This window comes from Bacillus sp. BS1807G30 (assembly GCF_040047675.1).
GTDB classification, from domain to species: Bacteria; Bacillota; Bacilli; order Bacillales; family Bacillaceae; genus Bacillus; species Bacillus altitudinis.
The window spans coordinates 3686402-3735087 of record NZ_CP157353.1; the positions used below are offsets into that span (position 1 = coordinate 3686402).

The following is a 48686-nucleotide window of genomic DNA, read 5'->3' on the forward strand; positions in this document are numbered from 1 at the left end:
AGAACACCAATTTACCAACCGCATCCGTCAAGTGCCTATGGATGTAAGGCTACTTGTAGGTGTAGGTGAGTTAGAAAAATATCATCCATGTCAAATGAATGCTCATGCAAAGTCTCTAGCCAATCGTATGCTGCCTTTATCCTCGTATGGCTTGCATACGACCTATCACGAATTTCCTGAAGAAGGACATACGTCTGTTTTGCCGGTGCTGATGAATGACGCTTTTCGTTTTGCATTTTATCATCAAGACCCTTTAACAACTACAGACTTGAAAGAAAGGTAGTGAACACATGAAACATAGTGGTCTGTCTCATAAAATTGCCCTTATTACAGGCGCAGGACAAGGTATCGGACAAGCAGTCGCAAAGAGACTAGCCGATGAAGGTGCGATCATTGCAGCAGTTGACACAAATGAAGATCAGCTGCAAAGCACCGTGCAGAAGTTGAATGATAAAGGCATACGTGCCTTTGCCTATCTAGGTGACATTACCGATCAAGCATCTGTTCAGCACATTGTCGATCAAATTGAAAAGCAGCTTGGCCCTATTTATTTACTGGTCAATGTAGCAGGTATTCTTCGGATCAGTTCGATTGATCAGATTAGTACAGATGACTGGCACCAAACCTTCGCAGTCAATACACATGGTCTCTTTTACATATCCCAAGCTGTCTCCAAATACATGATGAAAAGATCAGAAGGGGTCATTGTGACTGTCAGTTCTAACGCAGGTGCCATTCCTAGAATGAATATGGCTGCCTATGCCGCTTCAAAAGCAGCAGCTACTTCTTTTACAAAAACGCTTGGATTAGAGCTGGCTACCTATGGCATCAGATGCAACGTCGTCTCTCCCGGCTCTACCGCAACACCTATGCAATGGGCTTTATGGACTGATGAGCAAGGAGCAGATCAGGTGATTAAAGGTTCATTAGAGACGTATAAAACCGGTATTCCTTTACAAAAAATCGCTGACCCTCAACAGATTGGTGATGCAGTCATCTTCTTTGCATCTGAGCAATCCAGCCATATTACGATGCAGAATCTCACAATTGATGGTGGCGCAACACTCGGAATCTAGCATTTTATTAAAAAGGAGGCCTTTTCATGAAACATTCATTATTGTCGACAGAAGAAAAAGTACAGTTGATCCAAGACTATCAGCCAGGCGCATTTTTCCTTGCTTCTCCTAAACGAGCGTTACTTGCAGAGGGAATATTCCAGCATATTAAAACCAATCAACTCGATGAACTATCCACAAAGGTAGCCCATGTTTTTGAGACTGCCAAACAAGCTGGTATGCAAGCACCGATTGTTGCTGGTGCTGTTCCGTTTGATCCGGCGCAACCCATTCGTTTAAATGTGCCAGTCCATGTACAGTTTAGCGATCCACTCAAATTTCATCAAGGTGATGAGGATTCAGAAGTGACATCACAATCCTATGAGGTGACACCTGTCCCTTCTCCTGAAGTCTACATGAATGGTGTGAACGAAGGGTTAGCTAAAATTGAAAAAGGAGAGCTTAGCAAAATCGTCATTTCTCGATCTCTCCATCTCAAATCAAATCAAGATATTCCTACGAAAGCAATACTCGAACGGCTGGCTCGTCATAATACAACTGGTTATACGTTTGCTGCAAACGTAGCTGATCCGAAATCTTCCCAAAAGCGCACACTTCTTGGGGCAAGCCCTGAGCTGCTTCTTTCAAAAACTGGTTCATCTGTGATTTCCAATCCACTCGCTGGTTCTCGGCCACGCAGTTCAGACCCCGTAGAAGACCAGCGTCGTCACGATGAACTTCTTACTTCTGCAAAGGATTTACACGAGCATGCAGTGGTTGTCGATGCTGTCACTAAAGCGCTTGCTCCTTACTGTCATACGTTAGATGTACCTGCATCACCATCCGTCATACAGACAGAAACGATGTGGCATTTATCTACTCTGGTCAAAGGTGAATTAACAGATTCCAATGTGTCCTCCATTGATATAGCGCTTAGCCTCCATCCAACACCCGCAGTATGCGGAACACCTACAGCAGATGCACGTGAAGCCATTCAAGCGATTGAACCCTTCGATCGAGGATTTTTCACAGGAATGGTCGGTTGGGCAGATGCAAATGGTGATGGAGATTGGATTGTCACCATTCGCTGTGCAGAAGCTGAAGGTCACTCCCTTCGCCTCTTTGCTGGTGCAGGAGTGGTCAAAGGATCAAAGGCAGAAGAAGAGCTAGCCGAAACATCTGCAAAATTCAACACGATGCTTCATGCGATGGGCATCCATCAGCTATAAAAATACATAGGAGATGACAAAAGACATGTTTGTTCAACCACCTACATGGCCAGAAGAATTTGCAAAACGCTACCGTGAAAACGGCTGTTGGCGTGGAGAAACCTTTAGCGGGATGCTTCGTGAACGCGCCGTATCGTTAGGGAATAAAACAGCGATTACATACGCCGATACACACATGAGCTATCAAGAACTTGATGAGCGCGTCAGCAGTCTTGCCGCCGGTTTTCATCAGCTTGGAATCCAAAAGGGAAGTCGAGTTGTCGTGCAGCTTCCTAACATTCCTGCTTTTTTTGAAGTCGTTTTCGCTTTATTTCGAATCGGTGCTTTACCCGTCTTCTCACTGCCATCTCATAGAAGCAGTGAAATCACTTATTTTATTGAGTTTGCCGAAGCAGACGCATATGTCATACCAGAAGTCGATGGCGGCTTTGATTATCGATCACTCGCACGTCAAGTGAAAGAAAAGCTTCCCTCATTACCTCATGTCATTGTTGCAGGAGAAGCTGAGGAATTCCTAGACTTGGATGATTTGCGCAAGGACCCAGCGCTTGATCCACAAATACATGTAGAGGCAAGCGACATTGCGTTTCTTCAGTTATCTGGAGGAAGCACAGGCCTTTCAAAGCTCATACCTCGTACACATGATGACTATATTTATAGTCTTTGGAAAAGCAATGAGGTGTGCGAGCTCACACAACATAGTGTGTATCTAGCTACACTTCCGGTTGCGCACAACTATCCATTAAGCTCGCCTGGCGTCCTTGGGACGTTATACGCAGGCGGAAGAGTCGTTCTTGCACCTGGATCAAGCCCTGATGTCGTCTTTCCACTCATTGAAAAAGAACGGGCGACTATTACCGCTGTCGTTCCACCAATTGCATTGATTTGGCTCGAAGCCGCTCCTCATCGATCAGATGACTTATCGAGTCTTGAGGTCTTACAAGTCGGTGGTGCTAAATTAAGTGCTGAGGCAGCAAAACGAGTAATGCCTGCCCTTGGGTGTAAGTTACAGCAAGTTTTTGGCATGGCAGAAGGTCTGGTCAACTATACCAGATTGGATGACCCTGAACATGTCATTATTCATACACAAGGACGCCCGATGTCTGAATATGATGAGGTACTAGTGGTAGACGATGAGGACAAGCCCGTCCCAAATGAAGTGGCTGGACACCTTTTAACAAGAGGACCTTATACGATTCGCGGCTACTATAAAGCCGATGAACAAAACAAAAAAGCATTTACACCAGATGGCTTCTACAGAACAGGTGACATCGTGCGATTAACCAAAGAAGGAAATGTTGTTGTAGAAGGCAGAGACAAGGATCAAATCAATCGTGGTGGCGAAAAGGTTGCTGCTGAAGAAGTTGAGAACCATTTACTTGCGCATCCTGACATTCATGATGCCGCCATGGTGTCCATGCCAGATCCATTTCTTGGCGAACGCTCATGTGCCTTTGTTATTGCGAAAGGAAACAACAAACCAGCACCGCATGTCTTAAAGTTATTTCTAAGAGAACGCGGGCTCGCTTCCTATAAAATTCCTGACCGCATTGAATGGATTGATGCGTTCCCACAAACAGGTGTAGGCAAAATCAGTAAAAAAGCATTAAGAGAATTAGCTGCAATCCATACTGCCAACGTATAAAAAAGAGGAGTGAAAACCATGGCAATCCCTACTATTCCTGCGTATCCAATGCCAAGCATACAAGATTTACCTGAAAATAAAGTGAATTGGATCCCTGATCCGAAACGTGCTGTCCTGCTGATACATGACATGCAGCAATATTTTTTAAATGCTTTTCAACAAGATACTTCACCGATTACAGAGTTAGTGCAGCATATTGAACAATTACGTGATACATGCAAGGAACTTGGCATTCCAGTCGTCTATACAGCTCAACCTGGCGATCAAGACCCGAAGGATCGTGCCTTATTAACAGATTTTTGGGGACCTGGACTTGGTGATGATGAAGCATTGACAAAAATCATTGATCAGCTTGCTCCATCTGAGGCAGATACAATGCTGACAAAATGGCGTTATAGCGCATTCAAAAAATCCAACTTTTTGGATATTCTTCAAGAAGGCGGGCGTGATCAACTGATCATTACTGGCGTATATGCACATATTGGCTGTATGCTGACAGCCGCAGAAGCATTCATGCTCGATATTGAAACCTTTTTTGTCGCCGATGCCGTCGCTGACTTTTCACTTAAGCATCACAAAATGGCAATGACCTATGCAGCTGAACGCTGTGCGGTCACCACTACGACCAATCAAATCATTCGTCGTTTAACAGGACAGGAAGCAGCTGATGACCTATCCTTTGATGCTATCGTTCACCAAGTAGCTGAATATCTCCAAATCGAGCCGAATGAAATACCGCTTGACGAGAATCTTGTCTACCTTGGACTTGATTCTATCAGAATGATGAGTCTAGCGGAAAAGTGGAGACAGCAAGGAGCGACCATCAATTTCGTTGAGCTTGCAGCAAATCCAACGCTCATGTCTTGGCGGACTCTTCTTTTCCCAGAAAAACAGCCATCTATCCCAAATATCGATTACTTGTAAAGGAGGTTTAGGCCCTTGTCGATCCAGTCCGTCGATTCATTCCAACTAACCGGTGCCCAATCAGGCATTTGGTATGCGCAGCAGCTTGATCCATCTAACCCTATTTTCAATACAGCTGAGTATATAGAGATTAAAGGTTCTATTGATCCCATACACTTTGAAGCAGCCATTCGAAAGACTGTCTTAGAAGCAGATTCCTTGTATATGCAATTCGTTGAGGATACTGACGGTCCAAAGCAATGGATGACATCTAAGAAAGAGATCCCATTTCAATATGTCAATTTACAAAATGAAAAACAGCCGTTTGATGCGGCTAAAGCATGGATGAAAGCCGACCTTTCCACACCAGTCTCTTTAGAGAAAGATGTATTATTCCGTGAAGTGCTTTTTCAACTTGCTGACGACCGATTTATTTGGTATCAGCGCATTCATCATATTGCCATTGATGGATTCGCCTTTTCGCTCATTGCACGTCGTGTTGCTGAGGTCTATTCAGCCCTATCGCAAGGGACACCTGTGCCTCCTCAAACATTTGGAGCTTTACATGATGTAGTCCAAGAAGAGATCGCTTATCAACAGTCCAATCGATTTGAAGATGATCGAGCATTTTGGAAAAATCGTTTTGCTGATCAACCGGAAATTGTCAGCCTTGCTGAGCTTGCCCCAAGAACGTCGGATCATTTTATCCGGAAAACGGCTAGATACGATGCCGAAAAGGTAAGCAAAATGAAAAAAAACGCCCAAGCCTTCGGTGGTACGTGGCATGAAATGATTCTTGCCGCATCCGCACTCTATATGCATCGTATGACGGGTGCACATGATATTGTTTTAGGATTACCTGTGATGATGCGCCTTGGATCGTGCGCCTTGCAAACACCTGGAATGGTCATGAACCTGGTACCGCTTCGTTTAACATGCAAACCAGAAATGACGCTCTCAGCACTTGTTCGTCAAGTATCTGATGAATTGAAAGCCATTCGTCCTCATCAAAGATATCGTCATGAAGACATGCGGAGAGACTTTAAGCTCATCGGAAGAAATCAACGATTATTCGGTCCACAGATCAATATCATGCCATTTGATTATGATCTCAAGTTCGATCAGAGCATTGGTCGAGCACACAATCTTTCAGCAGGACCGGTAGATGATTTATCGATCAACATATACGACCGTGCGGATGGAAACGGATTTCAAATCGACTTTGATGCAAACCCTGCCGTTTACAAAGAACAAGCAGTTGACACTCATCAGCATCGTTTTCTTCAATTACTGGAAGAAATAACTGGACTAGAGCAAGATCAGACAATTAGTCAATTCAACCTTCTTTTGTCTGAAGAAAAAGAGAACATTCTCAAGCACTGGAATGATACAAAACGAGAATTACCAAAAGAATCATTACGGGAACTATTTGAAAAACAAGTGAGCAAAACGCCGCAATCAATAGCATTACAGTTTGAAGGAATCATTTTGACCTATGAAGAGTTGAATCAGCGAGCAAATCAATTAGCTCATTATTTGAAAAATCGTGGCATTGGACCAGAACAATTCGTCGCAATCGCTCTGCCTCGATCCATCGATATGGTCGTAAGTCTATTAGCCGTCGTCAAAACGGGAGCCGCATATCTGCCACTAGACCCTGATTATCCTAACGATCGTGTCGCCTATATGCTAGAAGATGCTAAACCGGCGTGCTTGCTCACAATCAAGGAGACAGCAGATGGTTTGGACTATCCGCACATCGTTCAACTGGATGATGCAACTGTTCATCAGGAGATAGCAGGCAGTCCGCATCTCAATCCTACCTGGAGCGAGGGCTCTCCACATCACCCCGCCTATATCCTCTACACGTCAGGATCGACAGGCAAACCAAAGGGTGTTGTTGTAACAAAGCGAAATGTAATTAACTTTATATTGTCCATGCAAGATGCATTTTTATTAGATCAAGGAGACCAGCTTTTAGCGGTAACGACCATTGCCTTTGATATTTCCGGGCTAGAAATGTTCCTCCCACTTTTACATGGAGCTGCTATTTTATTGGCAAAAAAAGAAACGATACAAGAACCAGCAAAGCTTTCAGACATGATTCGTTCTCATCAAGTCACAATCATGCAGGCAACACCAACGTTGTGGCATGCGTTGGCAGATGAATACCCTGACGTGATCACAGGTATGCGTGTTCTTGTTGGAGGAGAAGCACTCCCTGCCTCCCTTTTGCACACATTGCAATCTCTTCAATGCGACATTACCAATTTGTACGGACCTACAGAAACGACGATCTGGTCTACGATGCAAAATGTCACAGCACACCGGGAGAATAGCGGGCCGGCAATTGGTAAACCCATTTGGAATACGAGCATTTACATTTTAGATGAAGGACTAAACCCAGTCCCAGCAGGATCAATCGGTGAACTTTATATTGCAGGTGAAGGAGTATCAAGAGGATATCTTGGACGATACGACTTAACGGCAGAACGATTTGTCGCTGATCCGTTCGGCACAAAAGGTACGAGAATGTATCGTACTGGAGATTTAGCCAGATGGCGTGAAAATGGTTCGATTGATTATATAAGCCGTGCCGATCATCAAATTAAAATTCGCGGCTTCCGTATTGAACTGGGTGAAATTGAAACCGTGATTATGCAGCATCAAGCTATAAAGCATACATCTGTGATCGTTCGTGAAGATCAACCTGGGCAACAGTTGCTTTGTGCGTATGTTGTGCTGACAGACGACTCAGCTCTTCACCCTTCAGAGCTCAGGCAATTTGTGGCTGAATTACTTCCAGACTACATGGTGCCTTCTGCTGTTGTCTTTTTGCCGGAACTGCCACTTACACCAAACGGCAAAATCGATCGCAAAGCATTGCCGGTGCCAAATATGTCTTTAGTTAGTTCCGAGCGTACACCTAGAACACCCCAAGAAGACATGTTATGTAGTTTATTTGCAGAAACACTTGGCCTATCTCAAATTGGCATAGATGATAGTTTCTTTGACTTAGGTGGACATTCTTTACTTGCCGCTCGTCTGCTTAGACGTATACGCGATACATTTGGTGCGGACCTAAGCATGAGTACCATTTTTGAATCACCTCGGGTTGCTGAACTTGCGCAGCAGTTGGACAAAGCGAAGGACATTCGGCCGCCGCTTCAGGTAGAAAACAAGCCAGATGAGATACCGTTATCCTTTGCCCAAAAACGGCTCTGGTTCCTTCATTGCCTTGAAGGGCCAAGTCCAACTTACAATATTCCACTTGTCATTCAGCTGACAGGTACACTAGATCAACAAGCTCTAACTGGTGCTTTGGCAGATATCACTGAAAAACATGAAACCCTTAGAACCATTTTTCCAAATAAGAATGGCATGCCAAGACAGGTTATTTTACACCCAAAAAGTGTTCAGCCTGAACTCCACGTCACAGCTTCGAGTGATCAACAAATTGAGAATCAATTAAATGAAGCCATTCGCTATAGCTTTCAGGTTGAAGAAGAACCTGCACTGCGAGCTGAATTATTCATGCTTGATGCCAATCGGTCTGTCCTGCTTCTATTGCTGCATCATATCGCTGGTGACGGCTGGTCGCTTGCACCGTTGACACGAGACTTAGCGGCTGCTTATGAAGCCCGTATACAAGGGAAATCCCTCTCCTTGCCAGCGGAACCTGTTCAATATGCTGACTATGCTATTTGGCAGCAGAAGCTGTTGGGTAGTGAAGAAGAGACGGATAGTCTATTTGCCAAGCAGCTCAGCTATTGGAAAGGTGCCTTACATGATCTGCCAGAAGAACTTGAGCTTCCCTATGACTTCCCACGTCCACAGGAAGGAAGCTTCAACGGTGCGACGATTGACTTTACGATCGAACCGGCTTTACATCAAAACCTTCTTGAGCTTGCGAAACAGCATCAAGTGAGTTTGTTCATGGTGCTTCAAGCATCACTTGCAGCATTACTGACACGCCTTGGGGCGGGGACAGATATCCCAATCGGCAGTCCAATTGCTGGACGGAATGACGATGCACTTGACGATATTGTCGGATTGTTTGTAAACACACTAGTATTACGTACAAATACAGCTGGTAATCCAGCCTTTAGTGAGCTATTGAAGCGAGTGCGAAACGTTGACTTAGCAGCCTATGAGCATCAGGATCTGCCATTTGAACGGCTAGTGGAAATCCTAAATCCAACCCGCTCCAGATCACGGAATCCATTATTCCAAGTCATGCTTGCCTTCCAAAATACACCGAAGGCGGAAATGAAGCTGACACAACTTGATTCGGATCTCTACGTGAAACCAGTGGGATCAGCTAAATTTGATCTGACCATCGAATTGACAGAACAAAGAACTGAAACTGGATCAGCAGCAGGATTAACAGGATTGTTTGAATTCAGCACAGATGTATTTAAACAAAGTACCGTTCGAGCAATCGCTGACAGAATGAAGCGCTTTTTAACAGAGATAGCTGAGCGCCCACATGTGCCGATTGGTCAAGTGAACATTTTATCAGATCAAGAACGACAAACATTTCTCCCTGACAAACAGACATTCGCTCAGTCAGACCAAGCACCTAATCTCCCAGCCTTATTGGAAAAAACGGTGCAGCAATTCCCTGATCGAGTGGCTGTAACGGATGGCAAGAGGCAGCTTACTTATCAAGAGTTAAACAACAAAGCCAATCGTCTGGCTCATTTATTAATAGAAAAAGACGTTGGACCAGAACAGTTCGTTGCACTTGCTCTGCCTAGATCAATTGATATGCTCGTCAGTTTATTAGCCGTTCATAAAGCAGGCGCAGCCTATGTTCCGCTTGATCCTGATTATCCAGCAGACAGGCTGGCATACATGATACAAGATGCAAAACCAGTTTGCAGCATCACAACAAAAGCAGCTGCATTGCATCTCCCTGCTGATTGCGATTTGATTTTGTTAGACGAAAAAGAAACAATTGATCAATTGCTGACTACGCCAAATCACAACCCGGCTGATATAGACAGAATTGAGCCGCTATCTTCTCTGCATCCGGCCTATATTATTTATACGTCCGGCTCTACAGGGAAACCAAAAGGAGTGGTCATTCCACACCAAAATGTCATCCGTCTTCTGACATCTACTGAACATTGGTTCCATTTCGATGAAGAGGATGTTTGGACAATGTTCCATTCATATGCCTTTGACTTTTCAGTTTGGGAAATATGGGGACCCCTTTTATATGGCGGGCGACTTGTCATTGTTCCTCATACCATCTCTCGTTCTCCAGAAGAGATGATGCAGCTTCTAGTCGATGAAGGTGTGACTGTGCTTAATCAAACACCATCCGCCTTCTATCAGCTCATGCAGATAGACAAGGAACAACAAACACTTGGTCAAGCATTATCACTCCGCTATGTCATCTTTGGCGGTGAAGCATTAGAGCTTAGCAGATTAGAAGATTGGTACAGCCGTCACTCAGACTGCAAGCCAAAGCTAATTAACATGTACGGCATTACAGAAACCACCGTACACGTTACGTACAATGTACTCAATCGAGACATGATCGCAAAGAAATCCAGCAGTTTAATAGGCGAACCCATTCCTGATTTACACGTGTACGTACTAGATGAATACCTACAACCTGTTCCACCCGGGACAACAGGTGAAATGTATGTAGCTGGAGCTGGTTTGGCTAGAGGTTATCTAGGCAGGCCTGACCTGACATCAGATCGATTCCCTGCTGATCCTTATGGAGCACCTGGCACAAGGATGTATCGTACAGGCGACCTCGCTCGCTGGACAGAAGAAGGGGCACTTGATTACATTGGTAGAGCTGATCATCAAATTAAAATACGCGGGTTTAGGATTGAACTTGGAGAAATCGAAGCCGTTCTATCACGCCACGACGCAGTTGCACAAGTTGCCGTCATTTTGCGAGAGGATCAGCCTGGTGACAAACGCTTAGTCGCATACATCGTAACAACTGAAGAAGACCATTTCGATACAGAGACTCTTCGCCATTTTGCGGCGGCCAGTCTTCCTGATTACATGGTGCCTGCGGCTTATGTACAGATTGATACGATGCCACTTACAGCAAACGGGAAGCTTGATCAAAAATCACTACCGGCACCTCAATTGCATATACAGCAAACGGATGGCCGCGGACCAAGAAACCCAAAAGAGGAAGTTCTATGCCACCTCTTTGAAGAGGTGCTTGATTTGCCAAAAATCAGCATTGACGATCGCTTTTTTGACATTGGCGGGCATTCCTTACTTGCGGTTCGTTTAATCAGCCGCATTCGTGATGCACTTGGTGTGAAACTGAGCATCGGAACGTTGTTTGAAGCACCGAACGTTGCCAGCTTGGCAGAGAAACTAGAAACAGGAAGCGATGAAAACGCACTAGAAATCTTACTGCCGCTACGAACAAATGGAGAAAGACACCCTCTCTTCTGTGTTCACCCAGCAGGTGGTCTTAGCTGGTGCTATGCAGGCCTCTTGAATACATTAGAGAAAGACATCCCTATTTATGGATTACAGGCACGAGGAATCGCAAGAAAAGATGACTATCCGCATACACTCGATGATATGGCTGCCGATTATATTAAGCACATCCAAACGATTCAGCCAAAAGGCCCTTATCATCTACTTGGCTGGTCACTTGGCGGAAACGTTGTACAAGCAATGGCTACTCAACTCCAGCAGCAAGGTGAAGAAATCGCTCTCGTTGCGATGCTGGATGCCTATCCGAACCATTTCTTACCGATTAAAGAAGCACCTGATGAAGAAGAAGCACTAATCGCTCTTCTTGCACTCGGCGGTTATGATCCAGATACCTTAACAGGTGAACCGCTCACGATGAAAAGTGCTGTCGACATCTTGAAGAAAGACGGCAGTGCACTAGCAAGCTTAAGTGAGGATGCCATTAGAAATCTAAAAGAAACCTATGTCAACTCAGTGCGATTGCTCGGGGAATATCAGCCAAAAACTTATCAAGGGGACATATTATTCTTTAGATCTACTATTATCCCAGACTGGTTTACACCGATTGATCCCGAAGCATGGGCACCTTATATCAATGGAACCATTGAACAGCACGACATTCATTGCCGGCACAAAGACATGTGCCAGCCTAAACCCCTAGCAGAAATTGGTGTCATCTTAGACAACGCTCTGCACCGGGTCAAACAAAAGCACTAAGAATAAAGGAGAGATGACAAATGACAAATCCCTTTGATCGTGAAGACGGTGTATTTCTTGTGCTTGTCAATGAACAAGGACAACATTCACTTTGGCCATCATTTGCACCAATACCAGATGGATGGGAAAAGGTCTTTGGTGAAGACACTAGAAATGCCTGCATTGATTATATCCAGACACACTGGCAGGACTTACGGCCATTAAGCTTAACAAAAGAACCTGCGTTAGCACATGGAAAAACGGAATAAATCATCGCACCCTGATCTCCATCAGGGTGCTTTTTGACAGAATAAACACACCATTTTCCAGCTCTTTCTGATACAATTCAATTGAGAATATTTATCAATTAATAAGAGATCAGGTGGTTTTATGGGAAACAATCATCAATTATGTACAAAGGTAAATGCTGAACAATGCATTTATCGATTAACATATACTGAAAAAATAAATAATGCAGATCTTCCACATACGGAGCAGCAGTTGTCAGATACTTTCTGCCTCCTTTTTAGCATAAGCGGCAGCGGTTTACTTACATTGAACGATCAAAGATGGCGATTGAAACATCTGACACTCTATACGATGATGCCTGGGGAAACATTTATGTTGAAAACAGAGCCTTATCAAAAACACGAGCTCTATCTGTTTCGCTTTCAGATGTACACGCCGCAAGGTCAAAACATAGAAGAAGTGTCAACTGAACATGCCCGCTCTTTACTGAATGTATGGCAATTTATCGATATTAGCTCGATTGAACACATTCATTCTTTACTGTCCGACATGACAGCAGAATGGCAAAAACCTGAATCCATTAGCTTTTTTAGAAGCCAAACCCTTTTTCAACAGCTCATGATGCAGCTTTTCACACTGCATAAAGAAGACATTTGTGACACAACACACGCCCTTTTTAAAACAAAACAATATATCGATCAACATTCCGAAGAACCTCTCAGCCTTACAAGTCTATCTCATATGGCTGGTATCAGCGCCAATCATTACAGCGAGCTATTTAAAAAGCATTTTGATGTGAGTGTCACTGATTATATCACCAAGAAAAGACTGGCTAGAGCCAAACAGTTAATGGCAAAAGGTCATGCAAAGCTCAAAGACATTGCACAGGACATCGGCTATCAAGACCCCTATTACTTTAGCCGTATCTTTAAGAAAAAAACGGGTATCACTCCTTCTGCTTATATGAAAAGCCGTCAACGGAAAATGGCTGCCTATGGCCATTCCATACTCGGTCAGCTCACACCCATTCATATCATCCCATATGCTGCCCCTCTTCACCCTAAATGGACAGCACATGATTTTGAGCATTATGCAGAAGAAATTCCGATTCATCTGAGTGCACATCGTATCAACGAACACGCTGAAGCCAATTTACAGCAATTGAAGGAAGCACAACCTGAGCTGATCATTGCCAATGATCATGTGACAGAGGAAGAAAAACAAGTGTTGAAAACCATCTGTCCTGTTCACTTTGTTCCATTCACACAATTGGATTGGCGCGCTCAATTCAGACAAACAGCTCTGTTCTTAAACGAAACGAGGGAAGCAGAAGAATGGCTCCTTCATTACGAAGAACTCGTCATTCAAGCGAAAAAGGCATGCCTTATTGATCATCCACCAAGAACCGTCCTGCCTCTTCGTATCTTTCAAGATCAGCTCTACTTATCTGTCAATCGCACCATGTCAGAAGTAATTTTTCATGACATTGGCCTTCTGCCAGCTTTTCAGAATGATGGCCAACTCATCGAAAAAAAAATCAGCATTCACTCTATACAGCAGTTAGACCCCGATGCCATCTTCCTCTTGTTGCATAAAGAACCAAAAACCATTGCTTTTTATCAAAAATTAAAGCAGCAGGAGGCTTGGCAAAATCTCAAGGCTGTGACGCAACAAGCCGTCTATCCACTCGCTTCTGACCCTTGGCGTGAATACACAGCAGCCAGTCATCAACGAGTCATTCAGGACCTTTTATCTTTTTTTCCGTAAAAAGTCCATCACTAGACAGATCATTGTCTATGGATAAAAGGACGAATGACTACTACAATCTTTAATTGAGAACAATTATCAGTTAAAGGAGAAAACAAATGAAAAAATGGTTCGCATTGCTTATCCTTTGTATCATGACGATCATCGCAGCAGCCTGTGGTGCTGCAGAAAATAAACCGGCTTCAAACACAACCAAAAGCAAGTCAGCTGAAGCAGCAGAAACAAACATCAAATATTTAGATCAAACGTACAAACTCAAAACACCAGTGAAAAGAGTCGTCATTGCTGGAAGCCTAGAATCGATGGAAGATGCAAAACTACTTGGTATCGAGCCTATTGGTGCTTCTACTGTCGGCGGCACTTTCCCTGAATTATTTAAAGACATTACAGCAAAAACAGAAGGCATTGGGGAAAAAACAGAACCGAACCTAGAAAAAATCTTAAAACTAAAACCAGACGTGATACTCGGATCAACCAAGTTCCCGCCTGCAACAATTAAAAAACTAGATAAAGTTCAAACGACGATCCCAGTATCACATGTCTCTTCCGACTGGGAAAGCAACCTTTTATTACTCGGTGAACTGACTGGAAAAAGTGAAGAAGCGAAAAGCATCATTTCTGATTATCAGAAAGATCTCAAACAAGCGAAAGAAACCCTGAAAGACAAAAGCAACAACAAAACAGCTGTCATTTTACGCATTAGACAGGGCGACCTGTACGTGTACCCTGAAGACGTATACTTCAACTCTACTTTATATGGGGACTTAGGATTTACAGCACCAAGTGATATCAAAAAAGCCAAAGCACAAGCAATGATTTCATTGGAACGCCTAGGTGAACTCAATCCTGATTATATCTTTGTTCAATTCTCCCAAGAGGAAAACTCATCGAATCCAAATGCATTGAAGGACTTAGAGGGAAATAAAATTTGGAACAGCCTAAAAGCTGTGAAAAATGGACACATCAATGAAAATGTCGTTGATCCTATGCTTCAGGGAGGAACAGCACTAAGCAAAACCACCTTCCTTGATCAGGCTGTCAAATGGCTAGATCAAACCAACTAAAAAGATGCGCATCTTGACAAAGGGCTAAACATTTTAGCCCTTTGTTCTTCTTTTCAGCGGAGCTTGAAAACTTGAAGGAGAGAATACACATGAACGGAACGTTTCTATATGACGAATTGAACGGGCGGCAGCTTGATATTTACCTTCCACCGGACACCTCTATTGATGTTCCAGCTGTCTTTGTACAAGATGGCTCTTCTTTGTTTAGAACCCACCTGCTAGAGATCGAAAGCATGATTGAAGCCAAAACCATCTCGCCAATCATCATCGTCGGTATACACCCCTTCAATCGACTTGACGAATATACACCATGGAAAGCATCATCACTGCATTCTGGATTCCCTGACTTTAAAGGTGAGGCACAGACATATGTGTCATTTTTAGCAAATGATTTGCTTCCATATATCAAAAGAGAATACCCAGTTAAACAGACCGGTCATGAACATAGCCACGTAGGTGCTTCATTAGGTGGACTCTTTGCTATTTATACCTTATTCATGTACCCTGACCTTTTTAAAAACATCGCGTCCCTCTCCGGTTCATTTTGGTATCAAGATTTTCTACCGTTTGCTAAACAACAAAGCATTCAGTCTGTGGACCACCTTGTCTATTTGTCTGTAGGCAGTGAAGAAGGGAAAGGCAAAACATCTGCCCAACAGCACATGCCTTTATTCAACAAACAACTCCATGATCTTTTATTACAGAAAGGGATGCAGGAACGAAAGCTTCACTTTCACATTGAACAAGGAGAGGGCCACCATCTGAAACAATTTCAAAAAAATTTCTTATCGGCCATCAAGTGGTTTTATAAAAGAAAACCCAAATTTTTTATCAGCAAGTCACAAAGTCGATATGGTATATTGGAACGTATAGATTGAAAGAGGAGGGATTTGCGCATGAGACCTTTACAAATCTCAGCCGATACCGCACAAAAGCTTGCTGCATCACTCAATGTACCGTTAGAGCAAATCATGCATATGCCGCAGCACATCTTATTAGCTAAATTAGCGGAGCTTGAACAGAAGAAAGATCGTTCTTAAAGAAATAAAGGAGTTTACATTCATGGAACAACAACTAGAAAAATCAACATTTCATCCTCGCAGTACAGGGCAAACCATTTTGCTGATTACTGGGATTTTACTCATTGCCTTTAACCTGAGGCCAGCCATTACGTCTGTTGGTCCTGTGATCGGTGCCATTCGTTCTGATTTACAGCTTTCAAATGGACTTGCTGGTTTCCTCACGACATTACCACTGCTCTCATTCGCATTGCTATCTCCCATTGCACCTAAAATCGGAAAACGTCTTGGGAATGAACGAACACTTTGGCTTGGGCTTGCTGTCCTGCTCTTTGGGATTGTCATTCGTTCATTTGGTAGCATCACCTTTTTAATGATGGGAACGGCGCTAGTCGGCGTCGGGATTGCGATTTGTAATGTGCTTTTACCTGGACTTGTGAAACATAAATTCCCTGCACATGCTGGATTAATGACAAGCGTGTATACGACATCGATGTCCGTTTTTGCTGCACTTGCATCTGGTGTCAGCGTTCCGCTCAGTCATGCGATGCCTGGCGGCTGGAATACATCATTCCTTGTCTGGGCCGGACTTGCCCTTCTTGCGATGATGGTGTGGGCGCCGCAGCTTCTTCATCAGAACACAGCGGCTGTCAAAAGCATTTCACTCAAAGAGCAGCCAATATGGCGTTCACGTGTCGCATGGCAGGTGACCTTTTTTATGGGCTTGCAATCATTCCTTTTCTACAGCAGTATCGCATGGTTTCCTGATATTTTGACATCACATGGCATGAACCTGGCAACGGCAGGATGGATGCTGTCCATTATGCAGTTCACTGGTCTGCCATCGACCTTCTTAACGCCCGTTTTTGCAGAAAAATTAAAAACGCAAAGACCGCTTGTCGTCGGCCTTGTCCTTGTGTATTTACTCGGCATGATTGGTCTCCTTCTCGGAGGGTCGACGCCTATTCTTGTCATCTCTGTGCTATTAATCGGCGTCGGACAAGGGGCCAGTATCAGTCTTGCCCTCACATTTATTGGATTAAGAACAACCAATATGGAACAAGCAGCTGCCCTCTCTGGAATGGCGCAGTCACTCGGTTATTTATTAGCCGCTGTTGGTCCATTCATGATCGGTATCCTTTTTGATGTGACACATACATGGACGCCAGCCATTATCATCTTTATCATCGTCCTATTTTTCATGTTTATATCCGGTATGCGTGCTGGACGAAGCGTCTATATTTCAGATCCATCATAAACAAAGAACCCGCCTCACGAGGAGACGGGTTCTTTTCTGTTTATGCTTGTTCTGTGACGTGCACTTTTAATGTTGCTTGTACTTCTGGGTGAAGCTTCACCGGTACATTTGTGTATCCTAACGCACGGATGGCATCATTCAACTCGATTTTACGCTTATCGAGTTTGATTTGATGATCTTTTTGCAATTTATCAGCGATTTGTTTGCTTGTAATCGATCCAAATAGACGACCGCCTTCACCTGATTTAGCAGTGAGTTCCACTGTCAGCGCCTCAAGTGTTTCTTTTAATTGTTTCGCTTGCTCAAGCTCTTGGATGGCATTCTTTTTCTCTTTGTTTTTCTGCCCTTCCAATGCACTTAGGTTCGTTGGAGTTGCTTCAACAGCTAACCCTTGTTTGATGAGAAAGTTGTGAGCGTATCCGTCTGCTACATTTTTGACTTCGCCTTTTTTCCCTTTGCCTTTTACGTCTTTTAGAAAGATGACTTTCATCTTTGAACCCCTCCTTCGAAATATTCATCTATGGCAGCTTTTAACTTCTCTACCGCTTCTTCAATGGTTATACCATAAATCTGGGTCGCAGCGTTAGTCAAATGACCGCCGCCATCTAATGCTTCCATAATGATTTGAACGTTGATATCCCCTAACGATCTTGCACTAATACAGACCGTATCGTCATCTCGCCTTGCGACAGCAAATGATGCTTCAACCTCACTCATCGACAAGAGAGAATCAGCCGTCTGTGCAATCGTAATTTGATCATAATACTCAGATCTGTCAGACGGCAAGGAAGCAATCGCTACCTGATTTTGATACAGCTCTGTATGCTGAATGAGCTTTGCCCGTTTGATGTAATGATCGACTGTTTCTTTCAAAAACTTTTGCACAAGGACAGGATCTGCCCCTTTTGCACGAAGGTAGGATGCTGCATCGAACGTTCTTGACCCCGTTCTGAGGGAGAAACTCTTCGTATCCACGATGATCCCAGCAAGAAGTGCTGTGGCTTCAATCATGTTAATTCGCAATTTCTTCGGCTGATACTCTAACAGCTCTGTCACAAGTTCTGCTGTAGATGAAGCATACGGCTCCATATAGACAAGTAAAGGATCACGGATAAATTCCTCACCACGTCTATGGTGGTCAATGACAACGACGTTTTCGATCTTATTTAGCAGTCGTTCTTCCATCACAAGGGACGGTTTATGTGTATCTACGACCACAAGCAATGTGTCATCCTTTGCAAGCTCCATCGCTTCCTCAGGCGTGATAAAACGGGACCAAAGTTCTTCATAATTCTTAATTTCACTAATTAAGCGTTGAACGCTGTCCCCGATCTGGTTGGCATCAATGACGATGTAACCTTCTTTTCCATTCGCCTGAGCAACCTTTAAAATCCCGATCGAGGCACCGATAGAGTCCATGTCGGGGAACTTATGCCCCATGATCATGACATTACCGCTTTCAGATACAATTTCTTTTAAAGCATGTGAAATGACCCGTGCGCGTACTCGTGTCCGTTTTTCCATTGGATTGGTTTTTCCACCGTAGAATTTCACTTTCCCATTCGGCTGTTTAATCGCTACCTGATCCCCGCCTCGTCCAAGGGCAAGGTCAAGACTCGACTGCGCAAGTGCGCCAAGTTCTTTTAAAGAAGGAACAGACGCACCGATTCCAATACTAAGGGTAAGCGTGGCGCTATGTGCCCCTGTTTTCTCACGAACCTCGTCTAAAATAGAGAACTTCGACGCTTCAAGCTCTGCTAAGATGCTCTCGTTTAATACCGCCATAAATCGTTCAGATGAAATTCTTTTTAGGAAAATGCCATATTCTTGTGCCCAATTGTTTAACAGCGATGTGACTTCACTATTAATCGCGCTGCGCACCTGATCATCGAGACCTTGTGTGACATCATCATAATTGTCTAAAAAGATATAAGATAACACCGTTCGTTCATTTTCATACTGTCTTTCAATCTGCACTTGTTCCGTGACATCAAAGAAATATAAAAGGCGCTCTGACCGTTTAATAATGACTTTGAATTTCCGGTCATTCAGCGTCACATTTTCTGTCTCAACCTCTTGTTTAATAAGAGGCACAATGGATTCAAATGTATCATACAAGGATCTGCCGACAAGTGTGCTTTCATGGAAGCACGAAGCGAGAAATGGATTGGTCCATTCGATATAATACTGGTCATTAAACAGCATAATACCAATTGGCATCTCCATTAATGCTTCTTCTCCAACCTTTTTGACTCGATAGGATAATGTTGAAATATATGAATCAATCTCTTTTTGCACCTGCGTATCTGCCCACTTTAAAAAGTAGAGCACACCTGCAAGGACTAAAAGACCAACCGCTCCTATGATCCAATTAAAATAAAGGTTGAGGAGGACTGTGATCACCGCAAGGACAATTAACGCGAAGATCGGATACTTGATGACAGGTTTTCGATAGAAGCTTGGCACTGATATCAACTCCTCAACATTCAGAGTGAATTATTTGTTTTTACTTTTTCTCTTAAATCAAAGCCTATGTCAGCAATCCCTATAATACGCACAATCACACCGATTGGCGGAAAGAGAATCGTCAATACGACGGCAAAAATGGGTACCACTTTTGAGATGTTTTTTTCGTGGCAATAATAGAAGATAAAAGAAAAGCCCTGAATAAGCACCAGTATAAATAAAATTTGAAAAGCACTCGTTTGCACGAGCGATAAAAAGCTGCCTTTCTCCGGCTGAATCAGCATCAAAAGCAGTGTGAGTAAATAATACCATACCATGCTTTTTGGCAGGCGCATATCCTTAAATTTCTTCAGAGCTGGCATGTCTGGAACAAACCGTTTGATCAACGGCCGAACAAACCAATGATTGACGAAAGACATCAGCGTGACAAAAATCAAAAGCGTTACAGGTAAAGAATTTAATGCCGTTTCCTTCATCTCTCTAAACTGTTTGAGTTTTTTTGCTATTTCCTTGTCAGAATCGCCTGATTGTTTTAAGGTACTCTCTACCATCGGCATGATTTGGTCAATTGATTCCTTTGCGACACCCAGTATATCTACTTGAAACAGCTGGACACTGACAACAAAGTAAATCAGAAAACTGAATAAGTAGATCAGCGCACCCATAATGATAGCCTGACCTGGCTGCCTCCTGCTGTAGAAAACACCCATACCTATTCCAACAGCAATCAACATTGGCGCACTTAACAGCCCATTAATAGACCCAATTAAAAAGCTGATCACTATGCCAATAGCGCCAGCCGCAATTCCTTTTTTCAAGCCATGCCTGATTGTATAGAGAATGATCGGAATCGGAGCAGCCATGAAGAAAATAATGGATAAAAGTGGCACATACAAATAAAACAGCGTCATTACCGCAAAAATACTGATCATGATAGCGCCTTCTACTAACGCTTTTGTTTGTTTCACACCTTCACCTCAATCCAATCATTTTTCTATATCTTGCTCAATGTGTACTTCTATGTATACGTACGATGTACGCTCCGTCATATCTTGCCCCAACCTTTATTTTACCATAGCCGCAAATCGCAAGTAAAATGCAGGCTATCTCAAGAGCGTTTCACGTGGAACAACTTAGATCGTCTTGTACATGCAACTTTTCAGACAGCATGTTACAATTTTTTAGATTATTCTTAGCTATAAACCCTGAATTCAAGGTCAAAAGCTGTTAGAATAGAAACATCATCAATAAAAGTAAGAAGGAGAATTCACATGGGAAAAACACTCGTATTCGGACACAAAAACCCTGACACAGACACGATTTGCTCTGCTATCGCTTACGCTGATCTGAAAAACAAAATTGGCGTTCAAGCAGAAGCTGTCAGACTTGGAGAAATCAATGGAGAAACACAATACGCATTAGATTTCTTTAAACAAGAAGCACCTCGTTTCATTGAAACGGCTGCAAACGAAACAAAACAAGTCATTCTTGTCGATCATAACGAATTCCAACAAAGTGTAAGCGATATTGATCAAGTACAAGTGACAGAGGTCATTGACCATCACCGTATTGCCAACTTTGAAACAAGTGAACCTCTTTACTATCGTGCTGAGCCAGTTGGCTGCACAGCAACGATCTTAAACAAAATGTACAAAGAGCACCAAGTCACAATTGAAAAAGAAATCGCTGGTTTGCTTTTGTCTGCGATCATTTCTGATTCCTTGCTATTCAAATCCCCAACATGCACACAGCAGGATGTTGATGCTGCCCATGAGCTGGCAAAAATCGCAGGAGTAGACCCTGAAGTATATGGTTTAGATATGCTGAAAGCAGGAGCTGACCTAAGCCAAAAAACAGTTCAAGAATTAATCACACTGGATGCAAAAGAATTTGCACTAGGTAACAGCAAAGTCGAAATTGCACAAGTTAATACAGTTGATATCGCTGAAGTAACAGCAAGACAAGCTGACATCGAAGCAAAAATCAATGAAGTCATCGCAGCGAAAGGTCTTGATCTATTTGTTTTAGTGATCACAGACATTCTAGAAAATGACTCTCTTGCACTTGCACTTGGTGCTGAAGCAGCAAAAGTAGAAAAAGCATTTAATGTCACACTTGAAAACAACACTGCTTTACTCAAAGGTGTCGTATCAAGAAAGAAACAAGTCGTGCCTGCACTAACAGACGCACTTTCTTCATAAACTCAAAAAGACTGCTGACATCTTCAGCAGTCTTTTTTCTTCTTTTAATGAATGTACATATCGCTGACGAGAATATCCTTTAGCACGCTTGTTGGAATCGTGAATTCAACTACACCCATGTAACCAGGCGCCACATCATATTCGTTGAAGGAAATCACCAGTTTGCCTTTTGAATTGATATAGAAGCTTTGATCTGGCTGAATCTTCTTAAACGGGTCAACCGTATCTTGCTTCGTCATCCAGTAAATCTTATTTGAATCCTCTTTCATCTGTTTCTTCATTTGTTCTTTAATATTTTCACTAATCACATCAATATAACGGTCATCTTTAAACAGACTTGGTAATGTAATGAGTACATGGTTTTTCTTATCCACCGTATCATATGTCATTTCCTCTGCCGCAGAAGCCTGAGTCGTCACCTTGTATCGACCTAGTGAAAGAATTTGATCATTATTTGTTCTTACTTCATATCCGCTCTCTACACTCAAATGACCATTTTTATAACCCTTTGTTTCCTTTTCAAAATCTTGATACAGCTTTTTGTTTTCAGCTAAATATTTTTGATTCAGGCTGTCTTGTAATTTTCCGTCCCCAAGCCCTGAAACGTGTGGTGTTTTGAGATCAATATTTGTTCCCTGATCGCTCTTTTTAAATTCTGTGAACGTCACGACTTTCACAAGCTCTCCAATGACGGGTACTTCTGAAATCGCTCTTGCTGCCTGCGGACTGACATTTACAGTGGTGACAAATAAAGCAGCCGCAGCAACAAGTCCGATCGTCCATTTCTGAAAATGAGGTTTCTTGTTTTTTCGTTTTAATGTCCGTTCAACCATAGCATCGTATTCCGGGGGAATAGGGATTTCTAAATATTCCTCTTTTAACTGTTCCAAATGCTTATCCATTTATATTTCCTCCTGCGATAATTCTACTTTTAAAAGCCGCAACGCCTTATATAATCTTGTTTTAATGGTGTTTTCATTTTCTCCAAGAATATGAGCAATGTCCTCTAGCTTTAAATCCTCAAAGAATCTTAATATAATGATGACCCGATACATCTCCGGCAAATCTTCTATCGCCCGTCTGACATCTTGATCCTCATAGACATCCGATTCACCCTGTGATAAAAATTCCAGCGTGTCATCGTCTGTCACTTGCACACGCTTCTTCTTTCGTAAAAAGTCGAGGGCAGCGTTTACGACGATTTTATAAAACCAGCTATGCATCTTGGTCGCATCCTCTAATCGGTGAACAGATTTGAGTGCTTTATGAATCGCCTCTTGAACGACATCCATCGCATCTTCTGGGTTTTTGACATAGCTATAGGACAATCGATAAAAACTGTGTTTATGCTCCATTACGTAATCCGCAAATTGATCATCAATCTTTCGTTTCTTCATTTTACAAAGAGCTCCTTTATCTTAAATGCGCATCTGTTATTTCTTACATTGGATAGACGCACACCTGTTAAAAATAGTTTGCGCTCCATTATTTTTTTAACATGTCATCCCATTTACGTTTCTATACAAAAAGAGCGAACCTGACGGGTTCACTCTTTTAAAGCCGTTATTTTTTGATAAACAAATGGTTTGAGTGGTGATAGCGGATGAATGATGGACACTCCTGTTTCCTGCTCCACCTGCTTTGCAGCGTGAACCATCGAGAGCTGCATCACACAAATATCTCCATGCTGCTGCTTCACAGATTGCCTTAACTGTTCCATGATTCGCTCATGGTAGGCTTGTATATCACCGTTCAAGCAAAGATGAAAGACATCCTCTAGCACAACCACTTCTGCCTTCAACTGCTTTCCCCGCTCTTTTACATATGAAGACAGTCGCTTCATCGTTCCTTCTACTGTATCTGGGTTTGAAAACACCAGCTGAAGCGGACCCTCTCGCTCACAAATCTGCTCAAATAACGGCTCATCTATCGGAACAATTGGTTGTTTGAACAGGTGCTGCTGCTCCCCCAAAGCCGCAATGTATTGTGTACACGTTAATAAAACAAGATCAGCCTCTCCTTCTTGCATGAGTCTGTTGATGGCATAGGTTTGCTGCTGCTCAAGATCAAATGCGGGATCTTGTTTGGCTCGTTCCATAAAGGTTGAATCGACGATGTGATGCAGATCAAATCCTGTGTCATAGAAAGCGTCGTCAATGTAAGAAATATTAGATGGATGTGCGTGAAGGCAGTGTAATCGAATCATTAGGTCCGCTCCTCATAAAAGTTTTCACTCATTATATCAATCCTTGTATGAAATAGGGAGCAACATGACCATATTGTTAGGGAGATATTGAAGGAGGGATTCTACCTTGAAAGAAGATCAACAGCCTACATCATCTTCAGAGTCAGAAGAAACCTTGACGAATCGACAAGGTCACCCGGTAACAGATAATCAAAACATAAGAACCGTTGGGAATCGAGGACCGACTACACTTGAAAACTACGATTTCCTAGAGAAAATCAGTCATTTTGATCGTGAACGCATCCCTGAACGTGTCGTTCACGCACGAGGTGCCGGCGCACACGGATACTTTGAAGCCTACGGTACATTCGGTGACGAACCCATTTCCACTTATACAAGAGCCAAATTATTTCAGGAGAAAGGAAAAAAGACCCCTGTCTTCGTTCGATTCTCTTCTGTTATTCACGGCGGACATTCACCAGAAACTTTACGCGATCCGCGGGGATTTGCGATCAAATTTTATACAGAAGACGGCAACTGGGATCTCGTTGGGAACAACCTCAAAATTTTCTTTATTCGAGATGCTTTGAAATTCCCTGATTTGGTTCATGCCTTTAAGCCTGATCCTGTCACCAATCGTCAGGATGGCGAGCGCATTTTTGATTTCGTTTCACAATCACCTGAAGCAACACATATGGTGACATTTCTCTTCTCACCATGGGGCATTCCCGCCACATACCGGCACATGCAAGGCTCTGGCGTCCATGCCTATAAATGGGTGAATCATGAAGGAAAAGCAGTACTGGTCAAATATCACTTTGAACCGAAGCAAGGGATTCGCAACCTGACACAAGAACAAGCCCAAGCCATTCAAGGGGAAAACTTTAATCATGCCACACAGGATTTATATGAAGCCATTGAACAAGGGGATCATCCTGAATGGGAAGTATACGCTCAAATCATGGAAGATGACACCCACCCCCATCTAGACTTTGATCCACTCGATCCGACAAAGCTCTGGTACAAGGATGACTATCCATGGAAACCGATCGGACGAATGGTGCTAAACAAAAATCCAGAAAATTATTTTGCAGAAGTGGAACAGGTTGCCTTTGGGACGGGGGTTCTTGTAGACGGATTAGATTTCTCAGATGATAAATTGCTGCAAGGACGTACCTTCTCATACTCTGATACGCAGCGATATCGAGTCGGGCCAAATTATTTACAGCTGCCGATCAATGCACCGAAAAAGCATGTTGCCACCAATCAGCGAGATGGGCAAATGGAATATCATGTGGATCAAGGAAAAGGACAAAACCCCCATGTGAATTATGAACCGTCCATTCTAGGGGGATTAAAAGAAGCGCAGCAAGATGGAAAGGATCATACGCCTTTTGTAGAGGGTGAAGTCAAACGAGAAGCCATTGACCGCCCGAACAATTTCGGACAAGCGGGAGAAACCTATCGCCGCTTCAATGATTGGGAACGTGAGGAACTGATTAAAAACTTAGTCAACACCTTAGCTACCTGCCAAAAAGACATCCAAGACCAAATGATCGAAAACTTTACAAAAGCTGATCCTGACTATGGAAAACGTGTGGCCGATGGCTTAAAAGCCTTCAAACAAGAGGAGCCAAGCGGACCAATTGGATCAACAGGCGCGGCACAGGCTGTCAACGATGCGATCAACAACAGCACCCCTTCAGATCCTTATTAATGAAAAAAGAATGCAGCGGAGTGGCTGCATTCTTTTTGTATACATCTATTAAGCGTTTTGACCTTTTTTGATCCATTCTGCTACATTCACTGTACGTTTCGCCTGATGTTTTGCGGCTGCTTCTGCATCCTCTTGGATCTTTCCATTTTGGTCAACAGTCACACTCACACCATAAGGGTTACCCCCTGCGCCGTATAGGGAATCATCCGTGTAGCCAGGAGCGGCAATAATGGCTCCCCAGTGGAACATCGTTGTATACAGGCTCAGAACCGTCTGCTCCTGTCCGCCATTTGGGTTTTGTGCAGATGTCATCGCACTCACTGCTTTGTTTGCTAGTTTCCCTTGGAACCATAAACCGCCTGTTGTGTCTAAGAATTGTTTCATTTGAGCCGGTAAGTTACCGAAACGTGTCGGCATGCTGAAAATAATGGCATCCGCCCACTCTAAGTCACTTAACTGAACCTCAGGGACATCTTTTGTTTCATCTAAATGTGCTTTCCATGCTGGATTTGATGCAACAACTGCTTCTGGTGCCAATTCAGGAACCTTTAAAATTTTGACTTCAGCACCAGCTTCTTTCGCTCCAGCCTCCGCCCATTTCGCCATCTGATAGTTTGTACCTGTTGAACTATAATAAATAATCGCTAGTTTTACGTTTTCCACTTGTTCCATCTCCTTTTGTTTGGTTTGCCCAAAAAGCTTTTGTAAAAATCCCACCTGTATTCCCCACCTTATTTAAATTGACGACGATACCACAATGCCGCAGCATCGACTTCTTCTCTTGTTAGCTGATGTCCACGATTTTCCCAATGAAGCGTTACGGATGCTCCCGCCTCCTGAAGCAGTTGCTCCAGTTCCTGAGATTCCTCAGGACGGCACATTGGATCATTTTCACCAGCTGCTATAAAGACTTGTTTCCCCGCTAATGAAGGTAATGAAACCCCTCGTCTTGGGACCATTGGATGATGCAGGATCGCTCCTTTCAGCGCATCTCCGTAATGGAATAACAGACTTCCAGCAATATTCGCCCCGTTTGAATAGCCGATGGCTACAACATTGTGACGATCAAATCCATACTTATCTGCTGCTTCCCCGATAAATGTATATAATTCCTCTGTACGCTCAATTAAATCTTGCTCATCAAAAACACCCTCTGCCAAACGCCTGAAAAAACGCGGCATGCCGTTTTCTGATACATTTCCTCTCACACTAAGAACAGATGCTTCAGGGTCTACCACTTCTGCAAGCGGCAATAAGTCTTGCTCTGTCCCGCCAGTTCCATGCAGCATGAGAAGGACAGGTTTTTGTTCATTCTTTCCTTTTTGAAAAAGATGCTTCATCATGAATCTCCTTTCCCTTTGATTTCTCTTACCTCAATCGGCAGCACGATTTGTTCAATTTGACTACGCTGCGCCTCATATTGCGGCGGCAGTTTCAACGCTTCACCCATCGTTTCCACAGATTCATCGTGTGCAAACCCTGGAGGATCGGTCGCAATCTCAAATAATATGCCGCCAAGCTCTCTAAAATAAATGGCATTGAAATAATTTCGATCTTGCACAGGCGTCACTTGATATCCGCTTTGCGCAACATGTCTTTGCCAATCTAATTGATCCTGATCATCTGTTGCTCTCCACGCAATATGATGTACAACACCCACGCCCATACGTCCTCGTGCAACAGGTGTCTTGTTCACATCAATGACATTGCCGATTTCTCCAAACGAACGGAATCTCACATAATCTCCTTCCGTGCCGACTTTTTCAAGTCCCATCGTTTGCTCTAGCAACTGCATCGTTTGCTCAGGCTGTGAAGTTAATAAAACAGCTCCGCCAAACCCTTTAATCGCTACTTCTGGTGTCACTCCATTAAATGTCCAGTCATTCTGTTTTCCTTCTTCACGTTCTACAAGTTCTATCAATAAACCGTGCGGATCTTCAAATGAGAGAAAGGCCTCACCAAAGCGTTCAATCATTTCATAAGAAACGTCAAACTGCTCAAGGCGTTCCTTCCAAAAAGAGAAAGCACCGGTCGGTACGACATATGTTGTCACACCTACTTGACCTGCTCCAATTTGTCCCTTTTGTGCACCTGGCCAAGGAAAAAACGTAATTATGGTACCTGGAGAACCTCCTTCATTTCCAAAATATAAATGATATGTGCCTGGATCATCAAAATTGACGGTCTTTTTCACGAGACGCAGACCTAAAACACCTGCATAAAAATCAACGTTCTCCTGAGGATGACCAACAATTGCTGTGATATGGTGAATTCCTTCTGTTTTCTTCACTTCTAATGACCTCCTCTTCATGACGTAACATGTCCCTACTCATTATGTCTTGACTGACGCTTTTATATTATCTCGAATTCGAGATATATGATCAAAAAATATATTTATCTCGAATTAAGGATATTCTTTTTTGAAATAGATGTCAATGATTTTTGTTTTTTTCTTTTCAAAAGCAGGCCGCTTTGTATATAGCAGACCTGCTTCCCCTTGATTATTGAAGCAATTTTTTCTTTTTTAAATAGGCTTCGGCTACTTGAAATGCATCTTTCCCCTTCACATTGACTTCGTAATTCATTTCTCTCATCTCATCATCTGTGATTTGACCAGCGAGCTTGTTGAGAGAGGCCTCAATCTCAGGATACTCTTTTAATGTCTCCTGTCTTAGCAAGGGCGCTCCTTGATAGGGCGGGAAAACATGCTTGTCATCATCAAGCACCTTCAACTTGTATTGTCTCAATTCACTGTCTGTCGAATACGCATCGACCAACTGAATATTCCCTTTTTGAATGGCTCGATATCGAAGTTTCGGTTCCATCGTGACCACATCGTCAAAAGAAAACTGATAAGCTTTTTGAATGCCTAAATATCCATCCTGACGATCAGAAAACTCTAAAGTAAAGCCAGCACGTATACGATTCTTGATTTGACCCAGATCTGAAATCTTTGATAAATCATATTGATCCGCTAGTGATTGAGGCACGGCTAAAGCATATGTATTGTTATAAGCCATCGGCTGAAGAAGCTGAAGCTGAAAGGATGACGCCAAACCTTGGCGCGCTTGCTCATACACTTTTTCCTTATCCGTGCTTTTCGCTGTTTCTTTCAGAAATTCAGAAATCGCTGTCCCTGTAAATTCAGGATAGATGTCAATATCACCAGACCGCAGTGCTTGAAAAACAAAGGACGTCTTACCAAGACCAGGCTTAAGATTGACTTGGATATCTGTATCCTGCTCAATTAAAAGCTTATACATGGAGATCAAAATTTCAGGCTCTGACCCCAGCTTCCCTCCAATGGTGATCTCTTTCTTTTCTTGTTGAAACAGCAATGGGGCAGCGACAACTGCTCCTGCTATTACAGCAAAGACCGTCACAGAGATCACGGTTTTTTTAAAGGAGATTTTCTCAAGTGTCCGCAAAACCACATCAAATAAGAGCGCAAGTAATGCAGCTGGAATAGCACCAATGATGATCAACGACATATCATTCCGATCAATTCCAAGCAGAATCAGACTCCCTAATCCACCTGCCCCAATAAGAGCTGCAAGAGTGGCTGTCCCTACAATAAGAACCATCCCTGTTCGGATACCTGCCATGATCACAGGCATAGCAAGAGGGAGTTCTACTTTTAATAAGCGTTTGCGGTGATTCATCCCCATAGCGAGCGCCGCTTCTCGGAGCGACGGATCGACCTCACGAATGCCTGTATATGTGTTTCTTAAAATAGGAAGAAGAGCATAGACGACAAGAGCGATAATTGCGGGCACTTGACCAATCCCAACGAGAGGAATCAGAAGTCCAAGCAGCGCCAAAGACGGAATTGTCTGCAAGACAGCCGTCACCCCAATGATCCACTCTGCTATCTTAGGGACTCTCGTTAAATAAATCCCTAAAGGAATGGCAATCAAAATCGCTAGAAATAACGCAATGAAGGAAATTTGAATATGCTCAAGTAAGGCGTGTCCGAGCTGATCTTTTCGAGCCCATAGCACACTGATCCATTCATTCATGTGTCTCGCCCCTCTCAGCAGAAGTACCGGCTAAATACTGGATCACCGCTTGACGAGTGATGAGTCCGATTCGTTTCCCATCATTCTCAACAACAAGTTCTTCATGCTCTGCCAGTCTAGATAGAACCTCTTCCAGCGTCGCATGGATGGAGATCGCCTCATCGCCTAACAGATCATCTTGAGGCATGGGCTGAGAAATAGTTGTCAGCTCAAATGCTTGATGGTCTACATGACGGGCAGCTCCTGAAACAAACTCCCGCACAAATGGATTCACTGGATGCTGAATCAATTCCTCTGGGCGTCCAACCTGCACCACTTTTCCTTCATTCATCACACATATCCGATCTCCAAGCTTCATGGCTTCCTGCATATCATGTGTCACAAAAACGATGGTCTTTTGAATACGGCGCTGTAACTCAAGCAGATCATCTTGTAATTTCTCTCTCGTCAGTGGATCTAACGCACTAAAAGGTTCATCCATCAGGACAATCTCAGGATCAGCAGCAAGTGCCCGTGCTACGCCGACTCGCTGCTGCTGTCCTCCTGAAAGCTCTGCTGGCTTTCGATGTCGATAGGTAGTAGGCTCAAGCCCCACCATGAACATCAACTCGTCAACACGCTGATTCGTCTCAGTCCGCTTCCATTGTTTCAGCTCTGGCACTATAGCAATATTCTCTTCTATGGTCATATGAGGGAACAGCGCAATTTGCTGAAGCACATAACCAATATCCCAGCGCAGCTCATAAATATCATAATCGCTGATGGTTCGACCCTTTATGTAAATCTCACCTTCTGTAGAAGAGATGAGACGATTGATCATTTTCAAAGTCGTCGTTTTCCCGCTTCCACTAGGTCCAATCAATACAAAAAATTCACCTTTCTGAATCTCCAAATCAACAGATTGAACGGCATAGCGGTCATCAGAAAACTGCATCGATACATTCTTAAATTCAATCATCTTCCCACGCCCTGACTGCAAGTATATTTTAAAATACCAATATGACAGATTAACCTAGTATTTGTATAGAACAAACTGTCACGTTGACTCTCTTTTTACATACTTCCCCTAGTTAGACTGCCAGAAACGGCTTTCTCATAAAAGTGAGACAAATAAAAAAAGCGAAGAGCTCAAGGCCCTTCGCTTTTAAGTCAACGACTTACTCACCAGTAACGTATGGAAGTAATGCCATTTGACGTGATTTTTTAATCGCTAATGTCAATTTACGTTGATACTTAGCGCTAGTTCCTGTTACACGACGAGGTAAAATTTTACCACGCTCAGAAACAAACTTTCTAAGAAGATCAACATCTTTGTAATCGATGTGCGTGATTCCGTTAGAAGTAAAGAAACATACTTTACGACGTTTCGCACGACCGCCTCTGCGTCCACCTGCCATTTGTTTTCACACCTTTCCTTTGGTCATTTTTTTCAGATCAATTAGAATGGCAAATCATCATCGGAGATGTCAATCGGTTTACCATCATTCGCAAATGGGTCATCATTGAAGCTATTTCCCTGATTACGATTTTGGTTGTTTTGATTGCCATATGGATTTTGACTTGGTTCATTTCCAAATGGATTCTGATCATTTTGGCTACCGCCATAATACTGGCCTCCGCTATTGCCACCGCCGCTGTATCCACCTGAACCAGCACCGCCGCTTTTAGGCTCAAGAAATTGAACACTTTCAGCTTGAACTTCTGTCACGAAGACACGCTGTCCTTGCTGGTTTTCATAGTTTCTTGTCTGCAAGCGACCGTCTACACCGGCAAGACTTCCTTTTTTCAAGAAATTAGCCACGTTCTCGGCTTGTCTTCTCCAAGTAACACAGTTAATGAAATCGGCTTCACGCTCTCCAGATTGATTCGTAAACGTACGATTCACAGCTAGAGTAAACGTGGCTACAGCCGCACCATTAGGCGTGTAGCGAAGCTCAGGGTCTTTTGTTAGTCTTCCGACCAATACAACACGGTTTAGCATATTGAAAGACCACCTTTAAATATATATTTCAATGATTTATTCTTCTTCTTTAACAACAATGTGGCGAATGATATCGTCACTGATCTTAGCTAAGCGGTCAAATTCTTGAACTGCTGCAGCGTCAGATTGAACGTTTACGATTTGGTAGAAGCCTTCACGGAAATCGTTGATTTCGTATGCAAGACGACGTTTACCCCAATCCTTTGTTCCAGTGATCTCCGCACCGTTAGAAGTTAACACGTTATTAAAACGGTCGATAACTGCTTTTTTAGCCTCATCGTCAACTGTTGGGCGGATGATGTACATAACTTCGTACTTTCTCATCTGATTGCACCTCCTTTTGGTCTAAGCGGCCCTATACGGGCAAGGAGCAATAAATTATATTACTCACAATTGTATATTATAACAAATTACTTTGCCTATGACAAGAACCTATACGTTAAAACGGAAATGAATGACGTCTCCATCTTTCACTATATATTCTTTACCTTCTAAACGAACTTTTCCTGCTTCTTTTGCAGCAGACATACTTCCGCCAGCTAGTAAATCTTCATAAGCAACCGTTTCAGCACGAATAAATCCACGCTCGAAGTCCGTATGAATGATTCCAGCACATTCCGGCGCCTTCATTCCTTTTTTAAATGTCCAAGCACGTACTTCTTGCTCACCTGCTGTGAAATACGTAGCTAAACCTAGAAGTGAATAAGACGCTTTAATCAACTGATCTAGACCTGATTCTTTAATGCCAAGCTCTTCAAGGAACATTTGCTTCTCTTCTCCTTCAAGCTCTGCAATTTCAGACTCAATCTTCGCACAAACGACGATGACTTCAGCGTTTTCGCCAGATGCAAACTCACGAATTTGCTGTACATATTCGTTTCCGTCCTGATCTGCTACTTCGTCCTCACTCACATTTGCTACATACAGAATAGGTTTTGACGTGAGTAAATGAAGTTGCTTCACAAGCTTCTGCTGCTCATCTGTAAATTCAACCGATCTTGCAGATTTTCCAGCTTCAAATGCGTCCTTCAGCTTTTCCAAAATATCAAATTCAGCTACCGCTTCCTTATCTTTTTGTTTCGCAAGCTTACTCACACGAGTTAAACGCTTTTCAACCGTTTCTAGATCAGCCAAAATCAATTCTAAATTAATCGTTTCAATATCTGACACTGGGTCAACCTTACCTGACACATGTGTAATGTTATCATCAGCAAATGCTCTCACCACGTGACAGATTGCATCTACTTGACGAATGTGAGAAAGGAATTTATTCCCTAAACCTTCTCCTTTAGATGCACCTTTCACAATACCAGCAATATCAGTGAATTCGAAAGCAGTCGGAACTGTCTTTTTTGGCTGCACTAATTCTGTCAGTTTTTGCAAACGCTCGTCTGGAACTTCTACAATTCCGACGTTTGGATCAATGGTACAGAACGGATAGTTAGCAGACTCCGCTCCAGCCTGTGTAATTGCATTAAATAGCGTTGACTTCCCGACGTTAGGTAAGCCAACAATACCAGCTGTTAAAGCCATTCTTTCATCTCCTCTATATGAAACGTGCTCGTTATACTGCGTAATATGAACCTAGAGCAATTATAAGTAGGTTTACATGAAAAGACAAGCTAACCATCATGCATTTTCAATAGAAGAAACATTACCAAAAAGACTAAATCGGAGCTTTAAAATGAGAAATTGCATCTGTTTCTCTGAACAAAAGACAAATTTCATCAAAAAAGCATGAGGCCTACTTAAGCAGTTGGCTCCTCATGCTTGACGAGAATTTTCTTCATTTTTCGTTCAAAATCTCTTCTTGGGATCATCACGCTGTGCCCGCACCCTTCGCATTTAATACGAATATCCATGCCCAAACGAATGACTTTCCACCGATTGGCACCACATGGATGGGGCTTTTTCATTTCAACGACGTCATGTAACCCAAATGCTTTGTCTGCCATCAGCATTCACCTCTCTTGCTCACTTCATTAAATCTATTGTACAAAAAAACGACGATAGAGAGCAATGCACAAAATAAAGAGCCGCTGTCATGTATCAATCCCGTTCTTTTTTATAGAAAAAACCCTTCTTTTAGATCATTTTATTTGTGACCAATAGTTACTTAAACTCCGCTTTTTTTCAATATTGTCACAAACACTGTAGGTCAAAAGGTTTTTATTGGTAGAACGCTGTGGTTTTTCCATATTTTTTGATTTATGATATCTGCATAAATGTTATGTGAGGGAGCAGGTACGATGGTCAATCGAAAGGATAGATTAACCGACAAAGATTATAAAATCATATCCGATCACGCTGGAAACGCAGAGAATTACCAGCAGAACCATACGATAGAAGTAGGTCAGCATACGCTCACTGTCAACGATTTTCTAAAAATAGATCATCAATTATATGGTTTAACGATGCAGCAGGAACAGTCAGATGAGTTCATTGTCGCGTTTCACTGTCCTCTGCCAAAACAAATGACGGTGACATCGGCACAAGATGTTCAAACGGCTACCCAATCCTTGTTAAAAACGGATTATGCCTACCCCATTGAAAGAAAATCCTTAGCCGGAAAGCAAGATCATGTCTTTTTTAAAGGGAAGGAATACATCGAGGACATCTGTCAGAAGCACCCAAATGCAGCCATCTATCTCACTGGACAAGCGCTTGCCGGTGCTGTTTGTGCTTACATAGCGACAGAACAGCCAGCTGTCAAAAAAGCCATCACATTCGATAGCCCAAATATATGGAGCAGCCTTGCACCTTCCATTCAGCAAAAAGCAGTAGAAGGAAAATATACCCATGTTCTCGCAGAATATATTCAACCCAATCATTATGTAGGTTTACTCAATCGCCATGATCATGGAGTTGGACAAGTCAAGTACACCGTACCGCCCCGGGAGCAGGGATCGGTCCAAGAATCCATAAAATATAAACCAAGAGAAATTGACACCTTTTTAAGATCAGCTTTTGCATCAATGAATATAGAGTGGAACGAATCATTTGATACAAATGCATTTTTAGCTCTCGTTTCAGGAGAATTTAAAGTAAATGGGTATTCATTCCATTCTAATGGAACCGCTCGTATTTTAGATGAACAGCTTGATCACAATACAAGTTTTACAGCGATGCTTTTACAAGACATCCATTCAGGCCGTGCATATGCACAAAACGGGCTTGAAATTATCATAAAATCCCATTTACTAAAAAATTCATCTTATGATCTACAAAGTATTATTGAACATGAAGTACACACTGTATTTGAGAAAATAGATGGAATTGATGATAGTGTCAAAGATGCCGTCCATCATGTAAAACAAGAACTGAAAGGACTTGTCGGCTTCGGTCACTATGATTTATTAACCCATAGCGATGTAGAAGCACTGTTAGAGGAAGTACGGATGGAGCAGCCGCAATCATCCTTTTATTCTCATGAAAAACAACTGAATGCCTTGTACACCTTGAGAGACTACGAACAAGAACTTTCCACCCTTTCAAGACATATGTACACAATGGGTGATGACTATGCCAAGGCAGATAGACGCCTTGCGATGCAAATGGGTATTCGTTAAGAAAGGAGTCGCCATATGATCAATCAAAATAAACCTCCTAGTGACGCCCAGCGTTTCTTGCAAAATGTGAGTGCCCGCCGCTCCATGTCTGTATTCGAAAGTCAATCTGCACCACAAACACAATCGCAATCACCTGAAGAAATTGCCGCTATTCAGGCCATGCGCAGAGAAGGACAACGAAAAGATTTAAAGCGATTGCTGAAAATGCGGCTTCACGATGAATTGGCAAACACACGCATGCACTTGGAGTACCAATTGTCCAAAACCGAAGACATGATAAACCAGACAACCATTGTCAAACAGCACGTATCCCAGCATTTAAAGGGACAAGCCATCTCAGAAATAGAGGAACGCATGCAGCGTCTCCAGCACATGCCTGTATATGACGATATCAAGGAAGCGATTGATTCCATTCGGATAAAATAAGCACTTCTCTTTAAAAGAGAGGTGTTTATTTTATTTTATCAGTATAATTTTTAGAACGGAAAAATATCTTTTTACTTAAAATCGGATACAGCATTAAACAGACAAGCAAATAAAGATTGAGCAAGCTGTAAATCGGATACAAGAAAGCAATCAAATCAGCAAATCCAAGAGAGGTTAAAGGTGCCATCAAAAGAAGCATGATGAATACAATGAACCAGCGGGGCATTCGTACAAAAGAGAGCATGCGGCTGGATAAACCAAATAATCCCGCAGCGGTTGTTGTATAAATCGCTAAACAAAGAACAATGGTCATAAACACAAACAATGATGTTGGTGCCCCCTCTAATACTGTAAACAAAGGAATCCCTTCTGCTGAAAGACTCCCAGAAATATCAACTAGTATTTCGTTATACACATAAGAAATGACTCCAAAAATCAAACCGCTTAATATACTTGCAACCTTGGCCTCTCCAAGCCCCTTCATTTCTTTCCCCACTGAAGATAGCACCGCCACAACAGATAATATATTCAAAGAAGCAAAGACGATACTAGCAGGCCAATTGTATTGCTGGCCAAAATCAATTCTCCACATATGATCATGATTCATATAATAAAAAACAAACGCATAGATGAGCCCCGCCACCAAAATTGGTATAATGAAGGCATTCACAGATAAGAGTCCTTTCACATCCCAGAAAAAAATCATAAATGAGAATAAACAAAATGCACCGATTCCAACCCAAAATGGCACATGATACATCTCAAGTGTCACCCCGCCACCGGCAATCATGACTGTTGTTGTCGTGAATAGATAAAGAACAATTAAAATATCATACACCTTGGCCAGCCAAGGACCTACAAGACGCTCTAACACCGGCACAAAATGATCAGCACGCACCTCATAACTGATTTTTAACACCACATAGGTCGACAGCATAAACATGAGCGTAAACAGTAGAATGGCTAGTCCGCTATCAAGGCCAAAAAACTGCCAAATTTCTTGACCGGAGGCATATCCCGCTCCTATCAAGCTTCCTAAAATTAAAAGCGTCCACCTTGAACCAGCCTTCCACACAATCATCACCTCATAGGTATAGAATTAAGCTTGTTTCCGTATACTGTTACTAACTACTATGACAAGGAAGTGAGACCTATGAATAGCAAGAACGGTCTTTTTTTAAGAAATAGGGTGAAAGAATACGTGTCCCATACGGATACAAATGCCATTCAGCAGCTTAAAAGTATTTTATTCTCGCATCTTCAGAAAGCAGGAAAAAGACCCGTTGCCATCGTCTGCATAGGAACAGACCGCTCAACCGGTGACTCTCTAGGTCCACTTGTAGGAACAAAGCTTTCAAGCCTTGATTTAAAAAAGATGCATGTATACGGCACTCTCTCTGACCCAGTGCATGCGGTCAATTTAAAGGAAAAGCTCGCTGAAATTGAACAAGCTCATAAACACCCATTTATCGTAGCCGTTGATGCCTGTTTAGGTAGAGTGAAAAGTGTAGGATCGTTTCAAATTGGAGAAGGACCGTTAAAGCCCGGTGCAGGTGTGCAAAAAGAGCTTCCAGAAGTAGGCAATATTCATATTAATGGAATCGTCAACGTGAGCGGTTTTATGGAATACTTCGTTCTCCAAAACACACGTCTTCATCTTGTGATGTCTATGGCCAATACACTGTCTGAAAGTCTATCCCACATTGATCAAATGGATTGGACGAGAGAAAAAAGCCGTTCTCTCTTCACCCCTATTCAAAATATCACGGGAAGAATATAAAAAAGACCATCTCATATCAAGATGGTCATTCCGATGATTCTCTCGTAGAAAGCAATTCAAGGATTCTTTCTAAATCTTCATTTGAGAGAAATTCAATCTCAATTTTCCCTTTTTTCTTCTGTTTCTTGATCGTCACTGAAGTACCAAAGTAATTTTGTAAGAAAGATTCTCTTTCTTTCAACATGCGATCCTTTGGTGCTTCTTTTTTCTTTGTTTCACGTGGAACATTTTCATTTAATTGCTGAACAAGTTTCTCAACCTGACGGACATTTAATCCTTCGTCCACGACCTTCTTTACCAATGGCGCCAGCTTCTTTTTGTTTTTCAAACTAAGCAGCGTGCGTCCATGTCCCATGGATAATGTTCCATCCGCAATCAGCTTTTGTACTTCATCCGGTAATGTTAATAAACGAAGGTGGTTCGCAATATGCGGTCTGCTTTTTCCTAACCGCTTGGCTAATTCCTCTTGAGTCACACTTAAGTGATCTAGTAAGGAGGCATAGGCTTCCGCTTCCTCTAATGGAGATAAATCCTCGCGCTGTAAGTTTTCTAAAAGAGCGATCTCCCTCATCAGTGTTTCTGAAAATTCCCTGACGATCGCAGGAATCGTTGTCAAACCAGCTTGTTGTGCTGCACGGAAACGGCGTTCTCCTGCGACAATGTCATATCCTTTAATCGATTTACGAACAATAATCGGCTGTAAAACACCGTGCTGCTGAATTGATTCTTTGAGATCAGACAATGCATCATCATCAAACGTTTTCCTTGGCTGATAAGGGTTTGGGCGCAAATCCTTCAACTTAATTTCTTCGATAGTTTCTTCATTGGAATCTACATTGTTAAATAGCGCATTAATACCCTTTCCAAGACCTTTAGCCATTCGCATCCACTTCCTTTGCTAAGTCTAAATAGACATCTGCACCTCTTGAACGTGGATCATACAAGATAATAGGTTTCCCATGACTAGGCGCTTCACTTAGTCTCACATTCCTCGGAATCACAGTCTGATAGACTTTATCTCTAAAGTATTTTTTTACTTCTTCGATGACTTGGATTCCAAGATTTGTTCTTGCATCAAGCATTGTCAGTAAGACACCTTCAATGGCAAGGTCGGTATTTAGATGTTTCTGCACAAGACGAACCGTATTCAACAATTGACTCAATCCTTCAAGCGCATAATATTCACACTGAACCGGTATTAAAACGGAATCGGATGCAGTTAACGCATTAATCGTCAGTAACCCAAGTGATGGCGGGCAGTCAATAATCATATAATCATAATTCTGCTTAACAGATTCAAGTGCTCTCTTCAGCCTCACTTCACGTGAGATTGTAGGCACAAGCTCTATTTCAGCCCCTGCAAGCTGTATCGTCGCAGGAATGACATCAAGATTTTCGACCTCTGTCGTCTTAATCACATCAAGTACATCTGCATCGTCTACTAAAATATCGTACACGCACTTCTCTACGTCGGCCTTCTCAATCCCAATACCACTCGTGGCATTTCCCTGCGGATCAATATCAACTAACAACACTCGTTTTCCTATGTATGCTAAACACGCACCCAAATTAACAGAAGTTGTCGTCTTCCCAACGCCGCCCTTCTGGTTGGTAATCGCTATGATTTTCCCCACGATGTCACCCACTTTCAACTTAACAAGTTTCTCATTCATTCATACTTCCTATTCTATCAAAAAAAGTATGAAACGTTTGCTTTTTTTGTTTCTCCATTATAAATTCGTGAATGAATCTGTGTTTCCGTACATGGATAGATGCATAAAAACGCGCTTCGAAGATATATTAATATATCTTTTTGAAGAAAATAACGAGACAAAAAACCCCCACTTTTCATGAAAAGTGAGGGAGATACAATCAAAAGTTTAACCCGCCAATTTTACGGCCTTCGCTCACAATGACTTTAGGTGTCACTGTTTTATAGTTCTTCTTTTTCAAAAACCCATAGGGTGCTTTAATGGTAAATGTCGCATGTCCAACAGCGTCCCCGGTTTTTGCGTAAGCTTGCCATACAATCTTTGAACAATATGTAGGGTCCAAGGATTGAATAGACATAGTGATCGAATATCGAGCCTTCGGATGGTCTTTCACGTAATCGTGCGCCCAATCCCCAGCTAAATCTGCCTTTTCCTGATGATTAATCCGAATCACCTTTGTATTGGCACTATAGCGAAACCAGCTTTGAATGGAATCAATATTTGGATGCTGCCGGAACCCAGGAATGGATGCATAGCTTTTCTCATTAATGACGATGCCTGCATGACCAATTAAACCATTCAAAGCACCAGTGCTCGTCACCAATATATCCCCTTTTTGAGGCATAATATCGGTTCCAGGATACGGTTTACCAAAAAGATGGCGAATGGTATTCGGCCTTTCATCTGTTACCATTTCATCCTGTTTGTTTTGCCGTAAGCCATAGTTCTCCAAATCATCATCAGCTGTGATCACATCGATCGCATCGTCCTGAGACGCTTGCTCTTGATTTAATTGTTGAACCGTTACATCTGTCGAAACCACACCTTGTTTCTTCAGAGCACTGAGTTCTTCTTTTGTAATCGTTTCTTCCGCTGAATGAATATCATGATTCGTTGACGTGCTCACAGCAAACACAGTCGTTTCATTTGAAAAAAGAGAAAAAGAGATTAGTAAATAACAGATAATAGCAAAAATAGTCTTTTTCATTTTCATTGGTTATATGTCACCTCCCTTCTACTATGAAAATCATATTTTACCAATTAATTAATAATAAGTAAATATAATGAATTTAAGGGATGGAAAGACAAAAAAAGCTGACGAGTAATGCTCATCAGCTTTTTTCTATTTAGGAATGCGAATGGTTAATTGGATATATTCCTCAAATTCTTCTTCCTCGGTATTTATTTTAAGTCCGCTATCTTCTACCATATGGAGAGACTGACGAATGGTATTCATCGCAATTCGCGTATCTCGGCTAAACGCCTTACGTTTCGGCTTCGGTTTGCGATCTGTTTTTTGTTCAAGCATCTTCACTACACGCTCTTCAGTCTGTTTCACATTTAGCTGCTTTTCAATGATTTCCTGCAACAGCGTGATTTGTAATTCTGGAAGCTTTAGAGGTACAAGTGAACGGGCATGCCTCTCAGAGATTTTTTTCTCCAAAATGGCTTGCTGTACCTCTTCAGGCAACTTTAAAAGTCTTAGTTTGTTTGCAACAGTCGATTGTCCCTTACCTAAACGCTGAGCAAGCGCTTCTTGCGTTAAATCATGAAGCTCTAAAAGACGTGCATAAGCATGAGCCTCTTCAATTGCAGACAGCTCTTCTCTTTGCAAATTTTCAATCAATGCCACAGATGCCGTTTCCGTATCAGTAAAATCTTTTATAATAGCGGGGATCTTCTCCCATTGAAGAGTTTGTACCGCTCTCCAACGTCTTTCGCCGGCGATCAGTTCATATTTTCCTTCTTCTTCTGTTGGTCTAACAACAATCGGTTGAATAATGCCATGGGTATGAATGGTTGTGGCCAGCTCTTGTATCTTTTCTTCTGAAAAAATGGTGCGTGGCTGAAAACGGTTAGGCATAATTGTGTCGACCGGGAGCTCCTGTATCTCTTCCTTTAATGTATCATGCTCAGCAATCTCTGCCTCTATTTCGGTATCACGCTCAGGTTGTTCTTTGTCACCCAGCCCGAAGAAGCGTGAGAGTGAATGCTTCATGAACCTACACCACCTTTAAAAACTACCTTTTTATAATTCTATTTTCTCATGTTTTTTCCTTCTGTAAAATCATAAATATTGAAGAAAAACCGACCTTTTACATGATCAACCTTCTATTGGTGATTTATTAGGTGTTCCTGGTTTTCTAGGATATTTTTTTGGTGTTTGTTTTTTCTTTTCAATGACAATGATGTTCCGTTCGCTTTCTTCTAAAGGAAGAACAAAGGAATGCTTTTCAACAACCTCTCCTCCGAGGACAGTGACAGCTTTTTTTCCTGCTTGCATCTCTTCATCTGCAGCAGATGCTTTTAATGCAACAAACAATCCTTCCTTTTTCACAAGAGGCAGGCATAGTTCGCTCAAGACAGATAAGCGCGCAACTGCTCTAGCGGTGACAAGGTCATAGCTTTCACGTTGATCTTTACGTTGTCCAAAGGTCTCCGCACGATCATGATAAAAAGTAGTATCTTGTAAGTTTAACCCTTTTGCTAACTCATTGAGAAACGTAATGCGTTTCTGGAGAGAATCAACAATGGTCACATGTAGATGAGGGAAACAAATTTTAAGAGGAATGCTTGGAAAACCAGCACCAGCTCCAATATCACAAATTGTTGTCACATTGTGAAAATCAATAAAAAATGCTGCTGATATCGAGTCATAAAAATGCTTTAAATATACTTCTTCCTTTTCTGTAATGGACGTTAAATTCATCTTCTCGTTCCATTCTACAAGCATATGGAAGTAAGTTTCAAATTGTTCAAGCTGCACTGGAGAAAGAGTGATCCCTTTCTCCTCTAGTGCTGCTGTAAATTGTTCAATGTTCATGCCGACATCCTTTCTACTCTGCTATCTTCGCAATACGTCCCTGCTCCAAATATACTAAAAGGATAGAAATATCAGCAGGGTTAACGCCTGAAATACGAGAAGCCTGTGCAACAGAAAGCGGTCGGACTTCTTTTAGCTTTTGCTTCGCTTCAGTTGCAATCCCTTTGATGGCATCATAATCGATTCGATCCGGAATCTTTTTGTTTTCCATCTTTTTCAGCTTTTCAACTTGTTGGAGCGACTTTTCGATATAACCTTCATATTTAATTTGAATCTCTACCTGTTCACACACATCAGCAGGAAGCGATGTGTCAGCAGGAGCTAGTTTCACAACAGATTCATAGTTCATCTCTGGGCGCTTCATCAGATCACTAGCGCGAATACCGTCCTTCAATTCACTTCCACCAAGTGAACGAATATATTCCTGTGTCTCTACTGTAGGTTTAATAATGACAGAATATAAACGTTTTTTCTCTGCTTCAATGGCCTCTTTTTTCTGTGTGAATGCTTGGAATCTCTCTTCAGAAATTAAACCAATGTTATATCCAAGTTCCGTTAATCTTAAATCAGCATTGTCATGACGCAGAAGTAAGCGGTACTCTGCACGAGAAGTTAAAAGACGGTAAGGTTCATTTGTACCCTTCGTGACAAGATCATCAATGAGAACACCGATATATGCATCAGATCGGCTTAAAATGACTTCTTCTTTACCCAATGCTTTTCTTCCTGCATTGATACCTGCCATAATTCCTTGACCTGCTGCTTCCTCATAACCAGAGGTACCATTAATTTGGCCAGCTGTATATAATCCAGAAATTTTCTTTGTCTCAAGTGTAGGCCACAATTGTGTAGGCACAATCGCATCATACTCAATGGCATAACCCGCTCGCATCATTTGTACATTTTCAAGCCCTGGAATGGTTGACAGCATTCGCTGCTGTACATCCTCTGGCAGACTTGTAGATAAACCTTGAACATACACTTCTTGCGTATTACGGCCTTCTGGCTCTAAGAAAATTTGATGTCTCGGTTTATCATTAAAACGAACCACCTTATCCTCAATAGACGGGCAGTATCTAGGACCTGTTCCTTTAATCATACCTGAATACATAGGAGAACGGTGAAGATTCTCATCAATAATTTGATGAGTCTCTAAACTAGTGTATGTTAACCAGCATGGTAATTGATCTGTAATATATTCCACAGTTTCATAAGAAAACGCACGTGGTACATCATCACCTGGTTGAATTTCTGTCTTACTATAATCAATCGAGTGGCTGTTTACTCGAGGTGGTGTCCCAGTTTTAAAGCGAACCAAATCGAATCCTAATTCTGCTAGATGATCCGATAATTTAATGGAAGGCTGCTGATTATTAGGACCGCTTGAATAAGAAAGATCACCTAAAATAATGCGGCCTTTTAAGAAAGTACCAGTCGTTAGAACAACAGACTTCGCGCGATAATTTGCACCTGTTTGAGTCACGACACCTTTACATTCATCATCTTCTACAATTAAATGATCTACCATCCCTTGCAGCATTGTTAGGTTTGGTTCATTTTCCATTGTTTTTTTCATTTCGTGCTGATATTGAAACTTATCTGCTTGCGCTCTTAACGCACGGACAGCAGGTCCTTTCCCAGTATTCAGCATACGCATTTGAATATGCGTCTTATCTATATTTCGTGCCATTTCTCCGCCTAGCGCATCAATTTCTCTGACGACAATCCCTTTAGCGGGACCCCCTACGGACGGATTACATGGCATAAAAGCAACCATATCTAGATTGATGGTCAATACAAGTGTTTTGGCGCCCTGTCTTGCAGAAGCAAGAGCAGCCTCAACACCAGCATGACCGGCACCGACGACGATTACATCATATTGGCCAGCTTCATAACCCATTTCTTTTGTTCCTCCCTTTACTTTCCTAAACAGAATTGAGAGAATAACTGATCGATTAAGCTTTCATGAACAGCATCCCCAATAATTTCACCTAGCTGCTCCCAGCAGCGTGTTAAATCTATTTGAACGATGTCGATCGGTACATCCATTTCAATTCCTTCTAGAGCATCCTCAATCGATTGTTTTGCTTCTTGAAGGAGCGCAATATGCCTAGTATTGCTCACATACGTTAAATCTCCACTTTCAATTGAGCCAGTGAAGAATAAAGATTGAATGGCCATTTCAAGCTCATCAATCCCTTTTTCTTGTAATAAAGATGTTGTCACGACTGGACGATCTTTCGCTAACTCTTTTACTTTTTCTACATCAAGTTTAGGCTCAAGATCAGTCTTATTGACAATCACAATAATATCCATACCTGAGACAGCCTCAAATAGCTTAATATCTTCCTCAGATAACTCTTCACTATAATTGAGCACAAGTAAAATCAGGTCAGCTTCTTTTAAGACCTGTCTTGATCGTTCGACCCCAATACGCTCAACAATGTCTTCAGTCTCACGTATACCCGCAGTATCTACTAAACGGAGCGGTACTCCTCTTACATTCACATATTCCTCGATGACATCTCTGGTTGTTCCAGGAATATCGGTCACAATCGCCTTTGTTTCCTGAACAAGACTATTTAATAAGGAAGACTTCCCAACATTTGGCCTTCCAATAATAACAGTAGATAAGCCCTCACGTAGGATTTTCCCCTGCTGTGAAGTCGTTAGAAGCGATTCAATTTCCTTTTTCACAGATGTCGCCTTCTCAACTAAGACTCGATGTGTCATTTCTTCAACATCGTCATACTCTGGATAATCAATATTCACTTCTACATGGGCAAGTGTCTCCAATATCTCACCACGAAGACGTTTAATCAAACCGGAGAGACGTCCCTCCATTTGAGTAATTGCGACATTCATCGCACGGTCAGTCTTTGCACGAATCAAGTCCATTACGGCTTCTGCTTGTGACAAGTCGATTCTTCCATTTAGGAAAGCACGTTTTGTAAACTCACCTGGCTCCGCTAATCTCGCTCCTTCTTTTAAAGCAAGCTGCAAGACTTTATTGACCGTGACAATTCCGCCATGGCAGTTGATCTCAATAACGTCTTCTCTCGTAAATGTTTTTGGCGCTCTTAATACAGACACCATGACCTCTTCTATCACTTGCTCGGTACTTGAATCTACAATATGACCATAATGAATTGTATGAGAATCCACTGATACAAGTTTTTTCTCCTTAGGCCCCTTATACATGCGATCAGCAATCTGAACTGCATCAGGCCCGCTTAAACGTATAATGGCAATTGCCCCTTCACCCATTGGTGTAGAAATTGCTGCAATTGTATCCACCGCTCATTCACCTCTTTCTCTATTCAATAGACAGTCTTATATCTATTAAATGGACGTTGTCCATCTCTATATCAAAAACGCTTAATCCAAAATTTAAAGATACCACAAATGCATGCGAAGCGAAAGTAGCCCACATTTAATTATCCACAGTTTTGCACCCTGTCTATTTTAACACTTAACTTATCCACATGTGAATAACGACGTTCTTAACTTGTCTTCACATCTTACACCTAAATCCAATAAATTAAAACGCCCTTCTCCCTTTGCAACTAAGGGAAAATGACGTTTTCGATCTAAATAACACAATAACCTTTTAGAAATAAAGGAGGAATCTACTATTAAAAGGTAATTTTTCAATAAAAAAAGACTAAAATCCAGCTTTGCTGAATCTTAGCCTTTCTGCTATTTTTTATAAAGCACCACAACATGACGCTTGGTGCCCGTATCTTCAGATGCCGTGGCAAGTTCTTTAGAAAATGCTGCAATCGTATCATGAACGACTTTTCGTTCATTCGAAGGCATCGGTTCTAAATGAACCTTTCTCTTCGTTTTTAAAACACGGTTTGCCGTTTTGATTGCGTATTGTTCAAGTGCTTCTTGTCGTTTCTTCCTATAATCTCCAATATCAATTGTAATATGATGATACTGATCAGAATAACGATTAAACACTAACTGCACCAAGGTTTCTAAAGAGTACAGTGTTTGTCCTCTTTTTCCAATCATTAATGAAGTTTTGTCTCCATCAATGTGAAAAGAGATCTTTTTCGTTTCTTTTTTCGAAACAATGTTTGCTTTAGGATCAATTGATTTAACAATTTTATCTAAATACTGTGTTGCTAATTTGAGCGCATCTCGCTTTTCTACTAACTTGACAACAGCTTGTCTTTTACCAAATAATCCTAAAAACCCTTTGTTTCCTTCATCTACTATTGTGATATCCACTTCTTCTTGTAGTAGTTGAATTTGTTTAAGTCCGGAATCTACTGCTTCTTCGATTGTGCGACCGACAGCAGTTATTTCCTTCATTTTTTGTTCCCGCCAGCTTTTTCTTTTGTATCAACTTTTACTTGAGGTGTTTTAATGACCAAAGTTTGAATGATCATGAAAATGTTACCTACAACCCAGTACAGTGAAAGTGCCGCTGGGAAACTGATTGCAAATACAATGATCATAATTGGCATCACCCAAAGCATAATCGCCATTTGAGGGTTGTCCGAAGGATTTCCAGCCATCATTAGCTTCTGCTGAATAAAAGTAGCTACACCTGCAATAATCGGTAACAGGAATAATGGATCTGGACTGCCTAAGTCAAACCATAAGAAAGTATGTTTCTTGATTTCAGCTGTTCTCATGATCGCATGATAAAAACCAATTAAGATTGGCATTTGAATTAAGATTGGGAAACACCCTGCTAATGGATTTACACCATTCTTTTGGAAAAGAGCCATTGTTTCCTGTTGAAGCTGCTGCTGTGTTTTTTGATCTTTTGAACTATATTTTTCACGAAGCTTCTTTAGTTCTGGCTGAAGTGCTTGCATTGCTTTTGTACTTCTTAATTGTTTAATCATTAATGGTAAAATAAGCAAACGAATTAAAAGAGTTACGATAATAATCGCTACACCATAGTTTTCACCAGTTAAGTTTGCCATGTAAGTGATTAATTGAGATAGCGGGTATACAATGTAAGAATTCCAGAATCCCTTACTATCTGATGTGATTGGTTCATTGATTTGTGTACATCCTGCCAATAGAACCAACACGCCAATCAAGCTAAATATTAGTAATAATCGCCTTTTCAACAAGATTCCTCCCATTACTTCAAACTTTATTTAAGTTGGAATTGATTACGAAAGTGACTCACCTAATCAGTATGGTAACATTTTTTCATTACAAAGTGGTGGTTTCATTTTAATTCACTAGATGAAGGAAGCGCTTTTAAAAATTGATTCAACGAAAGTTTCTATTACGAAGACTTTTTCGGTTGTTGTTGATAAACAGCGGATTTTCTAAATAAATGCTGGAGAGACTTCTTTGTTTCTTCAAAGGTCAATTCGCTTGCTGGTTTTCGTGCGATAACAATGTAGTCTTTTTCTTGCTTTAGCTTATGACCTTCCTCTAAGAACACCTGACGGATCAGTCGTTTAATCCGGTTTCTTATCACTGCATTCCCTATCTTTTTACTGACAGACAATCCTAAACGCAGTTCTTCTTGATTTGGTTGGTCCAGCTGATAAATGACGAATTGGCGATTAGCCATTGATTGACCTTTTTTGAATACTGTTTGAAACTCTTCATTTTTTTTTAGCCTGTTTCGCTTCTTCATGTTTTCTTCCACTCCGATAAAAACTGACAGTTCATTTACGATTTTATGTAAAAAAGACCACTGACATTATTCAGTGGCCTAAGCTGATAATTTTTTTCTACCTTTGCTGCGGCGTCGCTTTAAAACTAGACGTCCGTTTTTAGAACTCATACGGCTGCGGAAGCCATGAACTTTACTACGCTTACGGTTATTTGGTTGAAACGTTCTTTTCATTTATGACACCTCCCTGAGGAATAGCTGTTTAAGACAGTCTAACTCATTATATTTGTGTAACCCATCGATTGTCAATATCAATGATAAAACTCTTATTATCAACCTTATAAGCATAACACAAGTTATCAAGTGAAGAAACCTTCTTTTTTAGTTTCCAGCATTTTATTCTTTTTTTCCTTCAAAAAAACCTTCAAAACAAGGGTGTGGATATTTTTCCGGCATATTTAGACTATCCACATCCATTATCGACATTTTTTTCACACAAATAACCTATGTGGATAATTATTTTTCAACAGGATGTAAAGTGTGTGGATAAGTTTGTGACACCCATTGCACCATCTTGTTTATTTTGATATTATATTTGTGTTTTAACTCTTAATTACTTATCTGGCCTATTTATCTTATCCACAAATTGTGGATAACCTGTGGAAAGTTATTACACAGGTTGTTGAATTGTTTATCCACAACCTGTGTAATTTGTCGAAAAGACGTTTTTCTACTATATTAATTGTTTTCAACAAAGTATGTGCACGAATGGTGATGACCATTTGCTCTTTTTCGTGTTCTATAACAGTTTGATACTGGTCATTTTAAAAAGAAAAGGAGGGGGGAGAAGCCTT

45 protein-coding genes (1 of these 45 cut by a window edge) are annotated in these 48686 nt (G+C 41.8%); 17 read left to right on the forward strand and 28 right to left on the reverse strand.

Translation table 11 applies throughout. The annotated features are described in order from the left end of the window. The 12 genes from ABG082_RS18940 to ABG082_RS18995 form a co-directional block, all read left to right on the forward strand. A protein-coding gene (locus ABG082_RS18940; RefSeq protein WP_348936406.1) for an alpha/beta hydrolase-fold protein crosses the window boundary here: on the forward strand, positions 1-283 show its final stretch. 599 nt of this gene lie to the left of the window's left edge; the window shows 283 of its 882 coding nt (coding positions 600-882); its start codon lies beyond the left edge, outside the window; the stop codon is at positions 281-283. A gap of 7 nt (positions 284-290) precedes the next feature. Then, a complete protein-coding gene (locus ABG082_RS18945; RefSeq protein WP_348936407.1) occupies positions 291-1076 on the forward strand; it encodes a 2,3-dihydro-2,3-dihydroxybenzoate dehydrogenase in 786 nt (261 codons plus the stop codon). Between the two features lie 26 nt (positions 1077-1102). Beyond that, positions 1103-2284: an isochorismate synthase DhbC gene (gene dhbC, locus ABG082_RS18950; RefSeq protein WP_348936408.1), complete on the forward strand. Its 1182-nt coding sequence runs from the start codon at positions 1103-1105 to the stop codon at positions 2282-2284. A gap of 25 nt (positions 2285-2309) precedes the next feature. Next, positions 2310-3929, forward strand: coding sequence for a (2,3-dihydroxybenzoyl)adenylate synthase (locus ABG082_RS18955; RefSeq protein WP_348936409.1), 1620 nt, complete (start codon positions 2310-2312; stop codon positions 3927-3929). A gap of 18 nt (positions 3930-3947) precedes the next feature. After that, positions 3948-4853, forward strand: a complete 906-nt coding sequence (locus tag ABG082_RS18960) for an isochorismatase family protein (protein WP_348936410.1) — start codon at positions 3948-3950, stop codon at positions 4851-4853. A gap of 15 nt (positions 4854-4868) precedes the next feature. Continuing rightward, positions 4869-12017: an amino acid adenylation domain-containing protein gene (locus ABG082_RS18965; protein WP_348936411.1), complete on the forward strand. Its 7149-nt coding sequence runs from the start codon at positions 4869-4871 to the stop codon at positions 12015-12017. A 20-nt stretch (positions 12018-12037) separates the two neighbouring features. Next, positions 12038-12265 (forward strand): MbtH family protein, encoded by a 228-nt coding sequence (locus ABG082_RS18970; protein ID WP_024718451.1) that lies wholly within the window; start codon positions 12038-12040, stop codon positions 12263-12265. A 121-nt stretch (positions 12266-12386) separates the two neighbouring features. Next, a complete protein-coding gene (locus ABG082_RS18975; RefSeq protein WP_282833237.1) occupies positions 12387-14012 on the forward strand; it encodes a helix-turn-helix domain-containing protein in 1626 nt (541 codons plus the stop codon). A gap of 98 nt (positions 14013-14110) precedes the next feature. Next, on the forward strand, positions 14111-15076 hold the full coding sequence (locus ABG082_RS18980) for an iron-hydroxamate ABC transporter substrate-binding protein (protein WP_073415019.1): 966 nt from the start codon (positions 14111-14113) through the stop codon (positions 15074-15076). Between the two features lie 89 nt (positions 15077-15165). Then, positions 15166-15954, forward strand: a complete 789-nt coding sequence (locus ABG082_RS18985) for an alpha/beta hydrolase-fold protein (protein WP_017368452.1) — start codon at positions 15166-15168, stop codon at positions 15952-15954. 18 nt (positions 15955-15972) lie between these two features. Continuing rightward, entirely contained in the window at positions 15973-16116 is a 144-nt protein-coding gene (locus ABG082_RS18990) for a YycC family protein (protein ID WP_008347524.1), read from the forward strand. Positions 16117-16138: 22 nt separating this feature from the next. Beyond that, entirely contained in the window at positions 16139-17353 is a 1215-nt protein-coding gene (locus tag ABG082_RS18995; RefSeq protein ID WP_348936412.1) for an MFS transporter, read from the forward strand. Between the two features lie 40 nt (positions 17354-17393). Here ABG082_RS18995 and rplI read toward each other — a convergent pair whose 3' ends face one another. The 3 genes from rplI to ABG082_RS19010 are packed head-to-tail and all read right to left on the reverse strand — an operon-like array spanning position 17394 to position 20787. Next, on the reverse strand, positions 17394-17843 hold the full coding sequence (gene rplI / locus ABG082_RS19000) for a 50S ribosomal protein L9 (RefSeq protein ID WP_008359128.1): 450 nt from the start codon (positions 17841-17843) through the stop codon (positions 17394-17396). Then, complete coding sequence (locus ABG082_RS19005) at positions 17840-19819, reverse strand: DHH family phosphoesterase (protein ID WP_017359884.1); 1980 nt, start codon at positions 19817-19819, stop codon at positions 17840-17842. Before ABG082_RS19005 ends, rplI begins: the two co-directional genes overlap by 4 nt. 20 nt (positions 19820-19839) lie before the next feature. After that, on the reverse strand, positions 19840-20787 hold the full coding sequence (locus ABG082_RS19010; RefSeq protein ID WP_348936413.1) for a YybS family protein: 948 nt from the start codon (positions 20785-20787) through the stop codon (positions 19840-19842). A 303-nt stretch (positions 20788-21090) separates the two neighbouring features. Between ABG082_RS19010 and ABG082_RS19015 the strand changes: the two genes are divergently transcribed. After that, on the forward strand, positions 21091-22020 hold the full coding sequence (locus ABG082_RS19015; RefSeq protein ID WP_008347534.1) for a manganese-dependent inorganic pyrophosphatase: 930 nt from the start codon (positions 21091-21093) through the stop codon (positions 22018-22020). 44 nt (positions 22021-22064) lie between these two features. Here ABG082_RS19015 and ABG082_RS19020 read toward each other — a convergent pair whose 3' ends face one another. The 3 genes from ABG082_RS19020 to ABG082_RS19030 all read right to left on the reverse strand — a co-directional run bounded on the left by ABG082_RS19020 (position 22065) and on the right by ABG082_RS19030 (position 24226). Then, a complete protein-coding gene (locus ABG082_RS19020) occupies positions 22065-22922 on the reverse strand; it encodes a DUF3298 and DUF4163 domain-containing protein (RefSeq protein ID WP_052320957.1) in 858 nt (285 codons plus the stop codon). Continuing rightward, complete coding sequence (locus ABG082_RS19025; RefSeq protein WP_007497431.1) at positions 22923-23417, reverse strand: RNA polymerase sigma factor; 495 nt, start codon at positions 23415-23417, stop codon at positions 22923-22925. It abuts the gene before it with no gap. A gap of 149 nt (positions 23418-23566) precedes the next feature. Then, a complete protein-coding gene (locus tag ABG082_RS19030; RefSeq protein ID WP_148779916.1) occupies positions 23567-24226 on the reverse strand; it encodes a hypothetical protein in 660 nt (219 codons plus the stop codon). Positions 24227-24332: 106 nt separating this feature from the next. Here ABG082_RS19030 and katX point away from each other — a divergent pair, with 106 nt between their 5' ends. Beyond that, on the forward strand, positions 24333-25922 hold the full coding sequence (gene katX / locus ABG082_RS19035; RefSeq protein ID WP_148779917.1) for a catalase KatX: 1590 nt from the start codon (positions 24333-24335) through the stop codon (positions 25920-25922). 48 nt (positions 25923-25970) lie between these two features. Here the strand turns inward: katX and wrbA are convergent, their stop codons facing one another. The 10 genes from wrbA to ABG082_RS19085 form a co-directional block, all read right to left on the reverse strand. Then, positions 25971-26594, reverse strand: coding sequence for an NAD(P)H:quinone oxidoreductase (gene wrbA / locus ABG082_RS19040; protein ID WP_045034926.1), 624 nt, complete (start codon positions 26592-26594; stop codon positions 25971-25973). Between the two features lie 59 nt (positions 26595-26653). Beyond that, positions 26654-27265, reverse strand: a complete 612-nt coding sequence (locus ABG082_RS19045; RefSeq protein WP_024718443.1) for an alpha/beta hydrolase — start codon at positions 27263-27265, stop codon at positions 26654-26656. After that, entirely contained in the window at positions 27262-28212 is a 951-nt protein-coding gene (locus tag ABG082_RS19050) for a ring-cleaving dioxygenase (protein WP_017359878.1), read from the reverse strand. Before ABG082_RS19050 ends, ABG082_RS19045 begins: the two co-directional genes overlap by 4 nt. Positions 28213-28423: 211 nt before the next feature. Next, positions 28424-29941, reverse strand: coding sequence for an ABC transporter permease/substrate-binding protein (locus ABG082_RS19055; protein ID WP_046344916.1), 1518 nt, complete (start codon positions 29939-29941; stop codon positions 28424-28426). Continuing rightward, positions 29934-30899, reverse strand: a complete 966-nt coding sequence (locus ABG082_RS19060; protein WP_348936414.1) for an ABC transporter ATP-binding protein — start codon at positions 30897-30899, stop codon at positions 29934-29936. Before ABG082_RS19060 ends, ABG082_RS19055 begins: the two co-directional genes overlap by 8 nt. A 199-nt stretch (positions 30900-31098) precedes the next feature. After that, complete coding sequence (gene rpsR, locus ABG082_RS19065; protein WP_008347556.1) at positions 31099-31338, reverse strand: 30S ribosomal protein S18; 240 nt, start codon at positions 31336-31338, stop codon at positions 31099-31101. 41 nt (positions 31339-31379) lie between these two features. Further along, on the reverse strand, positions 31380-31922 hold the full coding sequence (ssbA, locus tag ABG082_RS19070; RefSeq protein WP_007497456.1) for a single-stranded DNA-binding protein SsbA: 543 nt from the start codon (positions 31920-31922) through the stop codon (positions 31380-31382). Positions 31923-31958: 36 nt separating this feature from the next. Then, positions 31959-32246: a 30S ribosomal protein S6 gene (gene rpsF, locus ABG082_RS19075; RefSeq protein WP_008347557.1), complete on the reverse strand. Its 288-nt coding sequence runs from the start codon at positions 32244-32246 to the stop codon at positions 31959-31961. 108 nt (positions 32247-32354) lie between these two features. After that, positions 32355-33455: a redox-regulated ATPase YchF gene (ychF, locus tag ABG082_RS19080; RefSeq protein WP_007497458.1), complete on the reverse strand. Its 1101-nt coding sequence runs from the start codon at positions 33453-33455 to the stop codon at positions 32355-32357. Between the two features lie 215 nt (positions 33456-33670). Further along, positions 33671-33877: a DUF951 domain-containing protein gene (locus tag ABG082_RS19085; protein ID WP_008347561.1), complete on the reverse strand. Its 207-nt coding sequence runs from the start codon at positions 33875-33877 to the stop codon at positions 33671-33673. A gap of 294 nt (positions 33878-34171) precedes the next feature. Between ABG082_RS19085 and ABG082_RS19090 the strand changes: the two genes are divergently transcribed. Together ABG082_RS19090 and ABG082_RS19095 are read left to right on the forward strand one after the other, a co-directional pair. Then, positions 34172-35491 carry a hydrolase gene (locus tag ABG082_RS19090; RefSeq protein ID WP_348936415.1) on the forward strand — a complete coding sequence of 440 codons (1320 nt, stop codon included), beginning with the start codon at positions 34172-34174 and terminating at the stop codon, positions 35489-35491. Between the two features lie 15 nt (positions 35492-35506). Continuing rightward, positions 35507-35917, forward strand: a complete 411-nt coding sequence (locus tag ABG082_RS19095; RefSeq protein WP_035390143.1) for a hypothetical protein — start codon at positions 35507-35509, stop codon at positions 35915-35917. A gap of 25 nt (positions 35918-35942) precedes the next feature. On the opposite strand, the gene ABG082_RS19100 is transcribed toward ABG082_RS19095, so the two are convergent. Beyond that, positions 35943-36998 carry a hypothetical protein gene (locus ABG082_RS19100; RefSeq protein WP_079919768.1) on the reverse strand — a complete coding sequence of 352 codons (1056 nt, stop codon included), beginning with the start codon at positions 36996-36998 and terminating at the stop codon, positions 35943-35945. A 72-nt stretch (positions 36999-37070) separates the two neighbouring features. On the opposite strand from ABG082_RS19100, the gene yyaC reads away from it, so the two are divergent. After that, complete coding sequence (gene yyaC, locus ABG082_RS19105; RefSeq protein WP_060781612.1) at positions 37071-37697, forward strand: spore protease YyaC; 627 nt, start codon at positions 37071-37073, stop codon at positions 37695-37697. Between the two features lie 25 nt (positions 37698-37722). On the opposite strand, the gene ABG082_RS19110 is transcribed toward yyaC, so the two are convergent. From ABG082_RS19110 to rpmH, 11 genes are all read right to left on the reverse strand, one after another. Next, positions 37723-38577 carry a ParB/RepB/Spo0J family partition protein gene (locus tag ABG082_RS19110; RefSeq protein WP_348936416.1) on the reverse strand — a complete coding sequence of 285 codons (855 nt, stop codon included), beginning with the start codon at positions 38575-38577 and terminating at the stop codon, positions 37723-37725. Further along, positions 38570-39331: a sporulation initiation inhibitor protein Soj gene (soj, locus tag ABG082_RS19115; protein WP_008360890.1), complete on the reverse strand. Its 762-nt coding sequence runs from the start codon at positions 39329-39331 to the stop codon at positions 38570-38572. Before soj ends, ABG082_RS19110 begins: the two co-directional genes overlap by 8 nt. A 238-nt stretch (positions 39332-39569) precedes the next feature. Further along, positions 39570-40403, reverse strand: a complete 834-nt coding sequence (locus ABG082_RS19120) for an orthopoxovirus pf05708 family protein (RefSeq protein ID WP_348936417.1) — start codon at positions 40401-40403, stop codon at positions 39570-39572. Positions 40404-40532: 129 nt separating this feature from the next. Next, positions 40533-41408, reverse strand: coding sequence for a nucleoid occlusion protein (gene noc, locus ABG082_RS19125; protein ID WP_008347579.1), 876 nt, complete (start codon positions 41406-41408; stop codon positions 40533-40535). A gap of 105 nt (positions 41409-41513) precedes the next feature. Further along, positions 41514-42233 carry a 16S rRNA (guanine(527)-N(7))-methyltransferase RsmG gene (gene rsmG, locus ABG082_RS19130; RefSeq protein ID WP_007497477.1) on the reverse strand — a complete coding sequence of 240 codons (720 nt, stop codon included), beginning with the start codon at positions 42231-42233 and terminating at the stop codon, positions 41514-41516. A gap of 13 nt (positions 42234-42246) precedes the next feature. Next, the gene (mnmG, locus tag ABG082_RS19135; RefSeq protein ID WP_035390146.1) at positions 42247-44133 is read right to left on the reverse strand and encodes a tRNA uridine-5-carboxymethylaminomethyl(34) synthesis enzyme MnmG; all 1887 of its coding nucleotides are present in this window, start codon (positions 44131-44133) and stop codon (positions 42247-42249) included. Positions 44134-44150: 17 nt separating this feature from the next. Beyond that, positions 44151-45530, reverse strand: a complete 1380-nt coding sequence (gene mnmE / locus ABG082_RS19140; protein ID WP_039169035.1) for a tRNA uridine-5-carboxymethylaminomethyl(34) synthesis GTPase MnmE — start codon at positions 45528-45530, stop codon at positions 44151-44153. A gap of 402 nt (positions 45531-45932) precedes the next feature. Then, positions 45933-46556: an RNA-binding cell elongation regulator Jag/EloR gene (gene jag, locus ABG082_RS19145; RefSeq protein WP_249669842.1), complete on the reverse strand. Its 624-nt coding sequence runs from the start codon at positions 46554-46556 to the stop codon at positions 45933-45935. Then, complete coding sequence (gene spoIIIJ / locus ABG082_RS19150; RefSeq protein ID WP_089374159.1) at positions 46553-47335, reverse strand: YidC family membrane integrase SpoIIIJ; 783 nt, start codon at positions 47333-47335, stop codon at positions 46553-46555. Before spoIIIJ ends, jag begins: the two co-directional genes overlap by 4 nt. A gap of 158 nt (positions 47336-47493) precedes the next feature. Continuing rightward, complete coding sequence (gene rnpA / locus ABG082_RS19155) at positions 47494-47853, reverse strand: ribonuclease P protein component (RefSeq protein WP_008347592.1); 360 nt, start codon at positions 47851-47853, stop codon at positions 47494-47496. Between the two features lie 78 nt (positions 47854-47931). Then, on the reverse strand, positions 47932-48066 hold the full coding sequence (gene rpmH, locus ABG082_RS19160; RefSeq protein ID WP_008360908.1) for a 50S ribosomal protein L34: 135 nt from the start codon (positions 48064-48066) through the stop codon (positions 47932-47934). Positions 48067-48686: the final 620 nt, after the last annotated feature.

Excerpts from the sequence above, each read along its gene's own strand:
- ABG082_RS18945 (WP_348936407.1), top strand. The coding sequence starts at position 291 with ATGAAACATAGTGGTCTGTCTCATAAAATTGCCCTTATTACAGGCGCA.
- dhbC (WP_348936408.1), top strand. The coding sequence starts at position 1,103 with ATGAAACATTCATTATTGTCGACAGAAGAAAAAGTACAGTTGATCCAA.
- ABG082_RS18955 (WP_348936409.1), top strand. The coding sequence starts at position 2,310 with ATGTTTGTTCAACCACCTACATGGCCAGAAGAATTTGCAAAACGCTAC.
- ABG082_RS18960 (WP_348936410.1), top strand. The coding sequence starts at position 3,948 with ATGGCAATCCCTACTATTCCTGCGTATCCAATGCCAAGCATACAAGAT.
- ABG082_RS18970 (WP_024718451.1), top strand. The coding sequence starts at position 12,038 with ATGACAAATCCCTTTGATCGTGAAGACGGTGTATTTCTTGTGCTTGTC.
- ABG082_RS18975 (WP_282833237.1), top strand. The coding sequence starts at position 12,387 with ATGGGAAACAATCATCAATTATGTACAAAGGTAAATGCTGAACAATGC.
- ABG082_RS18980 (WP_073415019.1), top strand. The coding sequence starts at position 14,111 with ATGAAAAAATGGTTCGCATTGCTTATCCTTTGTATCATGACGATCATC.
- ABG082_RS18985 (WP_017368452.1), top strand. The coding sequence starts at position 15,166 with ATGAACGGAACGTTTCTATATGACGAATTGAACGGGCGGCAGCTTGAT.
- ABG082_RS18990 (WP_008347524.1), top strand. The coding sequence starts at position 15,973 with ATGAGACCTTTACAAATCTCAGCCGATACCGCACAAAAGCTTGCTGCA.
- ABG082_RS18995 (WP_348936412.1), top strand. The coding sequence starts at position 16,139 with ATGGAACAACAACTAGAAAAATCAACATTTCATCCTCGCAGTACAGGG.
- rplI (WP_008359128.1), bottom strand. The coding sequence starts at position 17,843 with ATGAAAGTCATCTTTCTAAAAGACGTAAAAGGCAAAGGGAAAAAAGGC.
- ABG082_RS19015 (WP_008347534.1), top strand. The coding sequence starts at position 21,091 with ATGGGAAAAACACTCGTATTCGGACACAAAAACCCTGACACAGACACG.
- ABG082_RS19020 (WP_052320957.1), bottom strand. The coding sequence starts at position 22,922 with ATGGATAAGCATTTGGAACAGTTAAAAGAGGAATATTTAGAAATCCCT.
- ABG082_RS19025 (WP_007497431.1), bottom strand. The coding sequence starts at position 23,417 with ATGAAGAAACGAAAGATTGATGATCAATTTGCGGATTACGTAATGGAG.
- ABG082_RS19030 (WP_148779916.1), bottom strand. The coding sequence starts at position 24,226 with ATGATTCGATTACACTGCCTTCACGCACATCCATCTAATATTTCTTAC.
- wrbA (WP_045034926.1), bottom strand. The coding sequence starts at position 26,594 with ATGGAACAAGTGGAAAACGTAAAACTAGCGATTATTTATTATAGTTCA.
- ABG082_RS19045 (WP_024718443.1), bottom strand. The coding sequence starts at position 27,265 with ATGATGAAGCATCTTTTTCAAAAAGGAAAGAATGAACAAAAACCTGTC.
- ABG082_RS19055 (WP_046344916.1), bottom strand. The coding sequence starts at position 29,941 with ATGAATGAATGGATCAGTGTGCTATGGGCTCGAAAAGATCAGCTCGGA.
- ABG082_RS19060 (WP_348936414.1), bottom strand. The coding sequence starts at position 30,899 with ATGATTGAATTTAAGAATGTATCGATGCAGTTTTCTGATGACCGCTAT.
- rpsR (WP_008347556.1), bottom strand. The coding sequence starts at position 31,338 with ATGGCAGGTGGACGCAGAGGCGGTCGTGCGAAACGTCGTAAAGTATGT.
- ssbA (WP_007497456.1), bottom strand. The coding sequence starts at position 31,922 with ATGCTAAACCGTGTTGTATTGGTCGGAAGACTAACAAAAGACCCTGAG.
- rpsF (WP_008347557.1), bottom strand. The coding sequence starts at position 32,246 with ATGAGAAAGTACGAAGTTATGTACATCATCCGCCCAACAGTTGACGAT.
- ychF (WP_007497458.1), bottom strand. The coding sequence starts at position 33,455 with ATGGCTTTAACAGCTGGTATTGTTGGCTTACCTAACGTCGGGAAGTCA.
- ABG082_RS19085 (WP_008347561.1), bottom strand. The coding sequence starts at position 33,877 with ATGGCAGACAAAGCATTTGGGTTACATGACGTCGTTGAAATGAAAAAG.
- ABG082_RS19090 (WP_348936415.1), top strand. The coding sequence starts at position 34,172 with ATGGTCAATCGAAAGGATAGATTAACCGACAAAGATTATAAAATCATA.
- ABG082_RS19095 (WP_035390143.1), top strand. The coding sequence starts at position 35,507 with ATGATCAATCAAAATAAACCTCCTAGTGACGCCCAGCGTTTCTTGCAA.
- ABG082_RS19100 (WP_079919768.1), bottom strand. The coding sequence starts at position 36,998 with ATGATTGTGTGGAAGGCTGGTTCAAGGTGGACGCTTTTAATTTTAGGA.
- yyaC (WP_060781612.1), top strand. The coding sequence starts at position 37,071 with ATGAATAGCAAGAACGGTCTTTTTTTAAGAAATAGGGTGAAAGAATAC.
- ABG082_RS19110 (WP_348936416.1), bottom strand. The coding sequence starts at position 38,577 with ATGGCTAAAGGTCTTGGAAAGGGTATTAATGCGCTATTTAACAATGTA.
- ABG082_RS19120 (WP_348936417.1), bottom strand. The coding sequence starts at position 40,403 with ATGAAAATGAAAAAGACTATTTTTGCTATTATCTGTTATTTACTAATC.
- noc (WP_008347579.1), bottom strand. The coding sequence starts at position 41,408 with ATGAAGCATTCACTCTCACGCTTCTTCGGGCTGGGTGACAAAGAACAA.
- rsmG (WP_007497477.1), bottom strand. The coding sequence starts at position 42,233 with ATGAACATTGAACAATTTACAGCAGCACTAGAGGAGAAAGGGATCACT.
- mnmG (WP_035390146.1), bottom strand. The coding sequence starts at position 44,133 with ATGGGTTATGAAGCTGGCCAATATGATGTAATCGTCGTCGGTGCCGGT.
- jag (WP_249669842.1), bottom strand. The coding sequence starts at position 46,556 with ATGAAGGAAATAACTGCTGTCGGTCGCACAATCGAAGAAGCAGTAGAT.
- rnpA (WP_008347592.1), bottom strand. The coding sequence starts at position 47,853 with ATGAAGAAGCGAAACAGGCTAAAAAAAAATGAAGAGTTTCAAACAGTA.
- rpmH (WP_008360908.1), bottom strand. The coding sequence starts at position 48,066 with ATGAAAAGAACGTTTCAACCAAATAACCGTAAGCGTAGTAAAGTTCAT.